This is a genomic window from Paraburkholderia madseniana (genome assembly GCF_009690905.1).
GTDB lineage: Bacteria > Pseudomonadota > Gammaproteobacteria > Burkholderiales > Burkholderiaceae > Paraburkholderia > Paraburkholderia madseniana.
On sequence record NZ_VOSW01000067.1, the window covers coordinates 1 to 52,181 of the forward strand.

Below are 52,181 nucleotides of genomic sequence, written 5' to 3' on the forward strand. Positions count from 1 at the left end.
GCAGCACGCTCCCCACCGCGCTCTCGACGGGCCCGGTCCAGCAAATCACGCAAACACTCAGCACCGCGATCACGCCGATTACGTCGATGGTCGCGGCGACCACGCAGACGGTCGGCAACACGACCGGCCTCGGCGCACCGCTGAACGGCCTGCTCGCGACCCTCGGCGGCGGCCTCGGCCAAGCCGGCACGCTGATCAGCGCAACCGGCGGCAATCCGATCACGGCGGCTCTTGGCCATACGGTGACGGACACCGGCACCACGGTCGCGTCGGTGGGCGGCCTGCTCACCGGCAGCACGGGCGGCAATCCGCTCGCTCCGCTCACCAGCGCGCTCGGCGGCCTGACGGGCGGCACCAGTAGCGGCCCGCTTGGTCCGCTCACCAGCGTACTCGGCGGCTTGACCGGCGGTACTAGCAGCGGCCCGCTCGCTCCGCTCACCAGCGTGCTCGGCGGCTTGACCGGCGGCACCAGCAGCGGCCCGCTTGCTCCGCTCACCGGCGTGCTCAGCAGCGTAACAGGGGGGCTGGGCGGTGCATCGAGTGGCAGCAGCCCGTTGGCGCCTGTCACGGGTCTGCTCTCGAGCGTGACCAACGGCCTGAGCAGCGCGACCGGCGGCAGCAGCAGCCCGCTCGCCCCGGTTACCGGCTTGCTGGCGAGCGTCACCGGCGCGCTCGGCGGCGTCACGAAAACGGCGGCCGCCACGCCGTCCGCGACGACGACCACCACCTCGAGCCCCGGCCTGTCGCTGTCGAGCACCAGCGGCAAAGGATCGGGCAGCAACCCGCTCGCTCCGGTGACGTCGCTCGTCGGTAGCCTGCTTGGTGGCCTGACGAAGAAGTAAGCAGCGCCGTCGAAAGAAGCGCAGTGACCGGCACCCGGAGTGCGGCCCGCCAGCCGTCCCCCGGCTCCGCCGGAACCTGAATGAAATTGAGCCGCGCCGCTCGGACACCCGTTGCACAGGCGCACGCAAACCACGCACACGACACCTAGAAGATACTGAGGAGCACCTATGTCCAGCCAACGTTTTTTTACTCTCCATGCGGCGTGCGCGACAGTGTCGTCGTTGCGCGCACCGTTGATCGCCGTTGCAGTCGCAGGCTTGCTCGCCGCGTGTGGCGGCAATGGCGTCACTGCGCCACCGAGCGTAGCCGCTGGCGGTAGCTCTAGCGGCGGGGGTTCGACGAGCGGCGGCCCGACCCCCAGCACGTCGTCGGGCACGACCGGCGTCGCCACCGCCGCCGCGCAGACCACCAGCGACCTCGGCGACACGATCGCCTCGCAGACCATCCCGGGCCTCAGCCCGCAGGTCACGCAAGGTCTCGGCAACGCGGTGTCGAGCACAAGCGGCACACTGAATTCACTCGCCAACGCAGTGAGCGGCGGCGTCGGGCAAATCGGCACGACCTCCAATCCGGTCGGCACCACGGTCGCCGGACTCGGCTCGGTAGTCAGTTCGACAAGCGGCGTCGTGCAAGGTCTGAGCACCGCGGTCGGCGGGCTCGGCACCGGCAATCTCGCGCCGCTGTCGCCGCTCACCACGCCGCTGGCAACGGTCCTCTCCACTACCGCCGGTGCCCTGAACGCCGGTGGCGTGACGCTCGGCAATTCGCTGGCCTCCGCGCCGGTGCAGCAGATCACCCAGCCGATCAGCACCGCGATCACGCCGATCGTGCAGACCGTCGGACTCGTGACGCAGACGGTCGGCACGCAGACCGGCCTCGGCGCGCCGGTGGGCGGCCTGCTCGCGCAAATCGGCGGCACGTTGAGTTCGACCAGCTCGCAAGTCGGCGCGGCAACGAAGAACCCGATCGGCGCCGATCTCGGCAACCTGGTCGGCTCGCTCGGCAACACGGTGACGAATGCCGGCGGCCTCGTCAATCCGAACGGCCCGAATGGCGCGAATCCGATTCCCGGCTTGATTACGAGCCTCGTCGGCAGCACGAACGTGGCCGTCGTCAATGGGCCGCCTGCTAACGGCAGCCCGTTCGGCCCGCTGCAAAACTCGCTCGCGAGTCTCGGGCTCGGCAGCAACCCGCTCGGTTCCGTGTCGACGCTGCTCGGCGGCACACCGCTGTCCGGCCTGACCTCGGCGTTGAGCGGCACGCCCTTGAGTTCGCTGACTTCGGGTGGCTCGCCCTTGAGTTCGCTGACTTCGGGCGGCTCGCCGCTGAGTTCGCTGACTTCGGTGCTGGGTGGCACGCCCTTGAGTTCGCTCACCTCGGCGCTGGGCGGCTCGGGTAGCGCATCGAATCCGTTGTCGACGCTGACCGGCGCGCTCTCCGGCGTCACCAGCAGCGCCTCGGGCAGCAGCGGCAGCAACCCGCTCGCCCCAGTGACCGCCCTCGTCGGCCAGTTGACCGGCACGCTCAGCTCGGCGGCAGGTTCGACAAGCGGCTCGGGTAGTGCGACGGGCGGCTTGACGACATTGCTCGGCGGCCTGGTGCCGGTGAGCCATAAGTAGTCCGCATAAGTCGCTCGTTGATGCCGCGCATAGAAGGCGTCCCGTTGGACGTCCCGCTATGTAGCGTGCATAAGCAGTCCGCCTCATCACGTGCTCCGCGCTTTTTGCAGCCAATGCTCAAGCCCCACGGAGCACGTGACGTAATACATGCAAGCATGGCAGTATGCGTCGAGCCACACATAAGCGATCGCGACCAGCCCGGCCTGGCGGCGCGTCCGCAAGACAAGAACGGCATACGAGGAAAATCCGATGAAACTCGGGTACGGTAGTAAATGGACCCTCCTGCTCGCGGCGATCGCGGCAAGCGGGATGCAAGTAGCAGCACACGCGCAGTCACGCCCAGCCGGCCCGACCGTCGGCGGCAATCCTCTCGATTCGCTGCCGCAGATCAAGGCGCCCGACAAAGGCCCGAACGTGACCATGCAGGTCACGCCGCAAGCCCCCCAACTTCAGGAACTGCTCGCCCGCCATCTGACGCCTTCAAAGATTCAGGTCGAGGGCGTAAAGTCCATTCCGTTCGACGAAGTCGCGCAGCGCTTCACGCCGCTCGTCGGCAAAGACACCACCATCGGCGATCTGATTCAGGTCGCCAACGGCGTTACGAAGCTGTATCAGGATCGCGGCTATGCGCTCTCGTTTGCGTTCATTCCCGCGCAGACGTTCGACGACGGCGTGGTGCGCGTGACGGTGGTCGAAGGCTATGTGTCCGCGGTCAAGGTGACAGGCAAGCCGGGCGCGGTCGAAGACAAGATCCGCGCGATCGCCGACCATATCGTCGCCGACCGGCCGTTGCGGCGTGCCACCTTCGAGCGTTACATCAACGTGCTGGGTCTGTTGCCCGGCGTGAAAGTCGCGGCCAACGTGGCGCCACCGCAAAATACCGACGGCGCCACCACACTCGAATTGAACGTGGACCGCAAACCGTTCGATCTCAGCACGGGTATCGACTTCAATCACCCCGGCGTGCAAGGCCTGTTGACGGCCACCGAAAACGGCCTGACCGCGCTTGGCGAACAACTGAGCGTGTCTGCGTTGCTGCCGAAGGGCCGCGACAACGTCACCTATCTCGCCGCGCACGCCACGGTGCCGATCGGCAGCAATGGACTGATCGGGAAGATCGATGCGTCGCACTATCGCGGCAATCCCACCGACAATCCCGGCCTGCCCTCCTTTATCGAGCGTACGGTCATCAACGATAAGGTCGGCGGCTCGCTGGCGTATCCGATCCTGTTGAGCAACAAGCAGAGCGTGATCGGCACGGCCTCGGTCTATGCGTCGCACGACGAAGATCGCTACAACAACCATAACACCGGCGCGCAGATCGGCTTTCGCTCACAGGTGCGGGTGTTGCAACTGCAGGCCGACTACACCAACGTGGAAACCGGCCAGGTGCGTCGCGCGAGTATTAATGTGGCGAAGGCTTTCGATATCCTTGGTGCGTCGAAATCCGGCGACTCGAACGTTCCCGGCACGACGGTCACGAATCCGGCGTCGATCAACTTCGTGCGGACCGGTGCAAGCTTTTCGCAAACCAACGAGTGGCCGCTGAAGATCGGCACCGCGGTTTCGCTGACCGGTCAGTACAGCGGCGTCTCGCTGCCGACGTCGGAACAGATCTCGTTCGGCGCGCAACGTTTTGCCCAGGGTTATGAACCGGGCGAAGCGTCGGGCGATTCAGGCTGGGGCGCAATGTTCGAAGTCAACCGGCCGTTCACGCCGGGTTTCACCTATCTGCGCACCTTCACACCGTATGTCTCGTTCGACATGGCCCGCGTGTATCTGCATGCGGGCACGCCCTCGCCGTCGAAGCTGTCGTCGATTGCGTTCGGCTTCCGGATCTCGGACGCGAAGTACTACAGCCTGGATTTGTCGGTGGCCAAACCGATCGGCGATGCGCCGGTGGAAAGCGCGTCGCGCAGCCCACGCATCAACGCGACGTTCTCGTATCAGCTGAACTGAAGTTCGAAAGTGCCGCGTCCTGATTAGAGGTTCCACTATCAAACGACACGCGCACTTTCACGTATTCTGCGCTGACGGTGTGCGACCCGCGGCTCCCAGGTCGCGGGGGGCGCACGCCGATGTGGTCGAAGTGGAATCTGAGAGGCAATACCAGGCATCACGGCAGTCGGCAACTGAAGACCGCCCGAGATGCCAATAACGCCGCGCGACCATGATCGCGCCGTCTTTAATCAAGGAGGAAGACAATGATGCAATTCACTCAACACGCGCGCGCAATCGCGCTTCGCACAGCCAAACATGCCGCCCTCGCCGGCGTGCTGCTCGTCAGCGCCGTCACGGCAATGGCGCAGGCCGATTCTCCGGTCGGCACGTGGCAAACCATTGACGACAGCACCGGCCAGCCCAAGGCACTCGTGCAAATTGCACAGGACAGCAGCGGCTCGCTGAGTGGCAAGGTGATCAAGGGACTCGGTGCGAACGATAAACCGGATCGCCGCTGCACTGAATGTACGGACGCGCGCAAGGACCAGTTGATTCTCGGCATGACGATCATCAACGATATGAAAAAGGACGGCGACGGCTGGGATCAAGGGCAGATTCTCGACCCGGAAAACGGCAAGGTCTACAAGTGCAAGATGCACCTTGAAGACGGTGGGAACAAGCTGGTGGTGCGTGGCTACATTGGCGTTTCGCTGCTGGGCCGCTCGCAAACCTGGATTCGCCAACAGTAACGCCAGCAATAACGAGCGCGTCGTTCAGGCGCCAATGCCTGACGCGCGAAGCTGATGTTCCATTAAGGCCGCATCTGCTGCCAGAATGGAACCAGAAAAAACGGCCGACGATCGCTATCGTCCGGCCGTTTTTTTGTTTGCGTCTGGCTGGTTGAAGTTGTCATGCAGCGTGCTTGAAGGGCGACGTATACGCGAACGACGAAGACGGTAACGGCTTGACCGATGCCGGGCTGTACGCCGGGGGCACTGCTGCGGGCACCTTTTCTGCGTCAACGCTCTTCTGTTCCGCGCCCACATGCGTGCGCATGCGCGCTTCCATCAGCTTGCAGAGTTCTTCGCTCGATGCGCCAAACAACTGGTCCATGATGCGCTTGAGTACGCCGGACTCGTACCATGCCTTGAAGCGGCGATGGCAGGTCTGATACGACGGATATTTGCGCGGCATGGCGGACCAGGTCGCGCCGCTATACATCACCCACAGCACGCCGTTGAGCACGGAGCGCGTGTTGGCGAGCGGCCGGCCACGCAGTTCGGAACGCGGACGCAGTTCAGGGAGCAACGGTGCAACACGTTGCCATTCTTCATCATTGATATCACGGTACGGATTCATGGCTTCTCCTTTGTCAGAACCATGACAAATAAGATATCCAGTCCTCCGCGGACGGAACATAAGACCAATCCGAATCTTGAAAATACGACTTCGGACTCCGCCGCTTCGACAAGCGGACCGTGATCTATCTCAAAAGCATCCGCGCCCGCGTCACGCGGCGGCTTAAGTCAGCGACGTATCGACGATCCGGCGCGGAGTGTCGAGATATTCTTTCGATTGCATTTCGACGATGCGCGAGACTGTGCGCGTGAATTCGTTGGCCATCGGACCGTCGACATACAACTGATCGGGCGGCACCGCTGCCGACATCAGCAGCTTGACCTTGTGATCGTAGAACACGTCGATCAGCCAGGTGAAGCGGCGCGCCTCCGAAGCCATGCGCACCGACATCTGCGGCACGCCGGACAGGATCACAGCGTGAAAGCGGCTCGCCAGCTCGAGGTAATCGTTCTGCGAGCGTGGGCCGCCGCAGAGCGTCGCGAAATCGAACCACACGACGCCGTCAGCGCGTCGCAGCGCCTTCAGCTCGCGCTTTTCAATGCGCAAGATAGGGCTCTCATCAGGAACTGCTGCAAGGCGCGAAAACGCGTCGCGCAATGCTTTATCCGAAGCAGCGCCAAGCGGCGTGTGATACACCTCGACCTGAGCCAGCGTGCGCTTACGGTAGTCGATCCCCGCGTCGACGTTAATCACGTCGAGCTTCGACTTGATCAGTTCGATTGCCGGCAGCATGCGGTCGCGATGCAGACCGTCCGGATAGAGCGTGTCCGGATCGTAGTTGGACGTCATCACGAATTGCACGCCGTTCTCGAACAGCTTGTCGAGCAGGCGGTAGAGGATCATCGCGTCGGCGATATCCGAGACGTGGAATTCGTCGAAACAGATCAGCCGGTAGCGCTTGGCGATACGGCGCGCGAGTTCGTCGAGCGGATCGGCTGTACCTTTCAGCTCTTCCAGTTCGCGATGCACCTCGCGCATGAACTCGTGGAAATGCAGCCGCGTTTTGCGCTGCACCGGCACGATCATGTAGAAGCTGTCCATCAGGAAGCTCTTGCCCCGCCCTACGCCGCCCCACAGGTACACGCCACGTGGCAGATCCGGGTGGATGATCAGTTTTTTGAACGCGTTCGAGCGGCGCGATTTGTACTCGACCCACTCGTCATAACACCGCTGCAGACGGTCAACCGCCGCGCGTTGCGCCGGGTCCGATTGATAACCCCGCGTCTGCAGTTCTTTTTCGTAGTATTCGGTGACGTTCATTGTGTTGCTGCAAAAAGAAAGGCGGGAGGGAGTGAACCCGCCCGCCTTCGTGGTGATGCCGGAGTTGCGTTCAGTCAGGCGTGCGCGTGATTACATGTTCAGCGCGCGCTTGTCCACGGCCAGAGCCGCTTCGCGCATGACTTCCGAGAGCGACGGGTGCGGATGGCAAATGCGGCCGATGTCTTCCGACGCCGCCTTGAATTCCATCGCCACCACGGCTTCCGCGATCAGGTCCGATGCGTTTGCCGAGATGATGTGCACGCCCAGCAGCTCGTCGGTCTTCGCGTCGGCGATCATCTTGACGAAACCATCCGCCTTGTTGATGCCCAGCGCGCGGCCGTTTGCCATGAACGGGAACTGGCCCGTCTTGACTTCGCGGCCTTCGGCCTTCAGTTGCTGTTCGGTCTTGCCGACCCACGCGATTTCCGGTTCGGTGTAGATCACCCACGGAATGCAGTTGTAGTCGATATGCGGCTTCTGACCGTCGATGATTTCGGCAACCATCACGCCTTCGTCTTCAGCCTTGTGCGCGAGCATCGGGCCACGCACCACGTCGCCGATCGCGTACACGTTCGGCACAGCCGTTGCACAGTGGTCGTCGACGTCGATGAAGCCGCGCTCGTTCGCCTTCAGACCGATAGCTTCGAGACCGAGGTTGTCGGTGTTCGGTACGCGGCCGATCGACACGATCAGGCGGTCGGCTTCGAGCGTTTGCGCGTTGCCGTCCTTGTCCGTGTAATTGATCGTGACGCTGTTGTCAGTGGTCTTGATTTCGCCGACCTTCACGCCGACGTGGATGTCCAGACCTTGCTTCTTGAATTGCTTGGCGGCTTCCTTGGCGAGCGCCTGGTCAGCCGCGCCGAGGAATTCCGGCAGCGCTTCGAGCACGGTCACGTCAGCGCCCAGACGGCGCCACACCGAGCCGAGCTCCAGACCGATCACGCCTGCGCCGATCACGGCGAGCTTCTTCGGCACGGAGTCGAACGTCAGTGCGCCTTCGTTGTCGGCGACGATCTTGTTGTCGACCGGAACGTTCGGCAGATGACGCGCCTTCGAACCCGTTGCAATGATGACGTTCTTCGCCGTCACGACTTCGGTTTCACCTTCGCCGCTCACTTCGATCTGCACGCCGGCGTCCGTCTTGCCGGTGAACTTGCCATGGCCCTTGAGCCACGTGATCTTGTTCTTGCGGAACAGGAACTCGATACCCTTGGTCATCTTCTCGACGATGCCTTCCTTGCGGGCGAGCATCTTCGTGATGTCGAGCTTCACGTCCGACACGTTGATACCGTGATCGGCTAGGTGGTGCTGCGCGTTTTCAAATTCTTCCGACGACGCGAGCAGCGCCTTCGACGGAATGCAACCCACGTTCAGGCACGTGCCGCCGAGCTTCAGTGCGCCGGCCGGGTTCTTCCATTTTTCGATACATGCGACCGTCTTGCCGAGCTGCGCTGCACGGATAGCGGCGATATAACCGCCGGGGCCGGCGCCGATCACAACGACGTCAAATTCTTTGGACATGACAATCCTTTTGATGACGGAGCGACGCGCGGCCACGCTTCGTGGCGCGCGTCGTTCGAGTACTGCGGAATGCTAAAGACGTGCTGCTTATATGGCGCCGACTTGTGCGATGACAAGCCGACGCCAGCCGAGCCAGTGCTTACAGGTCGAGCAGCAGGCGCGCCGGGTCTTCCAGCGCATCCTTCATGGCGACCAGCGACAGCACCGCTTCGCGACCGTCGATGATCCGGTGGTCATACGACAGCGCCAGATAGTTCATCGGACGGATCACGATCTGGCCGTTTTCGACCACAGCGCGTTCCTTGGTGGCGTGCACGCCCAGAATGGCGGATTGCGGCGGGTTGATAATCGGGGTCGACAGCATCGAACCGAACACACCACCGTTCGAGATCGAGAACGTACCGCCCGTCATTTCTTCGATCGACAGCTTGCCGTCCTTGGCCTTCTGGCCGAATTCAGCAATCTTCTTTTCGATTTCGGCGAGGCTCAGTTGATCTGCGTTGCGCAGGATCGGCACCACCAGGCCACGCGGCGAACCGACCGCGATACCGATGTCGAAATAGCCGTGATAGACGATGTCGTTACCGTCGATCGACGCGTTCACGAGCGGGAATTTCTTCAGCGCGTGAACAGCCGCCTTCACGAAGAACGACATGAAGCCCAGCTTCACGCCATGTTCCTTTTCGAACTTGTCTTTGTACTTGTTGCGCAGGTCCATCACCGGCGCCATGTTCACTTCGTTGAACGTGGTGAGGATGGCGTTGGTTTGCTGCGACTCGAGCAGACGCTCGGCGATACGCGCACGCAGACGCGACATCGGAACGCGTTGTTCCGGGCGGTCTTTCAGCCATTGGTCGGCCGATGCCGGTGCCTTAACGTCCGGCAGCGACGGCTTGGCAGCCTTCGGTGCGGCAGCCGGTGCGGGTGCCGCGGCCTTGGCAGCCGGTGCCGGTGCGGCTTGACCCGCGGTCAGCACGTCACCCTTGGTGATGCGGCCGTCGCGGCCCGTGCCGGCGACGTCGCCCGCGCCCAGACCCTTCTCGGCCATCAGCTTGCCGGCAGCCGGCGAAGCAGCGGTGTTCGCACCCGTTGCGGATGCAGCCTGAGCGGCCGGTGCAGCAGCCGGTGCCGGTGCGGCAACCGGAGCCGGCTTCACTTCGGCTTCGACAGCAGCGGCGCCTGCCGTGCCTTCGGTGTCGATCTTGGCGATCACCTGATCCGCAACGACGATGTCGCCGTCGTTCGAGATCACTTGTGCGAGCACGCCGGCGGAGGGCGCCGGCACTTCGAGCACGACCTTGTCGGTCTCGATTTCGATGAGAATTTCGTCTTGAGCAACAGCCTCGCCGGGCTTCTTCTTCCACTGCAGCATCGTGGCTTCCGAAACCGACTCGGAGAGCTGGGGAACCTTGACTTCAACAATAGCCATTATGAATATCCTGAATACGTATCGGGTGACGGCGCGCGATCTATGTACTCGACGACCGCCTGCGAACCATACCTGCCGGGAACGAACCACCATGGGGTGACTGAACGCGGCACGGGAAAGCGCAACGCGCTTTCCCGGTTCGTCTGTTTTCCTTATTTAGCGATCGACGCGCTCTTGAGGCGGCCGAAAGCGCCTTCGATCAGCGCCTTCTGCTGCTCGTAGTGCTTCGCGTAGTAGCCGACTGCCGGCGAAGCCGAAGCCGGACGTCCGCTGTATGCCAGCTTCTGCCCGTCCTTCATGCCTTCCTTCAGGTGGTGCTCGATGTAGAACCACGGGCCTTGATTCTGCGGCTCGTCCTGCACCCAGACCACTTCGGTCGCGTTGTCGTACTTCTTCATTTCCGCTTCGAACTGCTTATGCGCGAACGGATAGAGCTGTTCGATACGGATGATCGCGACGTCGTTCGACTTCGATTCACGGCGATGTGCCAGCAGGTCGTAGTACACGCGACCCGAGCAGGCCACCACGCGCTTGACCTTCTTCGGCTCGATCGCATCGTCGATTTCGCCGAGGATCGGCTGGAACGCGCCCTTCGCCAGTTCAGACAGATCCGACACGGCTTCCTTGTGGCGCAGCAGCGACTTCGGCGTAGCGACGATCAGCGGCTTGCGGAACAGGCGGATCATCTGACGGCGCAACAGGTGGAAAATCTGCGCCGGCGTGGTCGGTTGAACGACCTGCATGTTGTGGTCTGCACACAGTTGCAGGAAACGTTCGATACGTGCCGACGAGTGCTCCGGACCTTGACCTTCGTAGCCGTGCGGCAGCAGCATCGTGAGACCCGACACGCGGCCCCACTTCACTTCGCCCGACGAGATGAACTGGTCGATCACGACTTGCGCGCCGTTCACGAAGTCGCCGAACTGCGCTTCCCACGCGACGAACGTATTCGGTTCAGCGGTCGAGTAACCGTATTCGAAGCCCAGCACCGCTTCTTCCGACAGCACCGAGTCGATCACTGTGAACTTCGCCTGACCTTCGGCGATGTTCTGCAGCGGCACATACGTGCCGTCGTTCCAGCGTTCGCGGTTCTGATCGTGCAGCACCGCGTGACGGTGCGTGAACGTGCCACGGCCCGAGTCCTGACCGGTCAGGCGCACTGCGTAGCCCGATGCGACCAGCGATGCGAATGCCAGGTGTTCGCCCATGCCCCAGTCAAGCTTCGCTTCACCACGGCCCATCGCGCGACGGTCGTTGATGACGCGCTCGACCAGCGGGTGAACCTTGAAGTTTTCCGGGATCGTGGTGACGCGCTCAGCGAGGCGCTTCAGTTCAGCCAACGGCACTGCCGTGTCGGCTGCGTCGGTCCACTTGCGGTTCAGGAACGGAACCCAATCCACCGCGTACTTGCTCTTGTAGTTCGAGAGCACCGGGTCGATCGTGTGATGGCCTTCGTCCATCGCCTTGCGGTAGGCCTTGACGAATTCGTCGCCTTCTGCCGCCGTGATCACGCCCTGTTGCACCAGCTTTTCAGCGTACAGCGCGCGCGTGCCCGGGTGCTTCGCAATCGTCTTGTACATCAACGGCTGCGTAACCGCCGGCGTGTCCTGCTCGTTGTGACCCAGCTTGCGGAAGCAGACGATGTCGACAACCACGTCCTTGTGGAACTGCATCCGGAAGTCGATAGCCAACTGCGTAGCCAGCACGACCGCCTCAGGATCGTCACCGTTCACGTGCAGCACCGGCGCCTCGATCATCTTGACGACGTCCGAGCAGTACAACGTGGAGCGCGAGTCGCGCGGGTCCGACGTCGTGAAACCGATCTGGTTGTTGATGACGATGTGCAGCGTGCCGTGCGTGCCGTAACCGCGCGTTTGCGCGAGGTTCAGCGTTTCCATCACGACGCCCTGGCCAGCGAAGGCCGCGTCGCCGTGGATCTGCACCGGCAGCACTTGCAGGCCGCTGTCGTCGCCGCGGCGATCCATACGTGCCTTCGCCGAACCTTCGACCACAGGGTTGACGATTTCAAGGTGCGACGGGTTGAACGCGAGCGACAGGTGAACCGGGCCGCCTTCGGTCGAAACGTCCGACGAGAAACCCTTGTGGTACTTCACGTCGCCGGCCGGCAGGTCGTCGACGTGCTTGCCTTCGAATTCGGCAAACAGGTCAGCCGGCATCTTGCCGAGCGTATTGACCAGCACGTTCAGACGGCCACGGTGGGCCATGCCGATGACGATTTCCTGTACGCCGTTGGCGCCGCCATGACGCACGACTTCGTCCATCGAGGCGATGAAGCTTTCGCCGCCTTCGAGCGAGAAGCGTTTCTGGCCGACGTACTTGGTGTGCAGGAAGCGCTCGAGGCCTTCAGCGGCCGTCAGGCGATTCAGGATGTGCTTTTTCTTTTCATTGGAGAAGTTCGGCGTCGAACGGATCGACTCGAGCTTCTCTTTCCACCAGCGCTTCTGTTCCGGATCGCTGATGTACATGTACTCGGCGCCGATCGTGCCGCAGTACGTGTCACGCAGGGCCTTGACGATCTCGCGCAGCGAAGCACGCTCGAACCCGAAATACAGATTCGTGGCGCTGAACTCCTGGTCCATGTCGGCTTCGGTGAAGTCGTAGAACGCGGGTTCAAGTTCGGGGATAGCGGGACGTTCGCGGCGCTTCAGGGGATCGAGATTGGCCCATTGCGAGCCGAGGAAGCGATATGCGCCGATGAGGGACTGCACATAGACTTGCTTGCGGGAGGTAGCGAGATCTTCGCCGCCGGCCGCCGTGCGCGGGATGAAGGCATTGGCCTTGGCCCGTTGCGCAAACGATTCGACGATCGGGCCATGGGCCACGTCGTTGGCATTGCTGCCATCCGATGCAGGGACGTTCTGCAACGCGTCGAAATAGCTGCGCCAGTTCTCGGGCACTGACGCCGGATTATCGAGATACGCTTCGTACATTTCTTCTACGTACGGAGCATTGCCGCCGAACAGATAAGAGTTCGACTGGAATTGCTTCATCATTTTTACGCTCACCTTTCTTCGAGTTTCTCGAGAAATAGCGGGTTACAGAACCTTCCGCGACACGGCCTGACCGTTTAGCGGATTGCGCGAATCAAGTCTTGCTTGGAAGGACCTAAAACTTTGCACCCGGGGAGCATATCACAGAACGGATAGTGCAGATAGCAGACGGATTGCCGCTCAAGCCTTTTACGGCGGGCTTCCGGCCGGTTTTGCAAGCCTCGCAACAGACTTCTGCAAAAAACGGGGACAAACACGACAAACAGACAGCCAACCGCGAGCAATTGCGTGCAACGCGAATTGGGCGCCAGAAATGGCAAAGCCACCCGGAGGTGGCTTTTGCCTGACAGCATGCTGCTTACCCAGGATTAGGGCCGATGCTGATTTAGTCCACTGCGCCCTTACGGCTGGCGCTGCGGCGCTCGTGTTCCTTCAGGTAACGCTTGCGCAGACGGATGGATTTCGGCGTGACCTCGACCAGTTCGTCGTCGTCGATGAATTCAACCGCGTATTCCAGCGACATCTGGATCGGCGGCACGAGGCGCACCGCTTCGTCCGTACCCGACGAACGCACGTTGGTCAGTTGCTTGCCCTTGATCGGGTTCACGACCAGGTCGTTGTCACGGCTGTGAATGCCAATGATCATGCCTTCGTACAGCGGCTCGCCCGGCGACACGAACATACGGCCGCGATCCTGCAGCTTCCACAGTGCGTACGCCACTGCCGCGCCGTCGTCCTGCGAAATCAGCACGCCGTTACGACGCTCGCCGACACCACCCTCCCTGACCGGCTGATACGAGTCGAACGTGTGGCTCATCAGGCCCGTACCGCGCGTCAGCGTCAAGAATTCGCCCTGGAAACCAATCAGCCCACGCGCCGAGATACGATACTCGAGACGCGTACGGCCACGGCCGTCCGATGCCATGTCGAGCATTTCGCCCTTGCGGCGGCCCAGCTCTTCCATCACGCCACCCTGGTGGCCGTCTTCCATGTCGACCGTCAGGTTTTCGTACGGCTCATGCTTCACGCCGTCGACTTCCGTCATCACCACGCGCGGACGCGACACGGCCAGCTCGTAGCCTTCACGGCGCATGTTTTCAACCAGGATGGTCAGGTGCAGCTCGCCGCGGCCTGCCACTTCGAACGTGGTTTCGTCGCCCGTTTCTTTCACGCGCAGCGCCACGTTGTGGTTCAGTTCCTTCATCAGGCGGTCGCGAATCTGACGACTCGTGACGAACTTGCCTTCGCGGCCGGCCAGCGGCGACGAATTGACGAGGAAGTTCATCGTCAGGGTCGGTTCGTCGACGGTGATCATCGGCAGCGCGTCCGGCTGCTCCGGTGCGCAGATGGTCACGCCGATACCGATTTCTTCGATACCGTTGATCAGCACGATGTCGCCGGCTTCAGCCGAGTCGACCTGCACGCGTTCGAGACCCTTGAACGACAGGACCTGATTGATCTTGCGGTTCAGGATCGCGCCGTCAGGGCCCGAACGCACGGCGACGGACATGCCCGGCTTGATCGTGCCACGCGTAATGCGGCCAACGCCGATGCGACCGACGTACGACGAATAATCCAGCGACGTGATCTGCAGTTGCAGCGGCGCCGACGGATCAGCCGGGCGGACCGGCACGTGTTCCAGCACGGCTTCGAACAGCGGACGCATGTCGCCTTCGCGCACGTCCGGCGTCAGGCCGGCGTAGCCATTCAGACCCGATGCGTAGACGATCGGGAAATCGAGTTGTTCGTCAGTTGCACCCAGCTTGTCGAACAGATCGAACGTCTGGTTGATCACCCAGTCGATCCGCGCGCCCGGGCGGTCGACCTTGTTGATCACGACGATCGGCTTGAGACCGAGCGCCAGCGCCTTCTTGGTCACGAAGCGCGTTTGCGGCATCGGGCCTTCGACCGCGTCGACCAGCAGCAGCACCGAGTCGACCATCGACAGCACACGCTCCACTTCACCGCCGAAGTCGGCGTGGCCCGGGGTGTCGACGATGTTGATGTGCGTGCCTTCGTACTCGACCGCGCAGTTCTTCGAAAGAATCGTGATGCCACGTTCCTTTTCGATGTCGTTCGAGTCCATCACGCGCTCGACAACCGCCTGGTTGTCGCGGAAGGTAGCGGTTTGGCGGAGGAGCTGGTCGACGAGCGTGGTCTTGCCGTGGTCGACGTGGGCAATGATGGCGATATTGCGTAGGGCACGAGTCATAGGAACCTGGAGACAGTTGAGTGCGCCAGCAGCAGCATTGTGTACGAAGCCAACAAAGCCCAAAGCGCACTTTTGGGAACCCAACATTATAGCACGCCCAAATGAAGCTTTCTGGTATTCCCTGATAGTCCCATCGTTTTCCACGCAGCGCTGCGTAAGAAACAGACCCACACGACTTCGGCGAAATCCTACGCAAATCCACGCGCATTGTGCCTTGAGCCGTAAAAGTTCCTTGCCTAAGCTGTAATAACGCTTGCCGCGTCAATCAACCGCTGTCTATAATCCTGCCTAGTCAACCATTGCATTCGCACGAGAATCATGACGGATCCGTCCTCAACACCCGGCTCAGAGATCAGCGAGTATCAGCTGGGCGAAAGCGTCGGCTATTTGCTCTCGCGGGTGAAATCGACCATGTCGAACCTGGTCACGCAGCGCAGCATGGCCGAGTTGGGCATCACCAGCCAGCAAGGCAGCATCCTGTTCATGGTGGCGAGCGGCAAGTGCCTGCTGGCGGCCGAACTGGCGCGCGAATACGGCATCGACGCAAGCGCCGTCACGCGTCTGGTGGACCGGCTGGAAAAACGCGGCCTGCTGACAAGAGTGCGCAGCAACGAAGACCGGCGGGTCGTGCGACTCGCGCTGACACCGGAAGGCCACGCGATCGCGGCCAAAATGCCGGCCATTTTCAACGGCGTGCTGGACGACCTGCTGGGCGGCTTTACCCCCGAAGAAGTGGGTTTTCTGAAGAGCATGCTGCGCCGCGTACTCATCAATTCCGGCGAACAAACGGGACTAACCCGTGATGCAGCAAGCAATTTTGACAGCAAATCGTAATAAATTGCTTGCAGTGTCCATCATTACATTCCACTCAAAGAGTCGAGCGATGAAATCCCTTTCCCTGTCCGCGCCCGCACTTTCGAGCCGGGCCGCTGTCGCCGCCGCGGTGACGGCGCTCGCCCTCACGGGGTGCGCGAACTACTTCGGCATGAAGAGCGACAAGCAGATCTCGTCGCCGGCTCAGTACGAGTCCAGCCAGAGCCTGTCCGGCCAGGGCGGCCAGTGGCCGTCGCTCGACTGGGCCAACCAGTTCGGCGACCCGCAACTGCCGAAGCTGATCGCGGAAGCGCTGGAAGGCAGCCCCTCGATCGCGCAGGCGCAGGCACGCCTCGCCAAGGCTTCGTCTTATATTGAAAGCTCGCGCTCGGCGCTGTACCCGAAGGTCAACGGCAGCTACTCGTGGACTCGCGAGCTGTTCTCGGCGAATGCGCTCTACCCGCCGCCGTACGGCGGCACCTGGTATAGCGAGAACAACGTGCTGGCGAGCGCGTCGTGGGATCTGGACCTGTGGGGCAAGAACCGCCAGCGCCTCGGTCAGGCCGTGTCGCAGGAAAAAGCCGCTGAAGCCGACATGCAGCAGGCGCGCGTAACGCTTGCCTCCTCCGTGGCGAGCACCTATAACCAGCTCGCCCAGTTGTACGCATTCCGCGACATCGCCGCGCGCGAAATCGCCAACCGCCAGGACATCAGCCGCATCACCAACGGCCGCGTAACCGCGGGGCTCGACACCAACGTCGAACGGGAAACCGCGAACGGCAACATCGCGACCAGCCAGGCGAACCTGACCGATCTCGACGGCCAGATCACCGTGGCGCGCTATCAGTTGGGCGCGCTGCTCGGCAAGGGTCCGGATCGTGGCCTGCAGATCGCCAAACCGGCCCTGACCACCGGCGATACCGTAGCGCTGCCGAACAACCTGCCCGCCGACCTCGTGGCGCGCCGCGCGGATATCGTCGCCGCGCGCTGGCAGGTCGAAGCCGCGATGCACGACGTGAAGGAAGCGAAGGCCGAATTCTTCCCGGACGTCAACCTCGCCGCCGGTTTCGGTTTCGATGCGTTCGGCTGGGGCCGTTTCCTGAAGTCGGGCAGCCGTCAGATGCAATTCGGTCCGGCGATTCACCTGCCCATCTTCGACGCCGGCGCGCTGCGCTCGCAGTTGAAGGGCCGCTACGCAGACTTCGACCTCGATGTGGCGGACTACAACCAGACGCTGATCAATGCGCTCTCGGATGTCGCGACGCAAGTGTCGTCGATCCGTTCGATCGACCAGCAATCGGGCGATGCACAGCGCGCGCTCGACGCGTCGACCAAGGCCTATCAGCTCGCGGTGATCCGCTACAAGGCCGGTTTGTCGCCGCAGTTGCAGGTGCTGACCGCCGACCAGAACCGCCTTGCCGCCGAACAGACGGTAACGGGCCTCAAGATGCGCCGCCGCGATCTGCAGATCGGCCTCATCAAGGCGCTCGGTGGCGGTTTCGACGCAACGCAAACGGGCCTCGTGGTGCCGACCGATGCCCCGGCATCGGCCGCCGCGGCATCGGCCACCGCTGCGACCGCCGCTGCAAACTGAAGCCACATCGACGCGACCCACACTCGCATAAACATCCGAATAAACGACGACGCTTGAGAGAACCCGGAGCACATCAATGAGCACCACCCAACAGCCCGCGGCTACTACACAGCCGACTCAGCCGGCCCCGCAGCCGACGCAACCGGTACAACCGCCGGCGAACAGCGGCAAACGCAAGCGCATGATGACGCTGCTCGTCATCGTGATCCTGATCGCCGCGGTCGCCTACGGCCTGTACTACTTCCTCGACGCACGCTTCCATGAAGACACCGACGACGCGTACGTGAACGGCAACGTCGTGCAGATCACGCCGCAAGTCACCGGCACGGTTGTCGCCGTGAACGCGGACGACACGCAAACTGTGAAGGCCGGCGACCCGCTCGTCGTGCTCGATCCGGCCGACGCTCGCGTCGCGCTCGAACAAGCCGAAGCGAATCTCGCGCAGACGGTGCGCCAGGTGCGCGGCCTGTTCGCCGACGACAACCAGTACCAGGCGCAAGTTGCCCAGCGCCAGTCCGATCTGTCGCGCGCACAGGACGACTTGAAGCGCCGCCTGACGGTCGCACAAACCGGCGCCGTGTCGGCCGAAGAAATCTCGCACGCCCGCGATGCCGTGAAGAGCGCGCAAGCCTCAGTCGACGCCGCCCAGCAACAACTGGCGTCGAACCGCGCGCTGACCGCCAACACCACGATCGCCAATCACCCGAACGTGCAGGCTGCCGCCGCGAAGGTGCGCGACGCGTATCTGGCCAACGCCCGTAACAACCTGCCGGCGCCGGTCACGGGCTACGTCGCGAAGCGCTCGGTGCAGGTCGGCCAGCGCGTCTCGCCGGGCACCCCGCTGATGGCTATCGTGCCGTTGGGCGGCGTGTGGGTCGATGCGAACTTCAAGGAAGTGCAACTGAAGCACATGCGCATCGGCCAGCCGGTCGAGTTGACGGCCGACGTGTACGGTTCGTCGGTGGTGTACCACGGCAAGGTGGTCGGCTTCTCGGCGGGTACGGGTTCGGCGTTCTCGCTACTGCCCGCGCAGAACGCAACCGGCAACTGGATCAAGGTGGTCCAGCGTCTGCCGGTACGGATCGCGCTCGACCCGCAGGAACTTGAAAAGCATCCGCTGCGTATCGGCCTGTCGATGCAAGCCGACGTGAGCATCAAGGACGACCAGGGTGGTCAGCTCGGCCAGGCGCCGAACACGGTCTATCAGACCAATGTGTTCGACAAGTACGGCGATGAGGCGGATGCGGAAATCGCCCGCATCATTTCGGAGAATGCAGGTCCGAACGGCGGCTCGCAGAAGTCGGCGCAAGCCGGCGGCGCTGCCAAGCCCGCCGCGAAGCTGATGTAAGCGGCGCGACGATTCATAGAAGGTTTTATTAATGGCTCAGGCTCAGGCGCAAGTCCCTCATCCGCCGCTCGAGGGCGCGCAACTGGTGATCGGCACCATCGCGGTGTCGCTCGCCGTGTTCATGAACGTGCTCGACACGTCGATTGCGAACGTGTCGATCCCGTCCATTTCGGGCGACCTCGGTGTGTCGTCCGACCAGGGCACATGGGTGATCACGTCGTTCGCGGTGGCGAACGCGATCTCCGTGCCGCTGACCGGCTGGCTCACCGACCGTATCGGCCAGGTGCGCCTGTTCATGGCGTCGATCATCCTGTTCGTGATCTCGTCGTGGATGTGCGGTCTCGCCCCCACCCTGCCGTTCCTGCTGGCCTCGCGCGTGCTGCAAGGCGCCGTGGCCGGCCCGATGATTCCGCTATCGCAAACGCTGCTGCTCGCGAGCTACCCACGCGCCAAGGCGCCGATGGCTTTATCGATGTGGGCGATGACCACATTGATCGCGCCGGTGGCCGGCCCGATTCTTGGCGGCTGGATCTCGGACAACATCTCGTGGCCGTGGATTTTCTACGTCAACATTCCGGTCGGCGCGATCGCCGCGGTGGCGACGTGGACGATCTTCCGTAACCGCGATTCGGTCGTCAAAAAGGCGCCGATCGACGGCGTCGGTCTCGGCCTGCTGATCCTCTGGGTCGGCTCGCTGCAGGTGATGCTCGATAAGGGCAAGGACCTCGACTGGTTCTCGTCGACCACCATCGTCGTACTTGCGCTGGTCGCGGTGATTTCGCTCGCGTTCTTCATTGTGTGGGAATTGACGGCCGAGCATCCCGTGGTCGACCTGTCGCTCTTCAGCCGGCGCAATTTCACGAGCGGCACGATTGCGTTGTCGATCGGCTACGGGCTCTACTTCGGCAACCTCGTGTTGTTGCCGTTGTGGCTGCAGACCGATATCGGCTACACCGCCACCGAAGCGGGTCTCGTGATGGCGCCGGTCGGCGTGTTCGCCGTGCTGCTGTCGCCGATCACCGGCAAGATCTTGCCGCGTACCGATCCGCGCTACATCGCGACCTTGTCGTTCCTCGTGTTCGCGCTGTGTTTCTGGATGCGCTCACGTTATACGACGGGCGTCGATACTTATTCGCTGCTCATGCCCACGTTGATTCAGGGGATCGGCATGGCCGGGTTCTTCATCCCGCTGGTGTCGATTACGCTGTCGGGTTTGCCGGGAAACCGGATTCCGGCTGCGTCGGGCTTGTCGAATTTCGTGCGGATCATGTGCGGCGGTATTGGCACGTCGATTTTCCAAACCGCGTGGGATCACCGCACCATCATGCATCATGCGCAACTGGCCGAACAGGCGAGCGCGTACAACCCGGTGTTCGATCAGTCGATCCGGCAGATGGGTGCCGCGGGCTTCAGTCAGCCGCAGGCATATGGTCTGTTCAATTCGATGGCTACGCAGCAGGCCGCGCAGTTGGGCGTGAACGATCTGTTCTTTGTATCGGCAGGGATCTTTGTCGCGCTGATCGCGCTGATCTGGATGGCAAAGCCGGAACGCGCCGGTGGTGATGCGGGTGCGGCAGCTGCGGCGGCGCATTGAGGTTCTGGTCTTAGTCCGCGACGCGGGCTAAGACGCGGGCTGTATGGAAAAAAGGCGGGACCGCTGGTGAGCGGTCCCGCCTTTTTTGTTGCTGCTGACGAGGCGGCGCTGACCTTCCGCGCTAGCTCGCTGCTGTGACCACAAGCCGTTCCGGCGCCAGCACACCCTCGCCTTGCTTCGCGACACCAAGCAAACGCCCGTCCGCTGCATACACGCGTACGCGCGGCGCATTCACCGCGTCGCCGGCAATGGTCAACTCGGAGAGCTTCAGCCGCTGCCCGTGCAGGAAGCGACGGGTCGCGTCTTCGTCCAGTGTGACAAGCGGGAACGTCGACAGCAATGCATCGACCGGTTGCAGCCACGTATCACGCTCGCTCTCCGTCGCATCGGACAGCGCGTCGAGCGTCACCGAATTCTCCAGCGTCAGCGCGCCGACGCCGGTACGCCGCAGCGCGACCAGATGCGCACCACAACCAAGCGCTTCGCCGATATCCTCGGCGAGCGTGCGCACATACGTGCCTTTGCTGCACGTCACGCGAAACGTCACGTCGGGCAACGCACAGGCGAGCATGTCGAGCGCGTGAATCGTCACCTGACGCCCTTCCCGCTCCACCGTCTGGCCGGCGCGCGCGTATTCGTATAGCGGCTTGCCGTCGCGCTTGAGCGCCGAATACATCGGTGGGACCTGGACGATGTCGCCGAGAAATTTCTGCATGGCCGCCTCTACCGCGGCCTGATCGCACGTCACGTCGCGCGTGTCGATTGCTTCGCCTTCGGCGTCTCCGGTGGTCGTGCGAATACCGAGGCGCATGGTCGCCTCATAGGTCTTGTCGGCTTCGAGCAGGTCTTGCGAAAACTTGGTCGCTTCGCCGAAACACAGCGGCAAAAGACCTGTGGCGAGTGGATCGAGCGTGCCGGTGTGGCCCGCCTTTTTGGCCAGGTAGAGACGCTTCGCGCGAATCAGCGCGTCGTTGCTCGACAGGCCGAGCGGCTTGTCGAGCAGCAGCACGCCGTCGAGCGCGCGACGTGGCACGCGGGGGCGTTGAGGTGCGGTCATGTCAGAAAGACAGGGTCTTCGAAATGTACGGAAACAGCGCTAAATGAACTGCTACTGAAGCAGTGCAGCCCGGAACGCGGATAACAACGCGCTCAGTCTTCTTTCGCGCGATTGGCGTTCGCCTCGTCGATCAGACGGGACATTTCGACGGCCCGTTCGATCGTCTGGTCGTAATGGAAATGCAGCGTCGGCACGGTATGAATGTGCAGGCGCTTGAACAACTGATTGTGCAGATGGCCGGCCGCGTGCTGGAGCGCTTCGAGCGTCTGCTGCGGGTCGCCGGTCAGCGTCGTGAAGTAGACCTTCGCGTGCGCGTAGTCGGGCGTCAGCTCGACACTTTGAATGGTGACGAGGCCGATGCGCGGATCCTTGACCTCGCGCAGCAGCTCGGACAGGTCGCGCTGGATCTGATCGGCGATCTGCACGTTGCGATTGGGAGAAGAACGTTTTTTAGGCATGGTGTTTGTGTGATCCGTTCTGACGGATCCAAAAAAGTTGTTCGCGCGAACCGAGGTGGTAATTGCCCGGACGGCAATGAGCGGCTTGATAGCAACTTCAAGCCACCGCGGGGCGCAATGCGCGACAAAATGCGCGAGGCCCAAAGGCAACGGGCGGAGCGGGCGCTTAAGCCCGCTCCGCCCGTTGAGCCAATGCCGCGTGAATTACAGCGTACGCGCGACTTCGGTAACCTCGAAGACTTCGAACTGATCGCCTTCGACGATATCGTTGAAGTTCTTGATCGACATACCGCACTCGAAGCCCTGACGGACTTCCTTCACGTCGTCCTTGAAGCGCTTGAGCGAATCGAGCTCGCCCGTGAAGATGACGACGTTGTTGCGCAGCACGCGCACCGACGAGGAACGCTTGACGAAACCGTCCGTGACCATACAGCCGGCCACCGCACCGATCTTCGGTACCTTGAAGACCTGACGCACTTCGACCGTACCTGTCACGACTTCGCGCTTCTCCGGTGCCAGCATGCCCGACATCGCAGCCTTCACTTCATCCACGGCGTCATAGATGATGTTGTAGTAGCGAATATCGACGCCGTTGCTTTCCGCCAGCTTGCGCGCCTGTGCATCCGCACGGGTGTTGAAGCCGATGATGACCGCCTTCGAAGCCGTAGCCAGGTTGACGTCCGACTCGCTGATGCCACCGACTGCGCCGTGCACGATCTGCACACGAACTTCGTCGGTCGACAGCTTCAGCAGCGACTGCACCAGCGCTTCCTGCGAACCTTGCACGTCGGCCTTGACGATGAGCGGCATGTACGCCACTTCGCCTTCGCCCATCTGTTCCAGCATGTTCTCGAGCTTCGCGGCCTGTTGCTTGGCCAGCTTGACGTCGCGGAACTTGCCTTGACGGAACAACGCGACTTCACGCGCCTTGCGGTCGTCCGGCATGACGATGACTTCTTCGCCAGCTTGCGGGACTTCCGACAGACCTTGAATCTCGACCGGGATCGACGGGCCTGCCGACTTGGTCGGCTTGCCGGTTTCGTCGAGCATGGCTCGCACGCGACCGTAAGCGCTACCTGCCAGCACCACGTCACCGCGGTTCAGCGTACCCGACTGGACCAGGATCGTTGCAACCGGCCCCTTACCCTTATCGAGTTTCGCTTCAATAACGAGACCCTTGGCCGGCGCTTCGACCGGTGCCTTCAGTTCCAGCACTTCGGCTTGCAGCAGCACGTTTTCGAGCAGGTCGTCGATGCCTGCGCCGGTTTTAGCCGACACCGACACGAACGGCGAATCGCCACCGTATTCTTCCGGCACGACGCCTTCCGCGACGAGTTCCTGCTTGACGCGCTCCGGATTCGCATCCGGCTTGTCGATCTTGTTGATCGCGACGACGAGCGGCACGCCGCCTGCCTTCGCGTGGGCAATGGCTTCCTTCGTTTGCGGCATCACGCCGTCGTCGGCTGCCACCACCAGAATCACGATGTCGGTTGCCTTCGCACCGCGAGCACGCATGGCCGTAAATGCTTCGTGGCCCGGCGTATCGAGGAACGTGATGACACCGCGCGGCGTTTCGACGTGATACGCACCGATGTGCTGCGTAATCCCGCCCGCTTCACCCGCTGCAACCTTGGCGCGGCGGATGTAGTCGAGCAGCGAGGTCTTGCCGTGGTCGACGTGACCCATGACCGTGACGACCGGCGGACGCGGCAGTGCTTCTGCGTCCGTGATTTCGCCTTCGACCAGCATGGCTTCCGGATCGTCCAGCTTGGCCGCAACCGCGTGGTGGCCCAGTTCCTCGACGATGATCATCGCCGTTTCCTGGTCCAGCATCTGGTTGATCGTGACCATCTGGCCGAGCTTCATCATCGACTTGATGACTTCCGAGGCCTTCACCGCCATCTTGTGCGCCAGATCGGCGACCGTGATGGTTTCCGGCACGTGCACTTCACGCACGATCGGTTCGGTCGGCGCCTGGAACGTGGTGTTCTGATCCTGATGCTTGCCGCGCCCCTTCGGGCCACCGCGCCAGCCACGATCGACACCGCCGCTCGTATCGCCACGCGTCTTGATGCCACGGCGCTTCGCTGCGTCGTCCTGCCAGCCGCCCTTGCCACCGCCCGGCTTTTTCTTGTCGCCAGCCGACGGCGTGGTCGTTGCAGCCGGAGCCGCAGCAGCCGGTTTCTTGGCTGCCGGACGTGCCGGTGCTTCACCCGCCGGACGCGCCGGCTTGTGCAGCGTGCCCTTGGCTTCCACGGGCTTGGCCGGCTCAGCGGGCTTCGGTGCCGGTTCCGGCGCCTTGACCTGCGCCTTGCGCGGCGTGTTCATCATTTCGCGAATCGCACGCGCTTCGGCTTCTGCCGCCGCACGGCGCTTGCTGACTTCTTCCTGCTCGGCGCGCGTTTTCTCGGCGGCCTGACGCGCTGCGTCTTCCGCTTTCTTCGCTGCTTCGCGTTGTGCCGCGCGTTCTGCCGCAGCACGCTCGTCGTCCTGCTCGCTTTCCTTGGCAACCGCCGGTTCCGCAGCCTTGGCCGCGACCGGTTCAGCCTTCGCCGCCGCCTTGGCAGCCTGCGCCGGCTGGGCAGCTTGAGCCTGTTCGCGAGCCGCCGCTTCGGCCGCAGCCGCCGCGCGCTTCTTCGCCGCTTCTTCTTCCGCACGACGACGCTCGGCTTCAGCCGCCTGCTCGCGCGCCTGACGTTCGGCTTCTTCGCGTTCGAGCTGTTCCTGACGTGCCTTCAACTCCTGAGCCTGCTTTTCGAGCAGCTCGGCTTCGTGACGTGCTTCCTCTTCACGACGCTGGAGTTCCAGATCGTCTACATCAGCTTCGGCCACATGATTCGATGCATCCCCGCCTTCAGCGGCAGATTCGTCGCGGCGGACGAAAGTGCGCTTCTTACGCACCTCGACCTGAATGGTGCGAGCTTTGCCCGTCGCGTCGGATTGCTTGATCTCCGACGTATGCCGTTTCGTCAGCGTGATCTTGCGCTTGTCCGCATCAGTCGAGCCGTGAGACTTGCGCAAGTGGTCGAGCAGACGCGCCTTGTCCGTTTCGGACAAGCTGTCGTCTTCGCTCGCTTTAGTGACGCCTGCTGCCTGAAGCTGCTCAAGGAGCACGCCTGCAGGCATTTTCAGTTCCGCGGCAAATTGGGCTACGTTGTTACTCGCCATTCATTCCTCTTAATGCAAGGACCGATTCCTTGCGGTTAGCATCTTGTCATGCGGCCTAACGGCCGCGTTCAATTTAGTGCGCCATGGTCATTTCTCACTGGAACCAATGTTCACGTGCTTTCATGATCAACGCCTTAGCGGCATCCTCTTCCATTCCGGTCATCTCGACCAGTTCATCCACAGCCAGCTCGGCGAGTTCGTCGCGCGTCTGGATCTGATGTTCGGCAAGCTTGGCGAGCAGGTCGGCATCCATGCCGTCCAGGCTCTTCAGGTCGAGTGCAACATTCTCGACCTTTTCTTCATTCGCGATCGCCAACGTCAACAACGCATCGCGCGAGCGATTACGCAGTTCGTGAACGGTGTCTTCGTCGAATGCTTCGATTTCGAGCATCTCGTTGAGCGGCACATAAGCGATCTCTTCGAGGCTCGTAAAGCCTTCGTCGATCAGGATGTCGGCCACTTCTTCGTCGACATCGAGACGCGCCATGAACAGGTCACGCAGTACACCGCGCTCCTGATTCTGCTTTTGCGCAGATTCGTCCGGCGTCATGATGTTGATCTGCCAGCCGGTGAGTTCGCTGGCAAGACGCACGTTCTGGCCGCTGCGGCCGATCGCGACCGCCAGTTCGTTTTCGTCTACGACGACGTCCATCGAATGCTTTTCTTCATCGACGACGATCGACTGGACGGCTGCCGGCGCGAGCGCGCCGATCACAAACTGTGCGGGATCTTCCGACCATAGCACGATGTCGACGTTTTCGCCACCAAGCTCGTTACGCACGGCCTGGACACGCGAACCGCGGATACCGACGCAGGTGCCGATCGGGTCGATGCGCTTGTCGTAAGCGATCACGCCGATCTTGGCGCGCACGCCCGGATCGCGGGCCGCCGCCTTGATTTCCAGCAGGCCCTGTTCGATTTCCGGCACTTCCATTTCGAACAGCTTCATCAGGAATTCGGGCGCCGTACGCGACAGTTCGATCTGCGGACCGCGAGCGGTGCGATCGACCTTGGCGATATAGGCGCGCACGCGGTCGCCCACGCGCAGATTTTCCTTCGGAATCAACTGGTCGCGGCGCAGCAGCGCTTCGACACGGCCGGTTTCGACGATGAAGTTGCCCTTATCCAGGCGCTTCACCGAGCCGGTCATGATGTGCTCGCCGCGCTCGAGGAAGTCGTTCAGGATCTGCTCGCGTTCCGCGTCGCGCACCTTCTGCAGGATCACCTGCTTGGCAGCCTGTGCGCCGATACGGCCGAATTCGATCGACGGCACCGGTTCTTCGATGTATTCGTCGAGCTGGATTTCCGGCTTCTGTTCGCGTGCTTCGAACAGCAGGATTTCCTGATCCGGCTCCTGCAGGCCAGCTTCGTCCGGCACCACTTTCCAGCGGCGAAACGTTTCGTGCTCGCCGCTTTCACGGTCGATCTGGACGCGGATGTCCGCGTCTTCTTCGAAGAGTTTCTTGGAGGCCGAAGCGAGGGCCGCCTCGAGCGCGGCAAATACCACGTCTTTATCGACGTTCTTCTCGCGTGCCAGCGCATCCACCAGCATCAACACTTCGCGACTCATTGTTTGCGGCTCCTAAAGTCAACTTTCGGAACGAGGCGTGCCTTATCGATATCCGCGACGGTGAAATCGAGCATCGCGGCGCCTTCCTTCCCTTCAAATTCCAGACCGATCGTCTCGCCTTGCGGAGCATGCAGAATGCCCCGGTACGATTTCCGTCCGTCCAATGGCTTTTTCAATGTGATTACCACTTCGCTGCCTGCGAAGCGTTCAAAATCCGCCAGTTTTTTCAGCGGGCGGTCGAGACCCGGCGACGACACTTCAAGCCGCTCGTAATCGATATTTTCGACCGTCAGAACGTGCTGGAGCTGACGCGTGACTTTCTCGCAGTCTTCGATCGCGATGCCGGCCGGCTGGTCGATATAAATACACAACATGCCGCGCCCGGTGCGCTCGAGATCGACGAGCTCGTAGCCGAGTCCCACGACCGTGGTTTCAATCAGTTCCGTCAGTTGCACAGTGCCCTCTAAGATGTTCGCGCGGCGAGACCTGCCGGGTTTGTCTGCAAACACCAATGCGGGCCGCGCGCCAAGCCGGCGCACGTTCGTGCTACCCGAGATGCCGAACCACTTAGAACTGCGCGGCAAAAAAAAATGGGCTAAACGCCCATCATCTTATTACCGGTGGTCGCACCTGAGCCGCACATGAAAAGCCGCACGCCCAGCGACTCCGCGATTGTAGCCATTTTTCGGGACAAACGCAAACCGCAGAACGCCGTACGAAGCGCATTTCCGCTTGATTTCATGGGAATCTTTCAACGATATGGCGGCGCGCCTGGCCTTTTGCAAGGCGGCTTGCGCCACCCCGGACCTGCGCCGGACAAGCAGGGCGAGGAAACTCTGCCCCTACTTATGCGCACGCCGCGGTTTTATGCATCAGATGAAACCCGCGGCGCTCGTCGATTGATTCTGACGGTGGCGAAGCGTAAATCGTTGATGAACGATCAGCAGCCAACCGTCATGCTTAAGTTGCTTGCCGTTTAACGGCCACGCGAACGGCCGCGCGGCGCTCCACCACCACGATTGGCACCACCCGCCGCGTTGGGGTTGCCACCGCCACCGGCGCGGTTGGCGTTACCGCCGCGATTGCCGGCTGGCCCGCGGCTGCCGCCGCCCGGATTGCCACCGCCAGGGCCGCCAGCGCGCTTACCGCCGCCAGCCGCACGATTGCCATTACCCGACGGCGCGCGATTGCCATCGACGTCACGGCCGCCACGCGGACCAGGCGCACCGCCGCCGCCCATCGGGCCGCTGAAGCCGCCGGCGCTGCGGCCAGCGCCGCGGTTGCCGTAACCGCCACCGCTACCACCGCCAAAACCACCACCCGAACCACCGCCGAAGCCGCCACCCGCCGCACCGCGACGGCCTTGACCGCGCGGCTGCTGTTGGTCGAAACGGCCATGCGACATCAGTACCGGTTCGCGGCTAATGAAGCCCATCGACGTTTGCATCGGATCCGGCTGCTTGCGCTCCGGTGCCTCTCTGCGGCCGCCCTTTTCTTCCGACGGCGCCTTCAGACCGACCGACGCCATCAGCGCGCGCACCTGATTGTCTTCGAGTTCTTCCCAGCGACCGCGCTTCAGGCCCTTCGGCAGCGAGATCGGGCCATGACGCGTGCGGATCAGGCGGCTGACCATCAGGCCGGCTGCTTCGAACATGCGGCGCACTTCCCGATTACGGCCTTCGGCGAGCGCGACGTGATACCAATGATTGGTGCCTTCGCCGCCGCCATCGCGGATGCGCAGGAAATTCGCCGGGCCGTCTTCCAGCTCGACGCCGTGCAACAGCTTCTGACGCATGCCTTCCGCCAGCTCGCCCACCACGCGCACCGCATATTCACGCTCGACGCTGTAACGCGGATGCATGAAACGGTTCGCCAGATCGCCCGAGGTGGTCAGCATCAGCAGACCTTCGGTGTTGAAGTCGAGGCGGCCGACCGCGAGCCACTTGGCGGTTTTCATCGGCGGCAGCTTGTCGAACACCGACGGGCGGCCTTCCGGATCGGCGTGGCTGACGATTTCGCCAGTCGGTTTGTGATACAGCAGGACGCGCGGCGGCTTGTTGGCCAGCTTGCGCTTGACCGGCTTGCCGTTGATGCGGACCTGGTCGGTCGGCATGATGCGCTGGCCGATGTGAGCCGGCTCGCCGTTCACCGACACGCGGCCGGCGACGATCAGTTCTTCCATGTCGCGGCGCGAGCCCATGCCGGCTTCGGCCAGCACTTTGTGCAGCTTCGGCGCGTCGTCGTCCGCAGCCAGGACGCGCTTGGGCGCGGCCGGCTTGCCACGGCGCAGCATCGGGGCGCGTACGCCGCCGGTGGCGCTGTTGTCCGCATCGAATGCGGGCGACGTGACGTACGAGAACAGATCGTCCGGGTTCGCTTCGGCTGCGATTTCCACCGGCGCTTCGGCGCCACGGCGATTCTGACGCTGACCGCCTTCGCGCGGCTGACGCTCGCCGCGCCCGCCTTCGCGAGGGCCGCCCTCGCGGGGCGCACCTTCACGCTGACCACCCTCGCGCTTCGCGCCGCCTGCATTGCGGCGCGGGCCCTGGCCCTTGGCGCCACCATCCTTGCGCGGCATGCGCACTTGCGCGACCACCTCGCCGTCCGGCGGCGTTTCGGTGACGACCGGAGCTACTTGCGCGGGCGCGCCTTCGGCGCCCTTCGTCTTCGCTCCGGCGCGGCGCCGCGCGATCAGGCTACGCGGTCCGCGACGCAGGCCGCGGCGCGGACGGTCTTCACCGTCTGCTTCCGTGGCCGGCGCCGGGCGCTCGCCCTCGCCTGCCGACGCTTGCGTGGTACGCGCTTCGTCGGCGCGTGCCGACGGCACGGCGCGCTCGGATTCGGACGAATCGGTGTCGTGGGTATGTGTCAAAACAACCTCAAAATGTCAGGTCGCGCGCGCCCATTGCGGGCGCGGCAAAAAAAGTTCGGTTACGTCAGGCGCTGCGCGACTCGGGTTCGTCGTCGGTCAGAATGCCTGCGTCCTGTGCGGCATCGCGGCGATCCTCAAGATCGCCGTGCGCCGCCGTGGTCGGGTTCGGCTCGGCGGCGTGCTCCGTATCGCGGAGTACGCCCGAGTCGTGCGCGGGTATTGCCGGATCGGCCTGGGAGACCGGATCGTGATTCAGTGCAGGCTCGGCGACGCCGGCCTGCGGTTCAAAGTTCGCTGCTTCGACATGTTCTTGCCTGTTCGGAGCTGCAGCAGCGTCCTGATGCGACTCGGGCGCCGGCGCGGCATCCGCCGGATCATGCCTTGCGTCGGCAAGTTCAACTGCCTCGCCTGCTTCAGCACCTGCCTCGCCGACGGCAGATTCCGACGGCGCTTCGAGCGGGCTCTCTTCACCCGAAGCCAACGCCTGTACAGTCGCGGCCTCGGAAAATTCGATCGCATGCTGACCGAGCAGATCCGCGTTCAACTGCGCCGACGGATCCGCGAGGGGCGGCAATTCGTCGAGCGCCTTCAAACCGAGGTCGTCGAGAAATTGCCGCGTCGTCGCGTACAGCGCTGGGCGGCCCGGCACATCACGATGGCCGATCACCTCGATCCAGCCGCGATCCTCGAGTTGCTTGACGACCTGCGTATTCACCGTGACGCCGCGAATCTCTTCGATATCGCCGCGCGTGACCGGTTGCCTGTACGCAATGATCGCGAGCGTCTCGAGCACCGCGCGCGAATATTTCGGCGGCTTCTCAGGATGCAAACGATCCAGGTACGAGCGCATCGCGGGCTTGCTTTGAAATCGCCAGCCCGACGCCAGCCCGACCAGCTCCACACCGCGCCCAGACCAATCCTGCTTCAGGTCTTCGAGCAAATTCCGAACAGTGTCTGCCGACACGCCGTCGGCAAAGAGCTTGCGCAAATCGACGAGCTTTAACGGCTCCTGCGCGCAGATCAAGGCAGTCTCGAGGACGATCTTCGCCTCTTGGGTATTCATGCAGCTAGGTCAGACCCTGTGGTCAAAGAACCGGATCAAACAGACGATGTGGAACTGAAGACGCGCTCGCCCGATTCTGATCGGTCATATTGATGGGAGCACGCACCGGGGGGAGGCGAAACAGGCAATCGAGCCAAACCCAGCCGGACGGAGCAGCGATATTCCTGAAAGGAATCGCGTGACTGAGCGCCATATTACGCAAAAACAACCAGTGCGTAAAGACGAAATCCCCGGCGCATTTTTCAGCGGCGCCCCAAGCTGCGTGCTTTCGCGGAAAACCAGGCGGAAATGCACGAGAATCGGACTGAAATCGGCCCTTAGTTGGGCCCTTGGTTGTGCCCTTCACCCACGCCAAGCGCCCGTTCCGCCGCACCTCAATGCGTGCCGTGCTGCGCCAGGAAACGCTTCAGACGCTCGACACCCGCGTCCAGCCGCGCCGTGTCGCAGGCATAGCACCAGCGCACAAACCCCTCGCCTTGCGGACCAAACGCGCTGCCGGGTGCCACGCCCAGGCCCACTTCGCGCACCATGGCCTTGCATAGTTCGAGACTGCGCGAGGCCCCCGGCATCGAGAAAAACACATACATCGCCCCGAGCGGCGCCTTAACGTCGACGCCCGGCACCGTGGACAGCGCCCGCACCAGATGGTCGCGCGACGCCTTCAGGTCGAGCACCAGTTCCTGCGTGAAGCGCTCGCCCTGCTGGACGGCCGCGATGCCCGCCTGCTGGACGAAAGCCGGTGCACACGAGGTGTTGTATTCGACCAGCTTGCCCAGATCGTCCATCAGCGAGGCCGGCGCGACGATCCAGCCGAGCCGCCAGCCGGTCATCAGCCACGCCTTGGAAAACGAATTCACGCAGATCACGCGCTCGTCGCGCGTGGCCAGATCGAGAAACGACGGCGCCGTGCGTGAATGGGGGCTGTAGGCGCCAGCTTCGGCGTCCGCGTAATAAAGACGCTCGTAAACTTCGTCAGCGACGATCCAGATACCGTGGCGGCGGCAATGCGCCAGCACGGCGCGCTGCTCTTCGCGGCTCATCACCCAGCCGGTTGGATTGTTCGGCGAGTTGATCAGCAGCATCTTTGTGTCCGGCGTCAGCGCCGCCAGCAACTGCTCGAGATCGAGTTGCCAGCCGCGCTCACCGTAGCCCAGCGCGACGGTTTCTACATGCGCGCCCAGAATCTTGGGAATCTCGACCAGATTCGGCCACAGCGGCGTGACCGCGACGACACGGTCGCCCGCCCCCACCACCAATTGCGCGGCCAGCATCAGCGCATTGACGCCGGCGCTCGTCACCGCAATATGATCGGACGAGGTCGTCCCGTGCAACGCGCTGACGTAGTCCGCGAGCGCCGCGCGCAACGGCGCAATGCCCAGGTTATGCGTATAGAAGGTGGCGCCCGCGGCTAACGCTGCGCTTGCGGCGTCGCGGATGAAGGCCGGGGTCACCCGATCGGACTCGCCGAACCAGAACGGCAACACGTCCGCAACGCCGAAACCGGCGTTAGCGACTTCTCGGATCTGCGAAGGACGCAGTGCGCGCACGGCATCGCGCGCGTTGGGGACGGAGGGCACAGGCAGATCCGTTTCGCTCATCGAGGCTTCCAGACAGGTGATAGGTAAGGGCTGACGCTTGGGAAGAGGCGTCAGTTTAGCGCGCCGCCTGTTTTCGGGACGGCGAAGTCGCTGACTCGCCAGGCACGATCAGAAAGCCGACCGCACCAGTCGCCCCGACTATCGGGCTAGGCTCAAGGCGGTGACCGCTCCGCGGATCGCGACAAATCTCATCTCGCTGAACAAACGGCCCAAGCCCGCGTCATCAGCCCAAATCCTCAGCCCGCGCCGGCAATTGACGAATCAGACTCCACACCGCCTCCGCCGCCGGCGACAGCGAGCGGTCGCGCCGCCGCACCAGTTCGACGGTGCGCTCGGCGCGCGGCACGAGCGGCCGCGCCACCAGCGAGGCGCCCGCCGGCAGCGGCAAGGCCAGCCAGGGCAGCACGCTCACGCCCACGCCCGCCTCGACCAGCCCAAAAACGGTCGCGGAATGCCCCAGCTCCTGCACCACGGTGGCGCTTACGCCGTACTCCTGCATCACGGCATCAATGATCGGCCGGCTGCCTGACGCGTAATCGAGCATGACGAGCTGCTGGCCTTCGAGGTCCGTCCATGCCACCTGCCTCTGTGCCGCCAAGGGGTGGTCGTCGCGCGAAACGACGCAAAACGAATCTGTCATCAGCGATTCGCTCAGCAGGTCGTCAGCGGAAAACGGACCGATGATCACGCCGAAATCGACTTCGCCCGACTTCACCTTGCGCACCACGTCGCTTTGCACGTCGTCGCGCAGGCCCAATGTGATGTAGGGAAACTGCCGCCCGCACGACGCCACCACGCCGGGCATCAACCGGCAGGCGATCGTCGGGCTTGCGGCCACCACCACCCGTCCACGGCGCTGCTCGCCGATTTCGCGGATCTCGCGCAATGCGTCGTCCAGATCCGTCAGCAGACGTGACACACTCGACACCAGATTGCCGCCGACATCCGTGAGCTGCACCTCACGCGTGGTGCGGTCGATCAACTTCAGACCGATCTCCCCCTCCAGTTCGCGTACGCAGCGACTGACCGCCGATTGCGTCAGACCGATTTCATCGCCGGCCCGGCTAAAGCTCTGCAAACGGGCGACCTCAATGAAAACCCTTAGCTGACGCAGCGTCACATTCATTTACCAGCCTCATCAATAACCCAGTTTGATGCGCATTGTATGGCGAAATGTCGCACCACAGTCGCATTTAGTGCGATCGCTGCAGCGCAGCAATAAGGCGCAAACGCACGCTGGTCGGGCTTGATTGCACAAGATTGGTGATTGTCCCGATTTGCGAGATGGGTTTTTTGGATTCTTATACGCCCCTAGCTAGCGCCCGCGCTGGCCCGCTGTCACAGGCCTTTCAGGTAGTTGGATTCAACTTGGCACACTTCCTGCATTTACATGCACACAGGGTCGGCGCCATGACTACTGACTGAATAGCAGATCGTGGCAAGCCCGACCCCCCTTGGCACTCGCCTATCGAGTGCATGGAGAGTGCGCGGCGCGGGGCAGCGCACCGGAGTTAGCTTCGCTGAGGTGAAACATGATGCTGTTCGACGATTTGAGAGACAACGAGTGGGCGCTGGTCGAGGCGTTGTTCTGTGCGGAGCCAGCACGGAGCGAACGTCGTGGTCGACCACGCGTGGAAGCGCGCGCAGTAGTCAATGCTGTGCTTTGGGTGCTGTCGACTGGAGAAGGCTGGTCCAAACTGCCGGGCCGCTATCCGTCGCCGCCGACTTGCCGCCGTCGCTTCGACGAATGGCAAGCCGATGGTACGCTCGCCGAAATAGTTAAGCGACTCGGCACGAGCGGCCGTGAAATTTCGCTGCGCGGCCGCATTGGCGCGACCGCGGCGAAACCGCCGGCACCGCCGAGCCGCGACCGTCTGCGTGGCGCATTCTGGACCAATCCGGAATCGTGGCGCGCGCCGGTCAAGATGGCCTGACGCGAATTGTTTTGCCTCCGGGCGCCTGCGGGCGCCCGGCGTGTATCTGGGCCGCCGTGCGCCCGCCGTGCGCCGTATATCGACGCCCGACCGACAACAATGGGCACCGCTCCTCGGCGCGCCCAACTGAGTCGTCCCTTCCGGTTTCTCCGAGTTCATCATCGAGTCGCTTCAGACGGCTGAAGCGGCGCGATGATTGCCGGTGAAACATCCATTTACTATTGCTTACAGCGTGCTTTCGCCACTCGGCATACCTTATGTGTATGCAAACAGGCCTTGAGTCGATCGGCTTGACGGGAGCTCAGCATGAAACCAATGTCACTGCTTCTGTGCGGCATTGTCGTTTCATCAATGGCCGCACCGGCGCTCGCACAGCAGCGCCCCCAAGGCTGGAACTGGCCGCCGGATCACACGGCCACCGTTGAAGCCTGGCAGCAAAGCGGACCACGCAGCCGCGACTTCACGCCGCCTGCGCCGCGTGGCGACTTGCGCGGCGATATCGCGAGCAATGTACGCACGCGGCCTGAACCGCCGCGCGAAGACCCTGCGCGGCGCCGGTAGGCATGCGCCGCCGCGCCGCTGACAGGCTCGGCTTGTGTCAAATCACACGGGATCAACGCTGTTGTTCGCCGCCATTGTTCGCTATAGCCGGCGTCCATCGTCACTGCGAGACAACACGCTGTATGGCGAATTGAACGGTCAGGGAACCACGAGGCGCCGCGCCAGTCTGATTCAACGCCATTAGCACAGCGTGGCAGTAGTAATTCCGGTACGCCCGTATCCTCGCGATACGGGCTTTTTTTGCGTCAACGGGCGGGCGGCGCCCACTGTGCAGAGGCGCATAAGCTGGGCAATAAAGCGAAGCAATAAAATCACCGCCAGCCGCGTGGAGCGGCCGGGAAATACAGCGCCAGCGCCTGCCCGCCGCCCTTAAGGCCGGGCTTCGAGAGCGGCTGTGGGCCGCGCTTCGGCTGTCGCGACGACGTAGTCGTTCATTCGCTGTGCGGTCCAGCTCAACAGGCGTTCGTCGTGCGCAAGCCTCGCGAACTCGGCCCTGCCGCGCTCGGTGAGCACGGCAATATCGACCGGCGCGTGAAAACCCGGAGCCGGTGCGACGGTGCGCTGCCGAACAGTGTCCATCAAGCCTAGCGCGCGAAGATATTGGAAGACACCCGGTCGTCTGGCCCATGGGACCTGGCGATATTGCGCCCGCCGCAGCGCTTCAAGTACCGCTTCGTTGGAATACGTGGTCATCTCACTTCTTTCTTAAAGTGCAGCTATGACACATCTATGCCCAACACATCACCGCGCCACCAGTGACGCGCATAGCACCCGCCCTTGGCTGGAAACTGGCCGCTTTCATGCGGTCGAATTCCGCCAGGTGCTGCCTTGGTCTCGTTTTCGGAACCCCCGTCTGAACGCCATGTTAGCGTTCTGTCTACGGGCCGACGATGCAACCGCTGCGGCGCGATAGCAGGCCCATAAATTTGTCCCGAAAGTCATACGTTACCCCATTTAAATTGATTCTATTCACTTTATTAGCGCTTTTTTTTGCAGCAATCGTGCTTTGGAAACGCGCCCGCCGGCCTCTCGCCATTGGCGCGATCGCCCTGTTCTGGCTGCTCGCCGCCGGCTGGCTCACAGCTCCATTGCTGGAATTGGCACAGCCGCATCGGCGGACCGACACGCCCGCCCGCTTCGCGCCGCGCACCGCGATAATCATGCTCGGCGGCGGCACCATTTACGACAATGACGATGTACTCGTGCCACCGCGTGACGTGCTCGCGCGCATCGCCGTGAGCGCGGAAAACTACGCAGCCTGCAAGCGTACGGCCGCCACGTGTCAGGTTATCGTGAGCGGCGGCAATCCGCAGCGACATAGCGCAACCGAAGCGGACACCTATCTGCCCTACTTGCTGCGCCAACAGGTGCCGCGTGCGGACATCGTGCTGGAAAACAGCAGCCGCACGACTTACGAAAACGCGCGCAACGTCTCTGCCATCCTCGACCGGTCACGTTACGATTCCCTCATACTCGTCACCTCCGCCTATCAGATGCCGCGTGCCTTACTCGACTTCCATCGTTTCGGCCTCACGCCACAGCCGCTGATCTCGAGCGCGCTGCACGCAGATCCCGGTGTACTGCCGCGCTATGACAATCTGGTGAATGCGGAGATTGCGCTGCACGAACTGATTGGAATCGCTCAATTTCACGTCTATCGTGCAATCGGATGGTTCTGAATCTCACGCTTCCCAACGAAGCAATTTATTTAGAGATGCGAATATTCTTTGTATCGGCAACGCATTGTCGAGTTTGAAGCGAGATCGTCATCGACAGTGACTGTGGCCCGAACGTAACAAGGTGTAACTAATTGTCACTGTAGTTACAAAACGTCCGCTGGAGCGGATATTGCTGGCTAGAATGCATTGTCTTTCCGATTGGACAGGCAAATATTCGGGTCCATTACCACTCTGCGGAGGTAACAATGAAGAAAGTGTCCCTGGCGATCCTGGTTTCCCTCAGTGCCGTAACAGGCGCGGCCTATGCGCAGGACAACGGCGTCATGATGAGCACCGATCCGGCCAAGGCCGCCGACGTCGAGCAGCGCGCGCAAGATTTGCAAAACCGCCAGCAAGCAATGGAAAGCGCGCCTATGCCGGAGAAACATCACAAGATGGCCCCGCACCATCATAAGAAGGCCGCCAAGGCCGAAGCCGCCAGTTCGTGAGCGCAGTTTGACAGCATCACCTGCGGCCTCGCCGCGAAGGTGAAAAGCCGAAGCCGGCACCGCCGGCTTCGGCTTTTTTGTTGTCTAATGAACTTGTTGCAGGCCCGCTGCGCCCGGCCGACGTTATGCTAAAGTCGCGCACCGACCGGCGCCCAGCGACCGTCACCCGGCCGGAATCCCCCTAACCTGTGCGCACCTTGGTGCGGAGGACAGCATGAGCAACATCCAGCTAGATATCGAATGGACTGAAGCAGCATCTCGCAAAATCGAAAAACTGATGCCGCGCGGCGGTCAGGAAGCGTTCCTCGCGCTGCCGCCCGTCGAGTGCCTGCCGATGGAAGGCGACGTGCTGTTTCTTGGCCCGGACGGCAAGCAGCAACCGTTCATTGTCGCGGAACGCCAGTATCACCACGATGGCGATGCCGACTGGACCATCATCCTGATCCTCGACGTCCCGCAAGCCACGCACTAAAGATAAACGGCGAGCACCGCACAGGCCGTGCCCGGCCTGGCAGCTCACTCGCCGTTGTTCGGGCTTCAGGGTTCGACCTTCGGAGTTCCCTCCGTTGTTCGCCCCCGCTTTTCGTCCCCGCTGTTCGCCCCTTCAACGCTTACGCGATCTTCGACACGACGCGAATTTCCGCGTGTTCGACCCAATCCGCCACCGCTTTCTTATAAGCCGCAATGTGCGCGGATTTTGCATGCGCCGCCAGCGCTTCCTGGCTTTCCCAACGCTCGACAAACACGAACCGGCGCGGCTCCTGCACGTCACGATGCAGATCGTATTGAAGCGCACCCAGCTCCTTGCGTGTCGGCCCGACGATGCCTTCGAGCGCTTCGCGCAATTGCTCTTCATAGCCCGGCTTTGCCACCGAGATTGCGACCACTGCGATTTCCGCCATGCCTGTGCTCCGTTTGTTCAGGAAAAGCAGCAGCATACCCGCCGCCCGCCAAACCTGCAGGCGCTCACGCGCCCCGGGCAGGCTCCTGCGGCCACGGCAGGATGACCCTGATGCAAAGCCTTCCGCGGACGCAAAATGTCTGAGCACCGTCCTTGCCTGGAGTTTGGCGGGCGGCCACTCACCGCCCTGCTACCCTCGGCTTCATACGCGTGATTGATTTCATTCGAACGATCGATCCTGCGCGCGGCAAACGAACGCGAAACCCACGCGAGACGCCCACGAGACCGGGGCCGGCCGCTGTACCACGGCCGGTTTGCCGGGCGCCCGGCCACATCCCGCGTCTGTGATAACCCGCACATTCACGCGAAGTTCGAACTGCTAGACTGGTTTTGACTAATCCCGCCGGAGCCCAGCATGGCTGGCATTGCTCTCCGCGTTCCCGGGCTGTGCCCGCCTGACCCTGCCGGCGCCTGGGCTGTGCATCCGTTGCGCGTCAAATCTGTCTGCGCGCCCCGTCACCCGCTTGCCGCGACGTCACTATGCCCGCACTTATGCCCGCCCTTATGCCGACCGTCAGAGAATTGACCCTTAGCGGCCTGCTCCCGCACCTGGTCCGGGACGAGTCCGGCTGGACCGCGACATGGCGCGCGCTGACCCTGCACAGCGTGTTCCAGCCGGTGCTGTCGGTCACGCATCAGTGCGTGGTCGGCTACGAGGGCCTGCTGCGCGCGTTCGATCCGGTCGGCTTGCCGGTATCGCCGGAAGTGCTTTTCTCCGGCACGCGCTCGGCCGCCGACGCACGTGAACTCGACCGCATCGCCCGCTGCCTGCACGTGGCGAATTTCATGGAACAGGGCATCAGCACCGGGTGGCTGTTTCTGAATACGCGCCCACAGGTGTTCGAAACCGGCTGGCCGCAGCGCACCTTCATCGATGAGCTCTCGGCGCACTTCGGCCTGCCGCAGGAACGCATCGTCATCGAAGTACTCGAACAACCCGCCGACGATGAATCCGCCGTCGCCAGCATGCTCGCGGCATCGCAGCCGCGCGACTTCCTGATCGCGATCGACGACTTCGGCACCGGTTTTTCGAACTTCGACCGCGTGTGGCGGTTTCGCCCCGACATCGTGAAACTCGACCGCTCGCTGGTCGCGCGCGCGGGCAAGCGTGAAGGCGACGATTCGATGATCAGCCACCTGATCGCGATGCTCCACCAGTCCGGTACGCTGGTACTGGCCGAAGGCGTCGAAACCGACGAAGAGTTGATGATTCTGATGCAGGCCGACGTCGATTTCGTGCAAGGTTTCTGGCTCGGCCAGCCGAAGGGTTCGGTGCAGGCTGCGTGTGCCCGGGTGCCGGCGCTGATCGAGTCGATGTGGAGCAAGTTCGCCGCCTATGAACAGGCCCATGCCGGCCACCAGCGGCTCGGTTTCGAAGGATTCGCCGAATCCGTGCTCGCCGCTGCCGACACATTCAAAGCCACCGGCGATCTGCGGCAGGCGGCGCAAAAGGTGTGGCATCTGCCCGAAGCCCGCCGCGTGTTCGTCACCGACGGTCAAGGCGAACAGACGCAAGCGTCGGTCTCGGCCGCCTCGCTGCCGCCGCCTCCGTTGCGGCTCGCGCCGCTCTACACCGATACGCGCAGCAACTGGTCGCGGCGCGCGTATTTCAAGCATGCGCTCGCCGCGCCAGGGCGCGTCGCCATGATGGGGCCGCACTACTCGCTCGCGGACGGCCAGGACTGCTATACCGCGGCAATCGCTTTCGAGCATGACGGCACACATGTGCTTTGCGTCGATTTTGTGCCGACGACGTCGCCGGCCGATACGCGTTCTGGCGGACGCGGGGGCAAACGCTGAGCCTGAGCGACCGTTGGCTGGCGCGCGTTATCGTGAGACTCCTCGGGTGCCTCTGAGGGCACTTTTGTCGCTCTGCCGGGATTTAGCGCCTCGGCCCCGCCGCCTTAAATCCCTTTAATCCCGTCAATCCTCCACCCGCCCGCGGCCGGATTTGATCTCACTGCGCTTGGCCTTGCTGTCGAGGCGACGCCGGTTCGACGCGCGCGTCGGCCGGGTCGCGACGCGCGGCTTACGCGTCACGCTGACGCTTTCGATCAGCTCGTCGAGCCGCGCGAGCGCCGCCGCGCGGTTCATCTCCTGAGTGCGATGCTGCTGCGCCTTGATGATCACCACCCCGTCGCGCGTAAGCCGATGATCGGACAGCGCGAGCAGGCGCATTTTCAGCACGTCCGGTAACGACGAAGCGTGCACGTCGAAACGCAGATGGATGGCACTTGAGACCTTGTTGACGTTCTGACCGCCCGCTCCTTGCGCGCGCACTGCGGTCAATTCGATTTCGTTCGGCGGGATCGGATAACGGGATGTCATGATGGGATTGAGCTAGAGACGCAAGTGTACCCAGGGCACAGTCGATTACCGACTACGGACTATCGGCAACGGCCGCCGATGCGAAAAACTATTTGCATCGACACAGCCGGTTCACCGATACTGCCGTTTTCGCTTACAGCGTAAATTCATATGAAACTCCGTCCGGGTTTTGTGCTGGAACTGGCCGTCAACTTTCTGCTGCCATGGCTTGCCTACCGTTTCGCGCTGCCGCACCTGGGCGAGACCGGCGCGCTGATCGCGTCCGCTGTGCCGCCGATCGTCTGGAGCCTGATCGAACTGGTGCGCTTTCGACGCGTCGACGCGCTCAGCGTCATGGTCGTGGCGGGCATCGTGCTGTCGGTCGCGGCGATGGCGCTGGGCGGCAGTCCCCGCATGCTGTTGCTGCGGGAATCGCTGGTGTCCGGCGCGGTGGGCGTGGTGTTTCTGCTGTCGTTGCCGATGCGCCGTCCGCTGATCTTCTATCTCGCGCGCGCCACCATCGCCCGTGAAATGAAAGGCGGCGCCGAGCGCTTCGAAACCTTGTGGCGCGAGCGGCCTGCTCTCGTCAGTGCAATGCGGCTCATGACGCTCGTATGGGGCGTCGGCCTGACCGGTGAAACGGCGCTGCGCGCCTGGATGGCGCTCACCTGGCCGATCGAACGCTTTCTGGTGGTCTCGCCGTTCATCGGCTACGGCATTTACGGCGCTTTGACGCTATGGACGCTGTGGTATCGCAAGACCATGCGCAGCCGGGTCGAAGCGCGCGTGCAACCGGGCGGGATCGCGGGATGAGGGGTTTGGCCGGGCCCGCGAGCGAATACGCGCGTTGCCCACGTCATCCCGCTAGGCGACGCGCCACGCCTCCGCAATTCGCGCGGCCAAGCCCGAATCACGCTGCGTCGGCGTCGCGATGGCCTGCGCCAGCACGGCGCGCGCGCCAATCACTTCGACACGCTCACGCGCACGGGTAATTGCCGTGTACACGAGTTCACGCGACAGCACGCGGCTGAACACCGACGGCAACATCAACACCGCATGCTGGAACTCCGAGCCTTGCGACTTATGAACCGTGAGCGCGAATGCCGTATCGTGCGGCGGCAGTGCAGCAGGCGACACGGCACGCAGACCGCCGTCGCCGGTACGGAAATACACGCGCAACGCACCGCCCGCACCCGGCAGCGCAATGCCGATGTCGCCGTTGAACAGTCCGAGCGCGTAGTCATTGCGCGTCACCATGACGGGGCGTCCGGCGAACCACTGCGCACCTACGGCCAGCGTCACACCCGCCGCGCGCCGCACCTGTGCGGCCATTGCGGCATTCACCTGATCGACCCCGCGAGGCCCGGAGCGGGTCGCGCACAGAATTCGAAAGCGGTTCAGTGCGTCGAAGAGCGGCAATGGGTCCGGTGTATCGGCGGCTAGGGCTTCGGCGAGCGCATCCGCGTACGGTGCAAAACCTGCGGCGAGCCGCACGACGGTGCGATCGGCGAGCGTCGCATGCGTATCTTCGTACAGTGCCGCCGCGCAGGGTTCGGCCGGGTCGATGCGCAGGACTTCGAGCGCCGCGCCGGCCGCACCGTTGCGAATCGCGAGCGACAAACGGCCGATCGGCGATTCGAGGCCGAATCGATAGTTGCGCTCGAGCCAGACGACGCAGTCGGCGAGCGGGTTTGGGGGGGACGAAGGTAGTGCTGAGACGAACAAGTCGTCAGGCGGCGTATCGAAATCGTCCGGCGCACCCGTTTGCGCGAAAAAATCGTCAGGCCCTTCGTCGAAGCCGCTCGACACATCCGGCAATGCTTCCGACAACCGCGCCGCCTCAATGCCAAGCGCCGTAGCAATCCGCTGCAATCCGTTCTGCGTAAAAGCAGGCCGCGCGCTGAGCTCGGCGAACACCGCACCAGCCTCAACGGCAGCGAGCTGATCCTTGTCACCCAGCATCACGAGACGCGTCTGCGGAGCAATGGCATCGAGCAAATGCGCAGCCATCGCAACGTCGATCATCGACGCCTCGTCGATCACGACGACGTCGTAAGGCAGCGGATTGTCGCGATGATGCCGGAAGCGCCCACCCGGCCCTGAACCAAGCAGCCGATGCAAGGTGTACGACGTCTGCGGCAAACGCGCGGCGAGTTCGGGCGGCAAATCGCCGGCACGTGCGAGCAAGGCTTCCTGCATGCGTTGCGCGGCTTTGCCGGTGGGCGCCGCCAATGCAATTCGCAGATCGGCCCGCGCATCCAGCAAACAGGCAAGCACGCCAACCACCGTAGTCGTCTTGCCGGTACCTGGGCCGCCGCTGACGATGGTCAACCGCCCGGACAGCGCCATGACTGCGGCGACACGTTGCCAGTCGACTTCGTCGTCCTGCGGCGGGCCGAAATAGCGCAGCAGACGCTCGTGCAACGTTTGAGCGGTAGCGTTCGCGTCTACGCCTGCACTGGCGCCTGCATTTGCACCCGCATGCGCAACCAGCGAGCGTGCGAGACGCCGCTCATAGTCGTAGTAGCGCGCAAGATACAGCCGCTCTTGCCCATCGATCACCAGCGGGCGCAACGCCGCCGCGCTTTGCGAGCCGTCGCTAACCATGCCGCTTGCGAACAGCGCCGCTCGCACATCCGCGCTCGATGCATCGAAGCGGCGCGCCAGCACGGCAAGCGGCAGGCACACGTGCCCCTCGGCAGTCGCACGGCTCGCGGCGAAGGCGGCCCGCGCCGCCCACTTCACCGCCTCGCCCGACGCGCCGCCGCGCCGCGCCAAGGTGCCGATGCGGCGCGCGAACCCTTCGGCAAGCGCGGTGCTGAAATCGGCGGGCGCGGGCAAATTCACCCCGATGTCGTCAAGCTCCGGCGGCGCAGAAGAGTTCCGCTCGAACGTGCTCATGCGACACCTCCGATCATCGCCGCGTCGAGCAGCGCCACCAGTTCGAATGCAGGCCGCCGCATGTGAACGCCCGCCGCTCCATCCGCATCGCGCCACTGCGGACGAACACCGCGCACGAACAGATAGAGATAGCCGCCGATGTGCGTGTCGTACGCATAGTCGCGCACCCGCGTTTTCAGATAGCGATGCAGCGCCACCGTATAGAGGAGCGCCTGCAGGTGATACGCGTGGCTCGCCATGGCCGCTTCGAGCGGTGCCGCGGCGTAGTCGGCGGCGGTGTCGCCCAGATGGTTCGACTTCCAGTCGACGATCCAGAAGCGTCCGTCGTGCTCGACGATCATGTCGATAAATCCTTTGACGAAACCGCGCAACACGCCGGGTTCCAGCGCAACGTCGGGATACCCGTGTTCGATCAGCAGCTCGCGCAGCGCCGGAAAATCGAGCGAAGGCGCGGCAAACAGAAATTCGAGTTCGTTCAGACGGCGCTGCGGATTCAACCTGGCGAGCGCCATGCCGGGCACGAGCTCGGTGGTCACTACGTCCGCGATCAGGTTATGCATCATGGCCGGCAAGCGTGCCGCGAGTTCGGGCACTGCCGGCGCCGGACGCTCGCGCAACGCGCCCCGGATGGCATCCGGCCATGTCTTCGAATCGGTGAAATCCGCGAGCTCGAACATGCGATGCAGACACTCGCCCGCCGCCGCGCCGCGTGGAAACGCGAGAATGTCGTCCTCAGCGTAGGACGGCGCTTGCGGCACCGCTAACGGCGTTGGCGCAAGCGCGTCGGCGATCTCGTCGTGATCGGGGCGCACCTCTTCCACCGGCGTATGCGCCTCCTCGGCTTTGCTGCCGGCGGCGATCAGGCCGCTGAAGCTGGCCATGCGCCACTGATCGCGCAACGGCCGCCGATTGGCGCGCGCCTGCATCCGCGCGCCGCTGTCCTGGAGGCTTTCCAAGGGCGCACGGCGCTCCACTTTCGGCAATGCCTGCAACGTGATCGGACCGCCCGCCAACGCCTGCCACGATGATGACAACGCGGCTTCGTCGGGTGGGTCGGTGAGCCAATCGTCGAAGCTGTGACCGCTGCCACCCACCAGCCAGTTCAGCACGCTGCGCCGCGACTCCTTGGTAGAGCGCGACGACAGATAAGTACCTGCAACCAGATAGCAGCGGTACACCGCGCGCGTCAGCGCCACATAGACAAGCCGTGCCCGTTCCGCGGCCTGTTCGCGCGCCGCGTAACGTGACGCGCGTTCGGCTTCCTCGTCATCGCAACCGTAGTGGAGCACCGCGCCGCCCGTTTCGTCGTGATACTCGCGTGCATCGGGCAAACCGGAGGACGGCGGCTCGCGCAGCGCACCGTCGTTCAGAAACGGACAGAACACGACCGCATATTCCAGCCCTTTCGATTTGTGTACGGTGACGATCTGCACAAGATTGCGATCCGACTCGAGCCGCAATTGCGCATCTTCGCCGCCACCTTGCGTGCGTTGCGCGGCAAGCCAACGCAACGTCGGCGCGATGCCGGGCTGCGTGGCGGCACGCGCCTGCACGAGTTCGGCCAGATGATTCACATTCGTCAGACGGCGCTCGCCGTCCGGTCCGGCCACCAACCGCTGTGCGACGCGCAGCTCGCGCATCAGCGTGCGCCACATCAAGGCAAAGCCGCGCTCGTGCCATAGCGTGCGATAGCGCGAGAAACGCTCGACCCAACCCATCGCGTCCGCGGCATGTGCGGGATCGTCGGCCGGTGCCGGTGCGTCGGCGACCTGCTCGAGGCGCCACAGCGCGGCGGCGTCGAGGCCAAGCCAATCAGTAGCGAGCGCGGCGCGCAGCCGGCGCAGATCGCCCGGCGTATCGACCGCGGCCAGCACGCGTTCAATCTGCTCGGCGTCGAGCGTGGCAAACACCGAAGCCTGCGCCAGTTCCACGCTGCCAACGCCCCACGACGCCAGCACCCGCTTGATCAGGCTGCCCTGCTTGTGCGTTTGCACGAGCACCGCGATATTGCCTGGCGCAAGCGGCGCATCGCCGATCGTCACCGACCCTTCGCGTGCGCCACGCAACAGCCGCACAATCTCAGCGGCGCAGGCTTCGCTCGCCGCGCGCTGCGCTTCGCGTTTGGTCAACGCGGCGTCGCCTTGCGGCAAAGTCCAGATGCGGAAGTCCCCAGCGTTTGCTTCGGGTTCGGAGAACGGCAGACGCCGCCGCTCACCAGCCCGCACCGGCTGATAGTCGAGACCGTCGAGCACGAACGCCTGTGGATTGGCTTCGAACAGCCGGTTGCAGGCCTCGACGATCGGCGCGGTCGAACGCTGATTGACCGCGAGCGTGTAGCACGCTGATGCCGCCTCGCGCGCCGCCAGATAGGTATGCAGATCCGCCGCGCGGAAACTGTAGATCGCCTGCTTCGGATCGCCGACCAGAAACAGCGGACCAGCCGGCGCGAAGATGCGGCTGAAGATCGCGAACTGCAACGGATCGGTATCCTGAAACTCGTCGATCAGCGCGGCCGGATAACGCGTGCGCAAAGCCTCGGCGAGCCAGGGGTTGGCCGCGAGCGCGCGATACAGGTTGGACAGCAGATCGTCGAACGACACCACCCGGCGCGTGCGTTTGCGCGCTATCAGTTCGGAGGGCGCGTAGTCGAGCCAGGTTTCGACGAGCGAAAGCCAGCGCGCGCGTTGTGCGGCTTCGGCCGCGATCACGGCGGCAGACAGCGCTTCGGCGTGCTCGAAGAACGGATGCTCGGGCGGTTCGAACTTAACCTTGGTCGCCTTCTTCAACGCCGAAGCCGTCAGCTTCAAGGCCGCCTTTGGCGGCGGCGCATGGCAATCGCCCTGAGCGAAATATTCGGTCCACGCGGCAATCGCCGCGCTCACGAGTTCGGGCTTGTGCGAGGTCTTGCTCAGACGGTCTTGCGCTTGTCCAAGCAGACTGACGATCGAGTCACGCTCCGCCTGCCACATCGCGCAGGCAGCATCGAAACCCGCTTGCGGATCGGCATTGTTTCCACCTGAATCGACCTTGCCCCAGCGCAACTGCGCCAACGGCTTCTTCAGGCGCCGCGCGAGTTGCTCATCGAGCGATGCGGGACCAGCGCGTTTGGCCACCAGCCATGCGGCAAACGCAGGATGCGCATAAGCCACCGGTTCCACCTGCTCGCGCCAGAAATCGGCCGCCATTTCGAAACGCAAGGCAGCGTCGTCGGCTTCCATTTCGAAGGCGAAAGGCATGGCCGCGGCGAACGGCGCCTCCTGCAACGCACGCTGACAGAACGCGTGGATGGTGTGAATCGCGGCCTGATCGAACGTGCGCAATGCGCGGCGTACGACTTTCAACGCGGTCTCACGATCGATGCCGCGCTCGGGCGCCAGCGTCGTTTCAAAGAGACGCTGGATGAACGGATCGCCGCCGTCGTCGTCCGTATCGATAGCCCGGTCCAGTTCCGCGAGCCGCCCGCGAATCCGTTCGTGTAACTCCGCGGTCGCCGCCTTGGTAAAGGTCACGACGAGAATCTGATCGGCGTTCAGGTTCTTTTCGAGCAGCAGCCGCACATACAACGCGCAGATGTTCCAGGTCTTGCCGGTTCCCGCCGACGCCTCGATCTGATTGACGCCGTCGAGCGAACAGGCGAAGACGTCGAGCTCTTCAGCAACCAGCGCGTGATGGTGAACGGCGCCGCTCATGATGCGCTCCGCAGATGCTGCACGAGCGGTTTGAATACGATCGAGGCGAGACTGCCGAACGGTTCTTCGAGCGAAAGCGGCGTGCCGCGCAGCGCGATGCGCAAGGCGGGGTCATCTGATTCTCCGCGCACCCGATCATTGATCCACACACCCTGCGCTGCGGAATCGCTCTCGCTGACTTTCATCCATGCACTCTTCGGGAAAAAGCGCAGCGGCAGCATGCGTCCTGCTCTGAACAATGCGGCTAGCGGCGCCAGTTCATCGAGCGGCGCGGCGACCGGCGTGAGCTCGAAGCTCTCGCCGCTGCCATGCCAAACCGTACGGCGTGGACCGTTCGGCTGCGCCGCGCAATACACCAGATGCGCAAGCCACGCCGATAGATAGTCGCGCGCAGTAGGCTTGGCGTAGCGGAAAATCACTTGTCCTGTTTCGGTCAGCAAATTCAAGGTGCCATGCAGTTGCAGCGGTGTTTCGGCCGCTTTGCGGAGCGCCGCGTCATGAGTGCCGAAGAGCGTATCGGCGATGTCGGCGCTGTGAGGCCAGCGCGGCGCGATATCGAGCACGAACGGTAACCGTTCGACACCCGACGCAACTTCGCGGCGCACGCTGTCCGCGAGCTGTCGCAGCGCGCCGAGTTCGCGCGAGCGCCATACCGCGCCGGTCGCGCCACCCGGCAGTTCGGGACTGGCCGCGGCGACGCGGCGCACGCGTTCGAACATGCTGCCGTCTTCGGTATCGCTGTCCAGCAGTACCGGAAGGAGCCGCTCCGCCAGGGCGTCCCGTCCGGCCCAATCGAGTTCGAACGGTTCGGTGTCGAGCAACTCCCCTTGCGCATCCGACAACACGATGCCCAGACGGTCGCGCAACAACGCCCGCGCCGGATGACGCCAGAAGCGCACGAATTCGTCGAATGCGACCGAGGCCGTCTCTTCGGGCGGCAAGGGTTGATCGAAGAACGGCGCGGCGGCTGGATGCTGCGGCGCGGCCAGCAAACTGGCCAGTTCCGCGCGATCCACGTCGTAAGTGAAGAGGCCATGCTGCGACGAGAAATAATCCGACGCGAACGCCTGCAGCGGATGATCGATGATGAACGCATGCCGTGCGGCTTCGATTTCCGCGGGACTCGCCCCTTCGCCCGCCGACACCTGCGCGAGGTGGTCGAGCAATTCGTCGACCAGCGCGGCCGGCGGCAACGGCGCATTGTCGCGAATGCTGCGGCCCGTGTAGGCGATGAACAGCCGGTCGCGCGCAGCCAGCAGCAGATCGAGGAACAGATTGCGTTCGTCGTCGCGGCGCTGCCGGTCACCGGCTTTACCGAACGCGGCCATCAGGTCGAATTCGTCGGCACGGGCGAGACTCGGCAACACGCCGTCATCCATGCCGAGCAGGCAGACGATGCGATACGGCAAACCGCGCAAGCTGGTCAGCGACGAAAACGTCACGCTGCCCCAAGGCACGCCGCCGCGCGCCGGGTCGTCGAGCGCCTCGGTGAGCGCGCCGCACACCACCGCGGCCGGCAGCACAACATCTTCTGCGCCCGCTTGCATCGCGTCGCCCATCTTGTCGATGGCGTCGCGCACTGCCGCCAGCGAATCGGCAAACGCCACGCCGCTGTCGAAGCACTGCGCAAGAGTTTCGAGCAGCAGTTGCGTCCATTCGGCAGGTGTCTGGTCGATCGAGCAGCGCTGCGCGAAGGTCTCGATATCGTCGACGAAACGCGACAGGCGGCCGAGAAGCTCGGCGTCCGAGCCATCAGCGCCTTCAACGGGCAACCAGGCATCGACCGGTTCGCCGCCGTCCGGCATCGCGTAGCCGAGGTACAGACGGGTCAGCGCGTCGGCGAACGTATGACGCGCGACAGGCACGTGCTCGCCCGTCGGCTCGACAGGCACCAGCCCGCGACGCGCACCGGCTGCCGCGAGCCATTCCTGCGCGGCTTCGAGCGCACTGGCATCGATCCCGTAGCGCGCGGCGATCGCATCGACCCGCAGCCATTCGATCAGATCCGGCGCACCCACGCTACGCTCAGGCAAGGCCAGCCAATCGAGCAGCAAACGCGCGACCGGATTGGCCTGCGAAGGCGGCAAGCCGGTGATCCGGTACGGAATGCGGCGAGTATCGCCAGGCGGCGCGGTGCCGAATACCGCATCGATCAATGGCCCGGCGGCCGCGAGATCGGACACCGCAACCAGCACGTCGGACGGTTGCAGATCGTCGAACTCATCGAACCAGCCGAGCAGGCGGTCGTGCAGCACTTCGAGCTGCCGCGACAGGCTGTGGCACACATGGACTTCAATGCCGTTTTCGATCGGCAATTCGTCCGTGTCCGTTTCCGCCCGCAGATCGAGGATGCCGTTCTGCACGGCAGCGAGCCAGCTCGGTTCCGGATTCTCGGTGAAGTCGCCCGTCTCGCCGGATGCCGCGCTCTCGGTCAACTCATGGAGCATATGCAGTTGCGCCTGGGTCTGGCGCCCCCACTCGGCCAGGAGCGGATGACCCACTTCCTGATAATCGAGCTGGCCGGCGACATCGAGCGCTTCGACACGGCCCGCACTGACGACGTCGAACCAGAATTCGCGGCACGGGTTCATCACATACAGACGCACGTCGACCCAGCGCGACAACGCGCGCAACAAGGCGACGTGCAGCGGCGGCATGGTCGGCAGCGCGAACACGCTGACCGCTTCAGGCCACTGCGCGTTCGAGATGGCTTCGAGATCGAGCGTGCCGATTTCCTCGAGAAAGCGATAAGCGGGCGGCAAGGCGGCTGCGGGCGTTTGCGCGTCGCCGGCCACTTCGGCAAGCACGGCACGCCACAGCGCGGCTTGCCAACGCTCGTCCTCACGCGCCGCTTCACTCGCGCCAACGAGACGCGGACCCTTGTCGTCCGCCGCGCCACTCGCGAAGATCGAACCGCCCTTCTGCCATTCCAGCAGCCATTCCGGGCGATAGGTCAGATAGTGGTCGAGCACCGTGGCCACACGCCGCGCCAGTTCGTAGCGCATCGACGCATCCGCCGCATCGAGATAAGTGCGCAGACGTGGCGAAGCATTCCACGGCAGTGCTTCATCCGCCTCTCCCAGCAACCGGTAGCAGCGCCAGACGAGCCGGTCCGGCGCGAACGGCGAATGCTTGGGTACTTCGATCACGCCGCCGATTTGCGCCCACAGCCACTGCGCGAGGTAACCAAAATTGACATTCGCGCAGATACCCTGGCGCGCGGCGATGTCGAGCTCGAGCCGGCGCCGCACCGCCGCGCTCGGGACGATCACGGGCTGCGCGGCCCAGGGATCGGACGGCGCTTGCGCCAAGTCGTCGAGCAGCGCGCCGACAAGGGTTTCGTAGCGGTTCGAGTAGAAGAGTTGGAGCATGGATCCTGGGAAAGCAGGCGACGCGAGCGGAACACCCGGGCCGCGGCAGACATTGAAGCGACAGCATAACAAACGCGCTCCCAGGGCAGAACCTGGCCGAACGGACGAGGTCAGATCAGGCTCAAAATCAGTTAGACTCGACGGCAGTTTGGGCCTGCCTCCGGGTCGACCCCTTCAACCGCGTTTTCTCAGTGAACGGAAGAATCCAGGCAGTCGATGCGCTATTCGGTTGAAATAAAAAAATTCCTCTACAGCCAGTACTTCTATGGCGGCCTGCGCATCGCAGTCGGCGTGTCATTACCGGCCATATTGTGTTTGATCGTATTTCACGACCGCGAACTCGGCTTCACGATCGCGACCGGCGCACTCGGCGCCTGTGTGGTCGATATGCCGGGCCCGCTCAAGTACAAGCACAACGAGATGCTGGCGTGCACGGTGATCGGCTTCCTGTCCGCGCTCGCCACCGGCATCGCCACGGTCAACCCGGTGGCGCTGTGGTGCACGGTCGTGCCGCTCACCTTCGTGCTCTCGTTGATCGTCGTGTACGGCAACCGCTGGCCGCAGATCAGCTTCGCCACGCTGTTCATGATGATCATGACGCTGGAAGAGCATTTCACGCCGATGCAGGCGCTCGTCAATGCATCGTGGATTCTGGTAGGGGGTCTCTGGTACACGTACTGGTCGACCTTCGTGAGCCGCTGGATGATGCACCGCATCGAACAGCAGGCGCTTGCCGAAAGCGTGTTCGCGTGCGCGGACTATCTGCTCGCGCGCGCCGCCTTCTACGATCTCAATAACGATCTCGACGAGTGCTATCGCAATCTGGTCGACAAGCAGATCACCGCCGTCGAACGTCAGGATGCCGCACGCGATATCGTGTTGCGCAATCTGCCCAAGCTGAAAGCCGGCCGGCTCGAACCGCGCCGGGCAATGCTGTTCAATCTGTTCATCAATACCGTCGATCTGCACGAGCTGTTTGTCGGCACGCATGTGGACTACTCGCTGGTGCGCAGCACGTTTGGTGGCTCCGACCTGCTGGTGTTCTACCGCGATCTGATTCGCAAATCCGCGGCCGATCTCGAAGAAATCGGACTCGCGGTGCTGCAAAACCAGCCGCCGCGTACGCGCATCAATGTAAAGGCCGAATTGCGCGCCATCGAGTTCGAGATCGAACTGATGCGCAAGCAGGACCTGGCTGCCAAAAATCCTGAGGCTTATTCGGCGGTATCGTCCACCTTCCGGCGTATCTGGAGTGCTACGCGCCTGATCGACAGGATGCACCAAAGCCTGTCGAGCGATCCGAGCGCGACCGAGACCGAACTGCGGCTCGACAAGGCGCTCTCCCGCTTCGTATCGAGCCGCCGTGTGCCATTCGGGCAGATCTTCTCGAATCTGACGATGGCCTCGCCGAGCTTCCGCCATGCGCTACGCGTGACGATCGCGGTCGCCGTAGGTTTCTGGCTAGGGCGTCTGCTGCCGCTCACCAACGCATACTGGATCGTGATGACCACCGTCATCATCCTGAAGCCCGGCTATTCGCTGACCAAGCAGCGCAACGGGCAGCGGATAGTCGGCACGCTGATCGGCTGTGCGGCGAGCATCGCGTTGATGATTTTCGTCAAGGAGCCGCACATCCTGCTGGTGGTGATGTTCGCCTCGATGGTGATGAGCTACAGCCTGTTGCTGTTCAATTACACCGCAAGCGTCGTGTTCACGTCCTCGTATGTGCTGCTCATGTTCCATCTGCTCGCGCCGGGCAGCATGCGCATCATCGGCGAACGCGCAATCGATACGGTGGTGGGCTGCGCGATCGCCATTGCGGCGAGCCACCTGTTCCCCTACTGGGAATACCGGTTGATGGGCAAGCTCGTCAACAACATGATCAATGCGACGCGGCAATACCTGGAAGCGAGCTGGTGGTGGAGCGGCAAGCCGGCCGCCGCGGTGGTCGCTACGGTGA

37 protein-coding genes and 1 pseudogene are annotated in these 52,181 nt (G+C 63.2%); 17 read left to right on the top strand and 21 right to left on the bottom strand.

All coding sequences use genetic code 11. From position 1 onward, the window contains the following. The 4 genes from FSO04_RS29850 to FSO04_RS29865 form a co-directional block, all read left to right on the top strand. The coding region (locus tag FSO04_RS29850; protein WP_174825319.1) for a collagen-like triple helix repeat-containing protein at positions 1-842 on the top strand (842 nt) is incomplete at its 5' end. Between the two features lie 168 nt (positions 843-1,010). Further along, a complete protein-coding gene (locus FSO04_RS29855; RefSeq protein ID WP_154565225.1) occupies positions 1,011-2,462 on the top strand; it encodes a collagen-like triple helix repeat-containing protein in 1,452 nt (483 codons plus the stop codon). Between the two features lie 249 nt (positions 2,463-2,711). After that, complete coding sequence (locus tag FSO04_RS29860; RefSeq protein WP_154565226.1) at positions 2,712-4,421, top strand: ShlB/FhaC/HecB family hemolysin secretion/activation protein; 1,710 nt, start codon at positions 2,712-2,714, stop codon at positions 4,419-4,421. Positions 4,422-4,666: 245 nt separating this feature from the next. Then, positions 4,667-5,152, top strand: coding sequence for a DUF2147 domain-containing protein (locus FSO04_RS29865; protein WP_154565227.1), 486 nt, complete (start codon positions 4,667-4,669; stop codon positions 5,150-5,152). 160 nt (positions 5,153-5,312) lie between these two features. On the opposite strand, the gene FSO04_RS29870 is transcribed toward FSO04_RS29865, so the two are convergent. The 6 genes from FSO04_RS29870 to typA form a co-directional block, all read right to left on the bottom strand. After that, positions 5,313-5,762, bottom strand: a complete 450-nt coding sequence (locus FSO04_RS29870; RefSeq protein ID WP_166618271.1) for a transposase — start codon at positions 5,760-5,762, stop codon at positions 5,313-5,315. Between the two features lie 162 nt (positions 5,763-5,924). Then, the gene (gene zapE, locus FSO04_RS29875) at positions 5,925-7,022 is read right to left on the bottom strand and encodes a cell division protein ZapE (RefSeq protein ID WP_154565229.1); all 1,098 of its coding nucleotides are present in this window, start codon (positions 7,020-7,022) and stop codon (positions 5,925-5,927) included. Between the two features lie 90 nt (positions 7,023-7,112). Further along, complete coding sequence (gene lpdA / locus FSO04_RS29880) at positions 7,113-8,543, bottom strand: dihydrolipoyl dehydrogenase (RefSeq protein ID WP_154565230.1); 1,431 nt, start codon at positions 8,541-8,543, stop codon at positions 7,113-7,115. Positions 8,544-8,682: 139 nt separating this feature from the next. Further along, positions 8,683-9,972: a 2-oxoglutarate dehydrogenase complex dihydrolipoyllysine-residue succinyltransferase gene (odhB, locus tag FSO04_RS29885; RefSeq protein WP_154565231.1), complete on the bottom strand. Its 1,290-nt coding sequence runs from the start codon at positions 9,970-9,972 to the stop codon at positions 8,683-8,685. A gap of 152 nt (positions 9,973-10,124) precedes the next feature. Then, positions 10,125-12,986 carry a 2-oxoglutarate dehydrogenase E1 component gene (locus FSO04_RS29890; RefSeq protein ID WP_154565232.1) on the bottom strand — a complete coding sequence of 954 codons (2,862 nt, stop codon included), beginning with the start codon at positions 12,984-12,986 and terminating at the stop codon, positions 10,125-10,127. A gap of 382 nt (positions 12,987-13,368) precedes the next feature. Next, complete coding sequence (gene typA / locus FSO04_RS29895) at positions 13,369-15,195, bottom strand: translational GTPase TypA (protein ID WP_154565233.1); 1,827 nt, start codon at positions 15,193-15,195, stop codon at positions 13,369-13,371. Positions 15,196-15,513: 318 nt separating this feature from the next. Here typA and FSO04_RS29900 point away from each other — a divergent pair, with 318 nt between their 5' ends. The 4 genes from FSO04_RS29900 to FSO04_RS29915 all read left to right on the top strand — a co-directional run bounded on the left by FSO04_RS29900 (position 15,514) and on the right by FSO04_RS29915 (position 20,544). Continuing rightward, a complete protein-coding gene (locus FSO04_RS29900; protein WP_154565234.1) occupies positions 15,514-16,029 on the top strand; it encodes a MarR family winged helix-turn-helix transcriptional regulator in 516 nt (171 codons plus the stop codon). A 49-nt stretch (positions 16,030-16,078) separates the two neighbouring features. After that, positions 16,079-17,602, top strand: a complete 1,524-nt coding sequence (locus FSO04_RS29905) for an efflux transporter outer membrane subunit (RefSeq protein WP_154565235.1) — start codon at positions 16,079-16,081, stop codon at positions 17,600-17,602. Positions 17,603-17,678: 76 nt separating this feature from the next. After that, entirely contained in the window at positions 17,679-18,950 is a 1,272-nt protein-coding gene (locus tag FSO04_RS29910; protein WP_171926860.1) for an EmrA/EmrK family multidrug efflux transporter periplasmic adaptor subunit, read from the top strand. A gap of 31 nt (positions 18,951-18,981) precedes the next feature. Further along, positions 18,982-20,544, top strand: coding sequence for a DHA2 family efflux MFS transporter permease subunit (locus FSO04_RS29915; RefSeq protein ID WP_154565236.1), 1,563 nt, complete (start codon positions 18,982-18,984; stop codon positions 20,542-20,544). 121 nt (positions 20,545-20,665) lie between these two features. Here the strand turns inward: FSO04_RS29915 and truB are convergent, their stop codons facing one another. The 5 genes from truB to rimP form a co-directional block, all read right to left on the bottom strand. Then, positions 20,666-21,601: a tRNA pseudouridine(55) synthase TruB gene (gene truB, locus FSO04_RS29920; RefSeq protein ID WP_154565237.1), complete on the bottom strand. Its 936-nt coding sequence runs from the start codon at positions 21,599-21,601 to the stop codon at positions 20,666-20,668. 92 nt (positions 21,602-21,693) lie between these two features. Continuing rightward, the gene (gene rbfA / locus FSO04_RS29925) at positions 21,694-22,059 is read right to left on the bottom strand and encodes a 30S ribosome-binding factor RbfA (protein ID WP_028199735.1); all 366 of its coding nucleotides are present in this window, start codon (positions 22,057-22,059) and stop codon (positions 21,694-21,696) included. A gap of 204 nt (positions 22,060-22,263) precedes the next feature. Continuing rightward, entirely contained in the window at positions 22,264-25,227 is a 2,964-nt protein-coding gene (gene infB / locus FSO04_RS29930) for a translation initiation factor IF-2 (protein WP_154565238.1), read from the bottom strand. Positions 25,228-25,321: 94 nt separating this feature from the next. Next, positions 25,322-26,797, bottom strand: coding sequence for a transcription termination factor NusA (gene nusA / locus FSO04_RS29935; protein WP_054034655.1), 1,476 nt, complete (start codon positions 26,795-26,797; stop codon positions 25,322-25,324). After that, positions 26,794-27,252, bottom strand: coding sequence for a ribosome maturation factor RimP (gene rimP, locus FSO04_RS29940; RefSeq protein WP_028199738.1), 459 nt, complete (start codon positions 27,250-27,252; stop codon positions 26,794-26,796). The genes nusA and rimP overlap by 4 nt, the downstream gene beginning before the upstream one ends. A 186-nt stretch (positions 27,253-27,438) precedes the next feature. On the opposite strand from rimP, the gene FSO04_RS29945 reads away from it, so the two are divergent. Continuing rightward, positions 27,439-27,777, top strand: coding sequence for a hypothetical protein (locus tag FSO04_RS29945; protein ID WP_154565239.1), 339 nt, complete (start codon positions 27,439-27,441; stop codon positions 27,775-27,777). Here FSO04_RS29945 and rluB read toward each other — a convergent pair. From rluB to FSO04_RS29965, 4 genes are all read right to left on the bottom strand, one after another. Next, positions 27,774-29,669, bottom strand: coding sequence for a 23S rRNA pseudouridine(2605) synthase RluB (gene rluB, locus FSO04_RS29950; protein ID WP_154565240.1), 1,896 nt, complete (start codon positions 29,667-29,669; stop codon positions 27,774-27,776). The genes FSO04_RS29945 and rluB overlap by 4 nt on opposite strands. Before the next feature lie 64 nt (positions 29,670-29,733). Beyond that, positions 29,734-30,732, bottom strand: a complete 999-nt coding sequence (gene scpB, locus FSO04_RS29955) for an SMC-Scp complex subunit ScpB (protein ID WP_154565241.1) — start codon at positions 30,730-30,732, stop codon at positions 29,734-29,736. 374 nt (positions 30,733-31,106) lie between these two features. After that, entirely contained in the window at positions 31,107-32,330 is a 1,224-nt protein-coding gene (locus FSO04_RS29960) for a pyridoxal phosphate-dependent aminotransferase (protein ID WP_154565242.1), read from the bottom strand. A gap of 223 nt (positions 32,331-32,553) precedes the next feature. Further along, positions 32,554-33,456 carry a LysR family transcriptional regulator gene (locus tag FSO04_RS29965; protein WP_154565243.1) on the bottom strand — a complete coding sequence of 301 codons (903 nt, stop codon included), beginning with the start codon at positions 33,454-33,456 and terminating at the stop codon, positions 32,554-32,556. A gap of 409 nt (positions 33,457-33,865) precedes the next feature. Here FSO04_RS29965 and FSO04_RS29970 point away from each other — a divergent pair. Beyond that, positions 33,866-34,261, top strand: a pseudogene (locus tag FSO04_RS29970) (transposase); the annotation flags it as partial. A gap of 309 nt (positions 34,262-34,570) precedes the next feature. After that, positions 34,571-34,825, top strand: coding sequence for a hypothetical protein (locus FSO04_RS29975; protein ID WP_154565244.1), 255 nt, complete (start codon positions 34,571-34,573; stop codon positions 34,823-34,825). A gap of 369 nt (positions 34,826-35,194) precedes the next feature. Here the strand turns inward: FSO04_RS29975 and FSO04_RS29980 are convergent, their stop codons facing one another. Continuing rightward, on the bottom strand, positions 35,195-35,518 hold the full coding sequence (locus FSO04_RS29980; protein ID WP_097392170.1) for a hypothetical protein: 324 nt from the start codon (positions 35,516-35,518) through the stop codon (positions 35,195-35,197). Positions 35,519-35,784: 266 nt separating this feature from the next. On the opposite strand from FSO04_RS29980, the gene FSO04_RS29985 reads away from it, so the two are divergent. From FSO04_RS29985 to FSO04_RS29995, 3 genes are all read left to right on the top strand, one after another. Beyond that, the gene (locus FSO04_RS29985; protein WP_372342704.1) at positions 35,785-36,504 is read left to right on the top strand and encodes a YdcF family protein; all 720 of its coding nucleotides are present in this window, start codon (positions 35,785-35,787) and stop codon (positions 36,502-36,504) included. 245 nt (positions 36,505-36,749) lie between these two features. Further along, positions 36,750-36,992 carry a hypothetical protein gene (locus FSO04_RS29990; protein ID WP_093632441.1) on the top strand — a complete coding sequence of 81 codons (243 nt, stop codon included), beginning with the start codon at positions 36,750-36,752 and terminating at the stop codon, positions 36,990-36,992. A 214-nt stretch (positions 36,993-37,206) separates the two neighbouring features. After that, complete coding sequence (locus FSO04_RS29995; protein WP_007182306.1) at positions 37,207-37,464, top strand: hypothetical protein; 258 nt, start codon at positions 37,207-37,209, stop codon at positions 37,462-37,464. 139 nt (positions 37,465-37,603) lie between these two features. Here the strand turns inward: FSO04_RS29995 and FSO04_RS30000 are convergent, their stop codons facing one another. Continuing rightward, complete coding sequence (locus FSO04_RS30000; RefSeq protein ID WP_154565246.1) at positions 37,604-37,894, bottom strand: putative quinol monooxygenase; 291 nt, start codon at positions 37,892-37,894, stop codon at positions 37,604-37,606. Between the two features lie 563 nt (positions 37,895-38,457). Here FSO04_RS30000 and FSO04_RS30005 point away from each other — a divergent pair. After that, complete coding sequence (locus FSO04_RS30005; RefSeq protein WP_154565247.1) at positions 38,458-39,753, top strand: sensor domain-containing phosphodiesterase; 1,296 nt, start codon at positions 38,458-38,460, stop codon at positions 39,751-39,753. Between the two features lie 123 nt (positions 39,754-39,876). On the opposite strand, the gene arfB is transcribed toward FSO04_RS30005, so the two are convergent. Continuing rightward, on the bottom strand, positions 39,877-40,281 hold the full coding sequence (arfB, locus tag FSO04_RS30010; protein ID WP_154565248.1) for an alternative ribosome rescue aminoacyl-tRNA hydrolase ArfB: 405 nt from the start codon (positions 40,279-40,281) through the stop codon (positions 39,877-39,879). Positions 40,282-40,431: 150 nt separating this feature from the next. Between arfB and FSO04_RS30015 the strand changes: the two genes are divergently transcribed. Further along, positions 40,432-41,073, top strand: a complete 642-nt coding sequence (locus tag FSO04_RS30015) for a VC0807 family protein (protein WP_154565249.1) — start codon at positions 40,432-40,434, stop codon at positions 41,071-41,073. Between the two features lie 51 nt (positions 41,074-41,124). Here the strand turns inward: FSO04_RS30015 and FSO04_RS30020 are convergent, their stop codons facing one another. The 3 genes from FSO04_RS30020 to recC are packed head-to-tail and all read right to left on the bottom strand — an operon-like array spanning position 41,125 to position 50,221. After that, positions 41,125-43,161 carry an AAA family ATPase gene (locus tag FSO04_RS30020; RefSeq protein ID WP_154565250.1) on the bottom strand — a complete coding sequence of 679 codons (2,037 nt, stop codon included), beginning with the start codon at positions 43,159-43,161 and terminating at the stop codon, positions 41,125-41,127. Next, the gene (gene recB / locus FSO04_RS30025) at positions 43,158-46,850 is read right to left on the bottom strand and encodes an exodeoxyribonuclease V subunit beta (protein ID WP_154565251.1); all 3,693 of its coding nucleotides are present in this window, start codon (positions 46,848-46,850) and stop codon (positions 43,158-43,160) included. The genes FSO04_RS30020 and recB overlap by 4 nt, the downstream gene beginning before the upstream one ends. After that, positions 46,847-50,221, bottom strand: coding sequence for an exodeoxyribonuclease V subunit gamma (gene recC, locus FSO04_RS30030; RefSeq protein WP_154565252.1), 3,375 nt, complete (start codon positions 50,219-50,221; stop codon positions 46,847-46,849). The genes recB and recC overlap by 4 nt, the downstream gene beginning before the upstream one ends. 216 nt (positions 50,222-50,437) lie before the next feature. On the opposite strand from recC, the gene FSO04_RS30035 reads away from it, so the two are divergent. Further along, positions 50,438-52,181, top strand: a 1,744-nt coding sequence (locus FSO04_RS30035; protein ID WP_154565253.1) for an FUSC family protein, incomplete at its 3' end; no start/stop codon positions are given.

Coding starts and splice junctions, on each gene's coding strand:
- lpdA (WP_154565230.1), bottom strand. CDS start 8,543: ATGTCCAAAGAATTTGACGTCGTTGTGATCGGCGCCGGCCCCGGCGGT.
- recC (WP_154565252.1), bottom strand. CDS start 50,221: ATGCTCCAACTCTTCTACTCGAACCGCTACGAAACCCTTGTCGGCGCG.
- zapE (WP_154565229.1), bottom strand. CDS start 7,022: ATGAACGTCACCGAATACTACGAAAAAGAACTGCAGACGCGGGGTTAT.
- recB (WP_154565251.1), bottom strand. CDS start 46,850: ATGAGCGGCGCCGTTCACCATCACGCGCTGGTTGCTGAAGAGCTCGAC.
- FSO04_RS29960 (WP_154565242.1), bottom strand. CDS start 32,330: ATGAGCGAAACGGATCTGCCTGTGCCCTCCGTCCCCAACGCGCGCGAT.
- FSO04_RS29980 (WP_097392170.1), bottom strand. CDS start 35,518: ATGACCACGTATTCCAACGAAGCGGTACTTGAAGCGCTGCGGCGGGCG.
- arfB (WP_154565248.1), bottom strand. CDS start 40,281: ATGACATCCCGTTATCCGATCCCGCCGAACGAAATCGAATTGACCGCA.
- FSO04_RS29945 (WP_154565239.1), top strand. CDS start 27,439: ATGAAAAGCCGCACGCCCAGCGACTCCGCGATTGTAGCCATTTTTCGG.
- infB (WP_154565238.1), bottom strand. CDS start 25,227: ATGGCGAGTAACAACGTAGCCCAATTTGCCGCGGAACTGAAAATGCCT.
- nusA (WP_054034655.1), bottom strand. CDS start 26,797: ATGAGTCGCGAAGTGTTGATGCTGGTGGATGCGCTGGCACGCGAGAAG.
- odhB (WP_154565231.1), bottom strand. CDS start 9,972: ATGGCTATTGTTGAAGTCAAGGTTCCCCAGCTCTCCGAGTCGGTTTCG.
- FSO04_RS29915 (WP_154565236.1), top strand. CDS start 18,982: ATGGCTCAGGCTCAGGCGCAAGTCCCTCATCCGCCGCTCGAGGGCGCG.
- FSO04_RS30015 (WP_154565249.1), top strand. CDS start 40,432: ATGAAACTCCGTCCGGGTTTTGTGCTGGAACTGGCCGTCAACTTTCTG.
- FSO04_RS29870 (WP_166618271.1), bottom strand. CDS start 5,762: ATGAATCCGTACCGTGATATCAATGATGAAGAATGGCAACGTGTTGCA.
- FSO04_RS29965 (WP_154565243.1), bottom strand. CDS start 33,456: ATGAATGTGACGCTGCGTCAGCTAAGGGTTTTCATTGAGGTCGCCCGT.
- rbfA (WP_028199735.1), bottom strand. CDS start 22,059: ATGCCTAAAAAACGTTCTTCTCCCAATCGCAACGTGCAGATCGCCGAT.
- FSO04_RS29890 (WP_154565232.1), bottom strand. CDS start 12,986: ATGATGAAGCAATTCCAGTCGAACTCTTATCTGTTCGGCGGCAATGCT.
- FSO04_RS29995 (WP_007182306.1), top strand. CDS start 37,207: ATGAGCAACATCCAGCTAGATATCGAATGGACTGAAGCAGCATCTCGC.
- typA (WP_154565233.1), bottom strand. CDS start 15,195: ATGACTCGTGCCCTACGCAATATCGCCATCATTGCCCACGTCGACCAC.
- truB (WP_154565237.1), bottom strand. CDS start 21,601: ATGACCGCACCTCAACGCCCCCGCGTGCCACGTCGCGCGCTCGACGGC.
- FSO04_RS29860 (WP_154565226.1), top strand. CDS start 2,712: ATGAAACTCGGGTACGGTAGTAAATGGACCCTCCTGCTCGCGGCGATC.
- FSO04_RS29905 (WP_154565235.1), top strand. CDS start 16,079: ATGAAATCCCTTTCCCTGTCCGCGCCCGCACTTTCGAGCCGGGCCGCT.
- FSO04_RS29865 (WP_154565227.1), top strand. CDS start 4,667: ATGATGCAATTCACTCAACACGCGCGCGCAATCGCGCTTCGCACAGCC.
- FSO04_RS30000 (WP_154565246.1), bottom strand. CDS start 37,894: ATGGCGGAAATCGCAGTGGTCGCAATCTCGGTGGCAAAGCCGGGCTAT.
- FSO04_RS29855 (WP_154565225.1), top strand. CDS start 1,011: ATGTCCAGCCAACGTTTTTTTACTCTCCATGCGGCGTGCGCGACAGTG.
- FSO04_RS29975 (WP_154565244.1), top strand. CDS start 34,571: ATGAAACCAATGTCACTGCTTCTGTGCGGCATTGTCGTTTCATCAATG.
- FSO04_RS29910 (WP_171926860.1), top strand. CDS start 17,679: ATGAGCACCACCCAACAGCCCGCGGCTACTACACAGCCGACTCAGCCG.
- FSO04_RS29990 (WP_093632441.1), top strand. CDS start 36,750: ATGAAGAAAGTGTCCCTGGCGATCCTGGTTTCCCTCAGTGCCGTAACA.
- FSO04_RS30020 (WP_154565250.1), bottom strand. CDS start 43,161: ATGAGCACGTTCGAGCGGAACTCTTCTGCGCCGCCGGAGCTTGACGAC.
- scpB (WP_154565241.1), bottom strand. CDS start 30,732: ATGAATACCCAAGAGGCGAAGATCGTCCTCGAGACTGCCTTGATCTGC.
- FSO04_RS29900 (WP_154565234.1), top strand. CDS start 15,514: ATGACGGATCCGTCCTCAACACCCGGCTCAGAGATCAGCGAGTATCAG.
- FSO04_RS30005 (WP_154565247.1), top strand. CDS start 38,458: ATGCCGACCGTCAGAGAATTGACCCTTAGCGGCCTGCTCCCGCACCTG.